General features: G+C 64.2%; 59 protein-coding genes, 1 tRNA gene, 1 pseudogene and 1 riboswitch (2 of these 62 cut by a window edge). Of the genes and pseudogenes, 35 read left to right on the plus strand and 26 right to left on the minus strand.

Annotated features, from left to right (window positions below; genetic code table 11):
- Window positions 1-423: the end of an alpha/beta hydrolase family protein gene (locus ACT3TS_RS07625; RefSeq protein WP_444530904.1), read on the plus strand. Its footprint begins 474 nt before the window's first position; only the last 423 of its 897 coding nucleotides appear in the window; its start codon lies beyond the left edge, outside the window; it ends in the stop codon at window positions 421-423.
- An 89-nt stretch (window positions 424-512) separates the two neighbouring features.
- Here the strand turns inward: ACT3TS_RS07625 and ACT3TS_RS07630 are convergent, their stop codons facing one another.
- Window positions 513-1,961, minus strand: coding sequence for a DHA2 family efflux MFS transporter permease subunit (locus ACT3TS_RS07630; protein ID WP_444530905.1), 1,449 nt, complete (start codon window positions 1,959-1,961; stop codon window positions 513-515).
- A 91-nt stretch (window positions 1,962-2,052) separates the two neighbouring features.
- Here ACT3TS_RS07630 and ACT3TS_RS07635 point away from each other — a divergent pair, with 91 nt between their 5' ends.
- Window positions 2,053-2,730 carry a TetR/AcrR family transcriptional regulator gene (locus ACT3TS_RS07635; RefSeq protein WP_444530906.1) on the plus strand — a complete coding sequence of 226 codons (678 nt, stop codon included), beginning with the start codon at window positions 2,053-2,055 and terminating at the stop codon, window positions 2,728-2,730.
- A gap of 92 nt (window positions 2,731-2,822) precedes the next feature.
- On the opposite strand, the gene ACT3TS_RS07640 is transcribed toward ACT3TS_RS07635, so the two are convergent.
- Window positions 2,823-5,150 carry an FdhF/YdeP family oxidoreductase gene (locus ACT3TS_RS07640; protein WP_444530907.1) on the minus strand — a complete coding sequence of 776 codons (2,328 nt, stop codon included), beginning with the start codon at window positions 5,148-5,150 and terminating at the stop codon, window positions 2,823-2,825.
- 65 nt (window positions 5,151-5,215) lie between these two features.
- On the opposite strand from ACT3TS_RS07640, the gene fdhD reads away from it, so the two are divergent.
- Window positions 5,216-6,049 (plus strand): formate dehydrogenase accessory sulfurtransferase FdhD, encoded by an 834-nt coding sequence (fdhD, locus tag ACT3TS_RS07645; protein ID WP_444530908.1) that lies wholly within the window; start codon window positions 5,216-5,218, stop codon window positions 6,047-6,049.
- Here the strand turns inward: fdhD and ACT3TS_RS07650 are convergent.
- The 8 genes from ACT3TS_RS07650 to ACT3TS_RS07685 all read right to left on the minus strand — a co-directional run bounded on the left by ACT3TS_RS07650 (window position 6,046) and on the right by ACT3TS_RS07685 (window position 12,242).
- Window positions 6,046-6,426, minus strand: coding sequence for a hypothetical protein (locus ACT3TS_RS07650; protein ID WP_444530909.1), 381 nt, complete (start codon window positions 6,424-6,426; stop codon window positions 6,046-6,048). The genes fdhD and ACT3TS_RS07650 overlap by 4 nt on opposite strands.
- A gap of 31 nt (window positions 6,427-6,457) precedes the next feature.
- On the minus strand, window positions 6,458-6,943 hold the full coding sequence (locus ACT3TS_RS07655; protein WP_444530910.1) for a hypothetical protein: 486 nt from the start codon (window positions 6,941-6,943) through the stop codon (window positions 6,458-6,460).
- Window positions 6,933-7,310 carry a hypothetical protein gene (locus ACT3TS_RS07660; protein ID WP_444530911.1) on the minus strand — a complete coding sequence of 126 codons (378 nt, stop codon included), beginning with the start codon at window positions 7,308-7,310 and terminating at the stop codon, window positions 6,933-6,935. The genes ACT3TS_RS07655 and ACT3TS_RS07660 overlap by 11 nt, the downstream gene beginning before the upstream one ends.
- Window positions 7,311-7,356: 46 nt before the next feature.
- Window positions 7,357-8,796, minus strand: coding sequence for a hypothetical protein (locus ACT3TS_RS07665; protein WP_444530912.1), 1,440 nt, complete (start codon window positions 8,794-8,796; stop codon window positions 7,357-7,359).
- Window positions 8,793-9,629: a hypothetical protein gene (locus ACT3TS_RS07670; RefSeq protein WP_444530913.1), complete on the minus strand. Its 837-nt coding sequence runs from the start codon at window positions 9,627-9,629 to the stop codon at window positions 8,793-8,795. The genes ACT3TS_RS07665 and ACT3TS_RS07670 overlap by 4 nt, the downstream gene beginning before the upstream one ends.
- 264 nt (window positions 9,630-9,893) lie before the next feature.
- Entirely contained in the window at window positions 9,894-10,727 is an 834-nt protein-coding gene (locus ACT3TS_RS07675) for an amino acid ABC transporter ATP-binding protein (RefSeq protein ID WP_444530914.1), read from the minus strand.
- Window positions 10,714-11,373 (minus strand): amino acid ABC transporter permease, encoded by a 660-nt coding sequence (locus tag ACT3TS_RS07680; RefSeq protein WP_444530915.1) that lies wholly within the window; start codon window positions 11,371-11,373, stop codon window positions 10,714-10,716. The genes ACT3TS_RS07675 and ACT3TS_RS07680 overlap by 14 nt, the downstream gene beginning before the upstream one ends.
- A gap of 59 nt (window positions 11,374-11,432) precedes the next feature.
- Entirely contained in the window at window positions 11,433-12,242 is an 810-nt protein-coding gene (locus ACT3TS_RS07685) for an amino acid ABC transporter substrate-binding protein (RefSeq protein ID WP_444530916.1), read from the minus strand.
- 382 nt (window positions 12,243-12,624) lie between these two features.
- Between ACT3TS_RS07685 and ACT3TS_RS07690 the strand changes: the two genes are divergently transcribed.
- Together ACT3TS_RS07690 and ACT3TS_RS07695 are read left to right on the plus strand one after the other, a co-directional pair.
- The gene (locus ACT3TS_RS07690) at window positions 12,625-14,526 is read left to right on the plus strand and encodes an ABC transporter ATP-binding protein (protein ID WP_444530917.1); all 1,902 of its coding nucleotides are present in this window, start codon (window positions 12,625-12,627) and stop codon (window positions 14,524-14,526) included.
- Between the two features lie 103 nt (window positions 14,527-14,629).
- Entirely contained in the window at window positions 14,630-15,820 is a 1,191-nt protein-coding gene (locus ACT3TS_RS07695) for a M20 metallopeptidase family protein (RefSeq protein WP_444530918.1), read from the plus strand.
- Between the two features lie 17 nt (window positions 15,821-15,837).
- Here ACT3TS_RS07695 and ACT3TS_RS07700 read toward each other — a convergent pair whose 3' ends face one another.
- The 5 genes from ACT3TS_RS07700 to ACT3TS_RS07720 form a co-directional block, all read right to left on the minus strand.
- A complete protein-coding gene (locus ACT3TS_RS07700; RefSeq protein ID WP_444530919.1) occupies window positions 15,838-16,245 on the minus strand; it encodes an NUDIX hydrolase in 408 nt (135 codons plus the stop codon).
- A gap of 23 nt (window positions 16,246-16,268) precedes the next feature.
- A complete protein-coding gene (locus ACT3TS_RS07705; protein WP_444530920.1) occupies window positions 16,269-16,604 on the minus strand; it encodes a YnfA family protein in 336 nt (111 codons plus the stop codon).
- A gap of 33 nt (window positions 16,605-16,637) precedes the next feature.
- Complete coding sequence (gene rarD / locus ACT3TS_RS07710; protein WP_444530921.1) at window positions 16,638-17,579, minus strand: EamA family transporter RarD; 942 nt, start codon at window positions 17,577-17,579, stop codon at window positions 16,638-16,640.
- Window positions 17,580-17,654: 75 nt separating this feature from the next.
- Window positions 17,655-17,726: transfer RNA gene (locus tag ACT3TS_RS07715), tRNA-Arg, on the minus strand.
- Between the two features lie 80 nt (window positions 17,727-17,806).
- Complete coding sequence (locus ACT3TS_RS07720; RefSeq protein ID WP_444530922.1) at window positions 17,807-18,433, minus strand: hypothetical protein; 627 nt, start codon at window positions 18,431-18,433, stop codon at window positions 17,807-17,809.
- Window positions 18,434-18,465: 32 nt separating this feature from the next.
- Here ACT3TS_RS07720 and ACT3TS_RS07725 point away from each other — a divergent pair, with 32 nt between their 5' ends.
- From ACT3TS_RS07725 to sucD, 5 genes are all read left to right on the plus strand, one after another.
- The gene (locus ACT3TS_RS07725; RefSeq protein WP_444530923.1) at window positions 18,466-19,314 is read left to right on the plus strand and encodes an inositol monophosphatase family protein; all 849 of its coding nucleotides are present in this window, start codon (window positions 18,466-18,468) and stop codon (window positions 19,312-19,314) included.
- A 115-nt stretch (window positions 19,315-19,429) separates the two neighbouring features.
- Window positions 19,430-21,991: a DNA helicase PcrA gene (gene pcrA / locus ACT3TS_RS07730; RefSeq protein ID WP_444530968.1), complete on the plus strand. Its 2,562-nt coding sequence runs from the start codon at window positions 19,430-19,432 to the stop codon at window positions 21,989-21,991.
- 3 nt (window positions 21,992-21,994) lie between these two features.
- Complete coding sequence (locus tag ACT3TS_RS07735) at window positions 21,995-22,744, plus strand: hypothetical protein (RefSeq protein WP_444530924.1); 750 nt, start codon at window positions 21,995-21,997, stop codon at window positions 22,742-22,744.
- Between the two features lie 274 nt (window positions 22,745-23,018).
- On the plus strand, window positions 23,019-24,188 hold the full coding sequence (gene sucC, locus ACT3TS_RS07740; RefSeq protein WP_444530925.1) for an ADP-forming succinate--CoA ligase subunit beta: 1,170 nt from the start codon (window positions 23,019-23,021) through the stop codon (window positions 24,186-24,188).
- A 15-nt stretch (window positions 24,189-24,203) separates the two neighbouring features.
- On the plus strand, window positions 24,204-25,106 hold the full coding sequence (sucD, locus tag ACT3TS_RS07745; RefSeq protein WP_444530926.1) for a succinate--CoA ligase subunit alpha: 903 nt from the start codon (window positions 24,204-24,206) through the stop codon (window positions 25,104-25,106).
- Window positions 25,107-25,326: 220 nt separating this feature from the next.
- On the opposite strand, the gene ACT3TS_RS07750 is transcribed toward sucD, so the two are convergent.
- Window positions 25,327-25,788: a MarR family winged helix-turn-helix transcriptional regulator gene (locus ACT3TS_RS07750; RefSeq protein ID WP_444530927.1), complete on the minus strand. Its 462-nt coding sequence runs from the start codon at window positions 25,786-25,788 to the stop codon at window positions 25,327-25,329.
- Between the two features lie 147 nt (window positions 25,789-25,935).
- Between ACT3TS_RS07750 and ACT3TS_RS07755 the strand changes: the two genes are divergently transcribed.
- On the plus strand, window positions 25,936-27,153 hold the full coding sequence (locus ACT3TS_RS07755; protein WP_444530928.1) for an MFS transporter: 1,218 nt from the start codon (window positions 25,936-25,938) through the stop codon (window positions 27,151-27,153).
- 58 nt (window positions 27,154-27,211) lie between these two features.
- Window positions 27,212-28,039 carry an aldo/keto reductase gene (locus ACT3TS_RS07760; protein WP_444530929.1) on the plus strand — a complete coding sequence of 276 codons (828 nt, stop codon included), beginning with the start codon at window positions 27,212-27,214 and terminating at the stop codon, window positions 28,037-28,039.
- 115 nt (window positions 28,040-28,154) lie between these two features.
- On the opposite strand, the gene ACT3TS_RS07765 is transcribed toward ACT3TS_RS07760, so the two are convergent.
- The gene (locus tag ACT3TS_RS07765) at window positions 28,155-28,463 is read right to left on the minus strand and encodes a rhodanese-like domain-containing protein (protein ID WP_444530930.1); all 309 of its coding nucleotides are present in this window, start codon (window positions 28,461-28,463) and stop codon (window positions 28,155-28,157) included.
- A 135-nt stretch (window positions 28,464-28,598) separates the two neighbouring features.
- Between ACT3TS_RS07765 and ACT3TS_RS07770 the strand changes: the two genes are divergently transcribed.
- Entirely contained in the window at window positions 28,599-29,717 is a 1,119-nt protein-coding gene (locus tag ACT3TS_RS07770; protein WP_444530931.1) for an LOG family protein, read from the plus strand.
- A gap of 29 nt (window positions 29,718-29,746) precedes the next feature.
- Here ACT3TS_RS07770 and ACT3TS_RS07775 read toward each other — a convergent pair whose 3' ends face one another.
- Window positions 29,747-30,358: a DUF998 domain-containing protein gene (locus ACT3TS_RS07775; protein ID WP_444530932.1), complete on the minus strand. Its 612-nt coding sequence runs from the start codon at window positions 30,356-30,358 to the stop codon at window positions 29,747-29,749.
- A gap of 85 nt (window positions 30,359-30,443) precedes the next feature.
- Between ACT3TS_RS07775 and ACT3TS_RS07780 the strand changes: the two genes are divergently transcribed.
- A complete protein-coding gene (locus ACT3TS_RS07780) occupies window positions 30,444-30,791 on the plus strand; it encodes a MerR family transcriptional regulator (protein WP_444530933.1) in 348 nt (115 codons plus the stop codon).
- Between the two features lie 71 nt (window positions 30,792-30,862).
- Here ACT3TS_RS07780 and ACT3TS_RS07785 read toward each other — a convergent pair whose 3' ends face one another.
- Complete coding sequence (locus ACT3TS_RS07785) at window positions 30,863-31,954, minus strand: VIT1/CCC1 transporter family protein (RefSeq protein WP_444530934.1); 1,092 nt, start codon at window positions 31,952-31,954, stop codon at window positions 30,863-30,865.
- A gap of 203 nt (window positions 31,955-32,157) precedes the next feature.
- On the opposite strand from ACT3TS_RS07785, the gene ACT3TS_RS07790 reads away from it, so the two are divergent.
- The 3 genes from ACT3TS_RS07790 (at window position 32,158) to ACT3TS_RS07800 (ending at window position 33,192) form a co-directional block, all read left to right on the plus strand.
- Window positions 32,158-32,388, plus strand: a complete 231-nt coding sequence (locus tag ACT3TS_RS07790; protein ID WP_444530935.1) for a hypothetical protein — start codon at window positions 32,158-32,160, stop codon at window positions 32,386-32,388.
- Window positions 32,389-32,473: 85 nt separating this feature from the next.
- Window positions 32,474-32,965 (plus strand): transketolase C-terminal domain-containing protein, encoded by a 492-nt coding sequence (locus ACT3TS_RS07795; RefSeq protein ID WP_444530969.1) that lies wholly within the window; start codon window positions 32,474-32,476, stop codon window positions 32,963-32,965.
- Window positions 32,962-33,192, plus strand: coding sequence for a biotin/lipoyl-containing protein (locus ACT3TS_RS07800; protein ID WP_444530936.1), 231 nt, complete (start codon window positions 32,962-32,964; stop codon window positions 33,190-33,192). The genes ACT3TS_RS07795 and ACT3TS_RS07800 overlap by 4 nt, the downstream gene beginning before the upstream one ends.
- A gap of 34 nt (window positions 33,193-33,226) precedes the next feature.
- Here ACT3TS_RS07800 and ACT3TS_RS07805 read toward each other — a convergent pair whose 3' ends face one another.
- Together ACT3TS_RS07805 and ACT3TS_RS07810 are read right to left on the minus strand one after the other, a co-directional pair.
- On the minus strand, window positions 33,227-33,511 hold the full coding sequence (locus ACT3TS_RS07805; protein ID WP_444530937.1) for a hypothetical protein: 285 nt from the start codon (window positions 33,509-33,511) through the stop codon (window positions 33,227-33,229).
- A gap of 12 nt (window positions 33,512-33,523) precedes the next feature.
- Window positions 33,524-33,635: riboswitch (SAM riboswitch) on the minus strand.
- A 251-nt stretch (window positions 33,636-33,886) separates the two neighbouring features.
- Window positions 33,887-35,368: a sodium:solute symporter gene (locus tag ACT3TS_RS07810; protein ID WP_444530970.1), complete on the minus strand. Its 1,482-nt coding sequence runs from the start codon at window positions 35,366-35,368 to the stop codon at window positions 33,887-33,889.
- Window positions 35,369-35,556: 188 nt separating this feature from the next.
- On the opposite strand from ACT3TS_RS07810, the gene ACT3TS_RS07815 reads away from it, so the two are divergent.
- Both ACT3TS_RS07815 and ACT3TS_RS07820 read left to right on the plus strand, forming a co-directional pair.
- The gene (locus tag ACT3TS_RS07815; RefSeq protein WP_444530938.1) at window positions 35,557-36,144 is read left to right on the plus strand and encodes a helix-turn-helix domain-containing protein; all 588 of its coding nucleotides are present in this window, start codon (window positions 35,557-35,559) and stop codon (window positions 36,142-36,144) included.
- A gap of 248 nt (window positions 36,145-36,392) precedes the next feature.
- Window positions 36,393-37,400, plus strand: coding sequence for a DUF2804 domain-containing protein (locus ACT3TS_RS07820; RefSeq protein ID WP_444530939.1), 1,008 nt, complete (start codon window positions 36,393-36,395; stop codon window positions 37,398-37,400).
- 96 nt (window positions 37,401-37,496) lie between these two features.
- On the opposite strand, the gene ACT3TS_RS07825 is transcribed toward ACT3TS_RS07820, so the two are convergent.
- Entirely contained in the window at window positions 37,497-39,476 is a 1,980-nt protein-coding gene (locus ACT3TS_RS07825) for an APC family permease (protein ID WP_444530940.1), read from the minus strand.
- 498 nt (window positions 39,477-39,974) lie between these two features.
- On the opposite strand from ACT3TS_RS07825, the gene speB reads away from it, so the two are divergent.
- Window positions 39,975-41,057 (plus strand): agmatinase, encoded by a 1,083-nt coding sequence (speB, locus tag ACT3TS_RS07830; RefSeq protein WP_444530941.1) that lies wholly within the window; start codon window positions 39,975-39,977, stop codon window positions 41,055-41,057.
- On the plus strand, window positions 41,054-42,745 hold the full coding sequence (locus ACT3TS_RS07835) for a thiamine pyrophosphate-binding protein (protein ID WP_444530942.1): 1,692 nt from the start codon (window positions 41,054-41,056) through the stop codon (window positions 42,743-42,745). Before speB ends, ACT3TS_RS07835 begins: the two co-directional genes overlap by 4 nt.
- A 110-nt stretch (window positions 42,746-42,855) precedes the next feature.
- Here ACT3TS_RS07835 and map read toward each other — a convergent pair whose 3' ends face one another.
- Window positions 42,856-43,626: a type I methionyl aminopeptidase gene (map, locus tag ACT3TS_RS07840; protein WP_444530943.1), complete on the minus strand. Its 771-nt coding sequence runs from the start codon at window positions 43,624-43,626 to the stop codon at window positions 42,856-42,858.
- 71 nt (window positions 43,627-43,697) lie between these two features.
- Between map and ACT3TS_RS07845 the strand changes: the two genes are divergently transcribed.
- The 10 genes from ACT3TS_RS07845 to ACT3TS_RS07890 all read left to right on the plus strand — a co-directional run bounded on the left by ACT3TS_RS07845 (window position 43,698) and on the right by ACT3TS_RS07890 (window position 48,883).
- Window positions 43,698-43,967, plus strand: a complete 270-nt coding sequence (locus ACT3TS_RS07845) for a helix-turn-helix transcriptional regulator (protein ID WP_444530944.1) — start codon at window positions 43,698-43,700, stop codon at window positions 43,965-43,967.
- Window positions 43,968-44,116: 149 nt separating this feature from the next.
- A complete protein-coding gene (locus ACT3TS_RS07850) occupies window positions 44,117-44,449 on the plus strand; it encodes a PadR family transcriptional regulator (RefSeq protein ID WP_444530945.1) in 333 nt (110 codons plus the stop codon).
- The gene (locus ACT3TS_RS07855; RefSeq protein WP_444530946.1) at window positions 44,449-44,814 is read left to right on the plus strand and encodes a DUF1048 domain-containing protein; all 366 of its coding nucleotides are present in this window, start codon (window positions 44,449-44,451) and stop codon (window positions 44,812-44,814) included. The genes ACT3TS_RS07850 and ACT3TS_RS07855 overlap by 1 nt, the downstream gene beginning before the upstream one ends.
- An 8-nt stretch (window positions 44,815-44,822) precedes the next feature.
- A complete protein-coding gene (locus ACT3TS_RS07860; RefSeq protein WP_444530947.1) occupies window positions 44,823-45,626 on the plus strand; it encodes an ABC transporter ATP-binding protein in 804 nt (267 codons plus the stop codon).
- Window positions 45,623-46,384 (plus strand): ABC transporter permease, encoded by a 762-nt coding sequence (locus ACT3TS_RS07865; protein WP_444530948.1) that lies wholly within the window; start codon window positions 45,623-45,625, stop codon window positions 46,382-46,384. Before ACT3TS_RS07860 ends, ACT3TS_RS07865 begins: the two co-directional genes overlap by 4 nt.
- A 48-nt stretch (window positions 46,385-46,432) precedes the next feature.
- The gene (locus tag ACT3TS_RS07870; RefSeq protein ID WP_444530949.1) at window positions 46,433-47,071 is read left to right on the plus strand and encodes a CG0192-related protein; all 639 of its coding nucleotides are present in this window, start codon (window positions 46,433-46,435) and stop codon (window positions 47,069-47,071) included.
- Window positions 47,072-47,186: 115 nt separating this feature from the next.
- Complete coding sequence (locus ACT3TS_RS07875) at window positions 47,187-47,336, plus strand: hypothetical protein (RefSeq protein WP_444530950.1); 150 nt, start codon at window positions 47,187-47,189, stop codon at window positions 47,334-47,336.
- A 28-nt stretch (window positions 47,337-47,364) separates the two neighbouring features.
- Window positions 47,365-47,745 (plus strand): VOC family protein, encoded by a 381-nt coding sequence (locus ACT3TS_RS07880; protein ID WP_444530951.1) that lies wholly within the window; start codon window positions 47,365-47,367, stop codon window positions 47,743-47,745.
- Window positions 47,746-47,821: 76 nt separating this feature from the next.
- Window positions 47,822-48,331, plus strand: a complete 510-nt coding sequence (locus ACT3TS_RS07885) for a hypothetical protein (protein WP_444530952.1) — start codon at window positions 47,822-47,824, stop codon at window positions 48,329-48,331.
- A gap of 171 nt (window positions 48,332-48,502) precedes the next feature.
- Window positions 48,503-48,883, plus strand: a complete 381-nt coding sequence (locus tag ACT3TS_RS07890; protein WP_444530953.1) for a VOC family protein — start codon at window positions 48,503-48,505, stop codon at window positions 48,881-48,883.
- Here the strand turns inward: ACT3TS_RS07890 and ACT3TS_RS07895 are convergent.
- Both ACT3TS_RS07895 and ACT3TS_RS07900 read right to left on the minus strand, forming a co-directional pair.
- Entirely contained in the window at window positions 48,832-49,248 is a 417-nt protein-coding gene (locus ACT3TS_RS07895; protein ID WP_444530954.1) for a DUF6176 family protein, read from the minus strand. The genes ACT3TS_RS07890 and ACT3TS_RS07895 overlap by 52 nt on opposite strands.
- A gap of 185 nt (window positions 49,249-49,433) precedes the next feature.
- A pseudogene (locus ACT3TS_RS07900) lies at window positions 49,434-49,868 on the minus strand (Clp protease N-terminal domain-containing protein); the annotation flags it as partial.
- Between the two features lie 181 nt (window positions 49,869-50,049).
- Between ACT3TS_RS07900 and ACT3TS_RS07905 the strand changes: the two are divergent.
- From ACT3TS_RS07905 to ACT3TS_RS07915, 3 genes are read left to right on the plus strand one after another with little or no spacing between them, the layout of a single operon-like run.
- Window positions 50,050-50,700, plus strand: coding sequence for a TetR family transcriptional regulator (locus ACT3TS_RS07905; protein WP_444530955.1), 651 nt, complete (start codon window positions 50,050-50,052; stop codon window positions 50,698-50,700).
- Complete coding sequence (locus ACT3TS_RS07910) at window positions 50,697-51,614, plus strand: TIGR01777 family oxidoreductase (protein WP_444530956.1); 918 nt, start codon at window positions 50,697-50,699, stop codon at window positions 51,612-51,614. The genes ACT3TS_RS07905 and ACT3TS_RS07910 overlap by 4 nt, the downstream gene beginning before the upstream one ends.
- Window positions 51,611-52,096 (plus strand): hypothetical protein, encoded by a 486-nt coding sequence (locus ACT3TS_RS07915; protein ID WP_444530957.1) that lies wholly within the window; start codon window positions 51,611-51,613, stop codon window positions 52,094-52,096. Before ACT3TS_RS07910 ends, ACT3TS_RS07915 begins: the two co-directional genes overlap by 4 nt.
- Before the next feature lie 190 nt (window positions 52,097-52,286).
- On the opposite strand, the gene ACT3TS_RS07920 is transcribed toward ACT3TS_RS07915, so the two are convergent.
- Window positions 52,287-52,757: a hypothetical protein gene (locus ACT3TS_RS07920; RefSeq protein WP_444530958.1), complete on the minus strand. Its 471-nt coding sequence runs from the start codon at window positions 52,755-52,757 to the stop codon at window positions 52,287-52,289.
- Window positions 52,758-52,972: 215 nt separating this feature from the next.
- Here ACT3TS_RS07920 and ACT3TS_RS07925 point away from each other — a divergent pair, with 215 nt between their 5' ends.
- Window positions 52,973-53,820: the 5' end (the start) of a DUF5107 domain-containing protein gene (locus ACT3TS_RS07925; RefSeq protein WP_444530959.1), read on the plus strand. 1,207 nt of this gene lie beyond the right edge of the window; 848 of the gene's 2,055 nt are visible here — the first part of the coding sequence; the start codon lies at window positions 52,973-52,975; its stop codon lies off the right edge, out of view.

The raw sequence follows: 53,820 nt of genomic DNA on the forward strand, positions 1-53,820 counted from the left end.
TTGGTTGCCGTCTGCGGCTACTTCCCCGCCAAGCGCCTGGGCGTGATGGAAGACCTCCCGGCCGGTGTGGCCCTAGACTGGGCCCGCAGCCGCAAGAACTTTACGACGGCGGCTGCCGGCTCCCAGCGCGACGCCCTGCGCGCGCACCAAGCCGCCGTGACGGCACCCATCCTGGCCCTGGCACCGAACGACGACTCCTACGCCACCGTTCCGGCCATGGAAAGGGCCGCCGCCTACACGCCCAACAGCACGTCCCGCATCATCCACCTGCGTCCCGAGGACTACGGCGAAACAACGCTTGGCCATTTTGCCTTGTTCCACAGCCGCTACCGAACCACGTTCTGGGAACAAACCCTGGCCTGGCTGAAGGACGGCACCTGGGACGCAACAGACGCAACAGGCTCGACCAGCCCCGCCCCTTAAAGCCAAACCCTCCTGCAGGTTTGGGGCGTTTTGACCAGACCCTCCTGCAGGTCCGGGGCGTTTTGAGCAAACCCTCCTGCAGGTCCCGGTCAGGCGTTGACTGGCGATGGCAGCGGAACGGGCGTCCCGCCGTCGTGCATGTCATCCGGCATGGCGGCGGCAAGCTCCCTGGCCCGGATCAGCGACGGCAGCCACAGGGCCGAGATGGTCGCAATGACGAGGACCGCAGCACCAACGTAGACGGCGGGGATGGCGGCGTCCACGAACCCGGTGGGCGTGAGCTGCCCGCCGGCGCCGGTGAACACGGCCGTGAGGACCGCCACGCCCAGGGCCACGCCAACTTCACGCAGGGTGGCATTGGTGCCGGAGGCCTTGGCGTGGTCGTCGTGCTGCATGTTGGCCAGGACCGCCGTTGACATGGGCGCGAACACCAGCCCCATGCCAATCCCGGCGGCCAGGAATCCGGGCACCATCATCGGGTAGCTGACGGTGGCGCTGAGCACGGTGGCGAGCCAGAACATGCCGCCTGTCAGCAGGGCCAGGCCGGTGATCATCAGGGTGCGGGTGCCCAGGCGCGGTGCGAGCAGGCCAGCCAGCGGGGCCACGATCATGGGTGCCAGTGTCCACGGCATCGTCAGCACGCCCGCTTCCAAGGGGCTGTAGCCCTGAACCACCTGCAGGAACTGGATCAAGATGAACACCGAGCCAAAGATGCCGAAGCTGAACGTGAGGCCCACGATGTTGGCCACCGTGAAACTGCGGTCCCGGAACAGGCGCAGGGGCAGCAGTGGCGCCGTCGTCCGCATCTCCCAGAGGACGAAGGCCAGCAACAAGGCGCTGCCGCCGATCAGCGGGACGAGCACCTGGGGGCTGGACCAGCCGGCCGTGTTGCCGCGCACAATGCCGAACACCAGCCCCAGCATGCCGATTCCGGAAAGCGCCAAACCAACGACGTCGGCACGGACCCGGGCGCCGAAGCTGTTGGGCAGGCCCAGCAGCACCAGGGGCACGGCGATGAAGCCGAGCGGGACGTTGAGCCAGAAGATGGCCTGCCAGTTCCAACCTTCCACCACGGCCCCGCCGATCAGCGGGCCCACGGCCACTCCGAGGCCGGAAACGCCGCCCCAGATGCCAATGGCGAGGGGGCGTCGGACCCTGCTGACCGATCCTGCCAACAAGGTCAGTGAGAGCGGCATGATGGCGGCAGCACCCAGGCCCTGGACGGCGCGAGCGGCAATGAGCGCCGTGGGGTCCGGGCTCAGGGCTGCCGCGGCCGAGGCCAGGGTGAAGATGGCGAGCCCGGCCAGAAAGACGCGGCGGCGGCCGAGCCTGTCGCCGAGGCCAACGGCCAGCAGCATGAACGTGGCGAAACTGAGTGCGTAGGCGTTGACCACCCATTGCAGTTCTTCGACGCCGGCCCCCAAGTCTTCGTGGATGACCGGCAGCGCGTTGGTGACCACCAGGTTGTCCAGGGTGGCCATAAAGACAGGCAGCGAGGCGGCGGCGATCGCCAGCCAGGCAGGGATTTGGCGTTTCATGTGCTTCGATTCTTGAGATGCATTGCTTCACTAAGTAATCAGGTGATTACTTAAAAAACAACGTTAGTTATCAGCTGATAACATGTCAAGTATGGATATCTCTTCAGTTTCGGACCCTGCCGCCCGCCTTGTGCGCATGCCCGCACAGGAACGCCGCGAGCTGATCCTGGAAGCGGCCACGGCCGTGTTTGCCGAGCGCGGCTATGCCGGCACCACGACCGCCCAGGTGGCGCAGGCGGCCGGCATCAGCCAGCCGTATGTGGTGCGGATGTTCGGCACCAAGGAGAAGTTGTTCCTCGAGGCGCTGGACCGTTCCCTGGGCAAACTGATGGACAGCTTCCGTTCCGTCGTTGCCGATTACGACGGCGGTCGGCTCGCGGAGAAGGTGGCGGCACTCGGTCCCGAGCGGGGTACCGGCCGGCAGGCCCACCTGAAGGCGCTGCTGTCGTTTGCCTATGCCGATCTCATCCAGGACCGCGGCATTCTCTTGATGCTGATGCAGTCGTTCATTTCCGGGCACGAACCCGTCATTGGGGCCCGCGCCCGTGAGGGGTTCGTGGGCATTTATCGGCTGCTGCGCGACGAGGCAGGCATGGGCGAGGAAGTCACACGCGACTTCCTCGCCCACGGCATGCTGATGAACACGCTGATCAGCCTGCGCCTCACGGACCTCTATGGCCAGGATGCGGGCGCCGATGAGCTGCTCAAGTGCACCATGGGTGCCAAGCTGCCCCTGCTCCTGGCCCACGAAACGCCCCGCGCCAACTGACGCGGTATCAACCGCTCCGCCACTGCCGCGAGGGCCTCCGGCGAAGGCGGGCACGCCCGCGAAGGTGTTGGCAGCCGGCCGGGAGCCGCCAGCTACGCCACGGGCTCCAGCCGAATGACCACGGACTTGGAGGTGGGCGTCCCGCTGACGTCGGCCTTGGAATCCAGCGGCACCAGGACGTTCGTTTCCGGGTAGTACGCTGCTGCACAGCCCACGGGTGTGGAGTAGGCAACGACGCGGAAGTCGGGGGCGCGGCGGTCCACACCGTCCTTCCATTCCGAGACCAGATCAACCATGGTCCCGTCGGCAATGCCGAAGGAGTCAAGGTCCTTTTGGTTCACAAACACCACGCGGCGGCCGTTCTTGATGCCGCGGTATCTGTCGTCCTTGCCGTAGATGGTGGTGTTGTACTGGTCGTGGGAGCGCAGGGTTTGCAGGAGCAGCCGGCCCTCGGGCACCTTCGGGTATTCCAGCTCATTGGCGGTGAAGTGGGCCAGCCCGGAATCCGTGGTGAACGTGCGCGAGTCGCGGGGCCCGTGCGGCAGGACAAAGCCTCCGGGCATCTCGATCTTCGTTTCAAAATCCTCAAATCCCGGAACCACCGCCGCAATGTGGGAACGGATCAAGCTGTAGTCGCCTGACAGGGCATCCCAGTCGGCGACCGGGGCGCCCGGGCGGGTCCCGCCGTCGTCCGTTTCAAAAAGCAGCTTGGCGAGCCGACACACAATCGCCACCTCGGAGAGCAGCATGTCCGACGCCGGTGCCAGCCGCCCGCGCGAGGCGTGCACGGCGCTCATGGAATCCTCGACCGTGACGCGCTGGTCGCCTGTGGCCTGGCTGTCGCGCTCGGTGCGGCCCAGGGTGGGCAGGATCAAGGCCGTGCGTCCCGTGATCAGGTGCGACTTGTTCAGTTTGGTGGAGATTTGCGCCGTCAGCGACAGGCGCCCCAGCGCGGCCTCGGTGACGTCGGAATCAGGCGTGGCGCGGACAAAGTTGCCGCCCATGCCGAGGAACACGCCGGCCTTCCCGTCCCGCATCGCCTCGATCGCGGCGACGGTGTCGAAGCCGTCGGGGCGCGGGGACGCGAAGGAAAACTCCGCATCCAGTGCGTCAAGGAACGCGGCCGGCATGCGCTCAAAGATGCCCATGGTCCTGTCGCCCTGAACATTGGAGTGGCCGCGGACGGGGCAGACGCCGGCGCCGGGCTTGCCGATGTTGCCCTGCAGCAGCAGCACGTTGACGACGTCGCGCAGCATCGCGACCGAGTGCTTGTGCTGTGTCAGACCCATGGCCCAGCAGACCACCGTTGCCTTGGACGCCAGCAGGCGTTCGCCCGTGGCCCGGATCTGTTCCTCGCTGAGGCCGGAGGCCGTGACAATTTCGGCCCAGGTGACGTGCTCGAGCTGCTCCTGATACTCGCCAAGGCCGGTGGTGTGGGCGTCGATGAACGCCGTGTCGAACACGCGGCCGGCCTGCGGGGAGCCCGTGCGGCGCTGCTCCTCCAGCAGGAACTTGCCCAGGCCCTGGAACAACGCCTGGTCGCCGCCAAGCTTGATCTGCAGGAAATCATCGGCCAGCGCCGTGCCGCCGCCCACGAGTCCGCGGACGGTCTGCGGGTTTTCAAAACGCATCAGCCCGGCCTCGGGGAGCGGGTTGACCGCCACGATCACGGCACCGTTTTTCTTGGCCTTCTCCAGCGCCGTCAGCATGCGCGGGTGGTTGGTGCCAGGGTTTTGCCCGGCGATCATGATCAGTTCAGACTTGTAGATGTCCTCGAGGGAGACCGAGCCCTTGCCGATGCCGATGGTCTCGGTCAGCGCCGAACCGCTCGATTCGTGGCACATGTTCGAGCAGTCGGGCAGGTTGTTCGTGCCCAGCCCGCGCACCATGAGCTGGTACAGGAACGCGGCCTCGTTGGAGGTGCGCCCGGACGTGTAGAAAATGGCTTCGTTGGGATCCTTCAGGGCCTTGAGCTCGTCCGCCAAAATACCCAGCGCACGCTCCCACGTCACCGGCACGTAGTGGTCGGTGCCCTCGGCCAGGTACATGGGATCGGTCAGGCGTCCCTGCTGGCCCAGCCGAAAATCGTCCCAGGTGCGCAGCTCGCTGACGCTGTGTTCTGCAAAGAACGACGGCGGCACGCGCCTCTTCGTCGCCTCCTCGGCGACAGCCTTGGCCCCGTTTTCGCAGAACTCGGCCTTGTGCCGCTTGTCAGATTCGGGCCAGGCACAGCCCATGCAGTCAAAACCGTCCTTTTGGTTGATCTGCAACAAGGTTTGAGCTGAGCGCAGCGGCCCCATTTGCTTGAGTGAAACCTCCAAGGAGTGCAGAACGCCGGGAATGCCGACGGCCTTCTTTTGCACGCTGCCCACTGTGAGCTTCTGCTCATCAATGTTTTCTTGGGGCGCTTTGCCAGCCATATTGGTTCCCTTCGCTGTGGAGGATCTAGTCTGAGCTTAGACGCTTTACTTTTTTGGAGGATTTCATGGGACGGCTGATCCAGCGGGTCAAGGCCACAAAAATCGACATCGCCCACGGACGGAGGGTGGTGCGGGAGGAGGCACTGGCGGCGGAGGAGCCGTTGGAGATCCGGTTGGGGCACGAGTCGTTCTCCGTCACGATGCGCACGCCGGGGGACGATTTTGACCTGGTGGCAGGATTTTTGGTCTCCGAAGGCATCATTTTTGAGCCCGAGCAGCTGATTTCCCTGCGGTTTTGTGCCGGCGAGGATGAGAACGGCCGGCAAACCTTCAACGTGGTGGAGGCCCAGCTGCGCCCTGATGTTGCCATGCCGCTGCCGGCGGCCCACCGCCATGTCACCACCTCGAGTGCCTGCGGAATTTGCGGGACGGCCTCCATCGACGGCGTGCGGAAGTCCTCACATTTTGACATGGCCGCGCCCCTCGATCAGCCCTATGTTGATGCGTCGGTCCTGGCCGGCCTGCCCGACACCCTGCGGGAACAGCAGAAACTGTTTGAAAAAACCGGCGGCGTCCACGCAGCCGGGCTGTTTGCCCCGGATGGGGAGCTGCTGTCGCTGCGGGAAGACGTTGGTCGGCACAACGCCGTGGACAAGGCCGTGGGGGCGGCGTTCCGGGAGCGGCAGCTTCCCCTGTCCAGCACCGTGCTGCAAGTATCGGGGCGGGCCTCGTTTGAGCTCGTGCAAAAGGCCGCGATGGCAGGGGTGCCGGTGCTCGCGGCCGTGAGCGCGCCGTCGTCCCTGGCCGTTGAACTGGCGCACAGCACCGGGGTGACCCTGGTGGGGTTCAGCCGCGGCACCACGATGAACGTGTACACGCACGCCGGCCGGGTGGCTTAGCCAGCGGTGCCCGAGGCGGCGTAGTGGCGGATTTCATCCACTGTGGGGGTAATCTTCAGGCCGAGTGCGTCGGGGCGGATGCCGTTTTCCTCGTCGCCGTCGGTGAAGACGTAGTAGGCCACTGAAATTGAGCCTCTTGTGGAGCCTGAAGCGCCGGCAAAGGCCTGCAGCGATTCGTCCAAAACAGTCTCCAGCTCCGCCCCGGGGGACGACGTGATGCGAACATTGATGCGGGTGCTCATGCCTGCCCTGTTGTGGTGTTGAGTGTGTGCCGACTCCACACCCGGCACCGAGGTGAGGGCGGCGTCGATGTCCCTGACCAGCCCGGCTCCGGTGCCGGCGCACCCGGTCAGGAACAGCGTGAAGATTGCGGCCATGGCCGGCAAACCCCTTGATGCCGGCTTCGTCTTACTCCGCATTGTTCGCAAAATCGATGATGTCCTGGGCGGACGGCTTCTGCCGCAGCCCGACAGCGTCGGGCGTAATGGTGTATTCCTGCCCCTGCCCAGTGACCTGGAATGAGACATTCGTGGAAGTTTTCATGCCAGCAGTGGTGCTGGCAAAGGCAATGAGGGAATCGTGCATGACAGTCTCCAGTGACTCGGTCCCGGCTGCTGCCTTAATGCGCACAGTTGCTGCGGATCCCATGCCGGTGATGACCTGATACCTCGCCGTGACCTCCGCAACGTCAGTTACTTGTGAAATTGCCGATTCCAGATTCTTTTTAACCGACGCTGCTTTATCAGTCCGTCCATCCCCGACTGCGCCGCATCCTGACAGCAGAGCCGTCAGGATGCATGCGCCAACGACCAATCCCAGTCGGCGGCGCATTTGCCCAAAGTTACTGTCTCTACGGCCTTTTTCGTCCAGCGCCAGGGCCGGATCAGCCGGCATAGTTGCGAATTTCTTCCACCGTGGGGGATTGCGTCAGCCCGAGTGTGTCGGGACGGATGCCGTTCTCCTCGTCGCCGTCAGGGAACACGTAAAAATCAACCTTGCTCACGGGCTTAAGCGATCCCGCCGAAGCTGAAACGGCGCGCAACGAATCGGCCAGGACGGTTTCAAGCTCGGCAGCTGGATCAGCCGTGACCCGAACATTGATGACGGCGCCCATGCCGCCCGGGTCCGTGTAGCGCACCCTGCTGGTGACGACGCCGGGCGTGGCGTCCAGAGCTGCGGTGGCATCGGCAACAAATGTGTCACCGGCTTTCTGCGGATTGCTGAAGCCGCAGGCGCTGAGAAGCCCGGATAAAAGTCCCACGAGCAAGAGAATACCAATTTTGCGCACCATGATTGTCCTTGTCGTATTACTTGCGGCTGAAATCAATGTCCACGGCAGAAACTCTGCTGGGATCATCGGTGATGAAAACCTGGGTAGACGGATCGTTCTCGAAGGTCCCAATATCTGGGTACTTGCCTGTCTGGGCCAGATCTTCCCGGTACGTGGCTTGGTCGTGCATGGCGGGGATCAAGTCGCCGATGGAGCCCGGAAACGGCGGATTATCTGTGGAGACCACATGGACGTTGGGCGGTTGTTGGTAGGTGGTTCCGTTGCTCATGGCACCCCCACCATCAAACATGGGGACGATGTCAGCGGGATGTGCGATCGCCAGGTAGTCGATGTTCGGATCGATTGCGTACGGCTGAGTCGGGGAGCCTGCTGTCAAGACGTTGGTGACGTTGTATTGCCCTGTAAAGCTTGGATCGGTGGCCAGCTCCTGGGCGATCATGCCGCCTTGGCTGTGACCGGCCAACAAGACGGGTGCATCTGATGGGATGCCGGCCCTTGCCATGGCTTCGGCGACAGCCCTGCTGGCCGCGGATGACTGTCCGGAGACAAGCCTGATGTTGCTGGTGTAGTCCAAGGGGTTGCTGTTTCCGTTTGCCGTGTTGGATTCGGTGCCTGGAATGTTGACGATGTAGGCGTTGGTGCCGTCGGGCTGTTTGACCGACACGATGCGTACACCGGCTGTCGTGTCGCCGTTCTCGTCCGTGGCTGCATAGGCGCTCAGGACTCCGTCGAAAACCGCGGCCACACTGCTTGGCTGCGTCAGCGGAGATTCGCTGCTGCGGGTCACCGCCTCCGGATCACCGACTTCCACTTGTCCGTCGTCGAACCATTTCGGATTCACGGCGCCGCCCGTCGCAGTTGTCACAACGGCGTCAATGCCGCTCCCCGCGGCAAGGACCAGCGACGACAAAACAGCAATAGTGGAAGGCGGCCCGTCAAAGATGGCCCTAATGGGCATCGTTGCCAGATGCCCCAGATTCCCCAGAAAGTTGAGGTTGGCGTGGACAACCGGGTTGGCCAGAATTTCCTGGCCAAGCCAACCCAGCCCGTCCTTGACGGTGTCAACAACATTGCCGACGCCGTCGGTGATGCCGTCCCAGACGTTGCCCACACCGTCGGTGAAGTCATCCCACAGGTCCTTGCCGGCGTCGACAATGTCATCCCACAGGCTGCCACCGCCGCCATTGTCCACTGCGCTGGCGCGTTCCTGCTCGGCAATTTCGCGCAGCACCACCGATGCGATGCTGTCCAATTCCTTGGCTGTTTGGTTCAGCCTGGCGCGGTTTCCCGGCCATTGCGACCGGAAACGCTGGCTGTCGGGCCCCTGCCAACCCGTGCGGACGATGGTTTGGTTCAGTTGCGCACCGGTGCGGTCCAGCTGGTGGGCCGAGCTTTTCAGCAGCTTGACCAGATCCATGCAGTCCTGCGGGTCAAGGCCCTGCATTCCGACGGTCATTTGGCTGCGTCCTTCTCGGCCGCAGCCAATGCCTCGTGTGCACCAACCACGGCAAAAAGAAGTTCGTTGGAGATGTGTCCGGCGGGCACCTCGGTCAGGCGCAGCTCGGGGGTGTCACCGCTGCGGGTCGTCACCGAATACAGCTGCTCGCCCTTGACCGACCACATGCCCGCCCACACCCTGGCCGGCAGCCCCTCCGCTGCTGTGACAACACTGAGCGTGATGTTGGCGTCCTCGTGGGTGACGAGCCTGGCCGCCGGTTCCGGCAGGGTTGCCGGATCGGTGCCGGCGTCGACAATCACGGCGGGCACGGCGTCAAGGGGAGCGGCCTTCGCGGCTGCGCGGACGACGTCGAGCGGCGGCAGCAGCCGGGCAGTTGCGCCCCACACGTTTTCCTCGTCAAAAAGCGTGATTTCCATGCTGTCCTCGCTGCCGGTAATGACAGTGCCCTGCCCCTCCCGCTCGGACAGGTGCCGCTGGTGGGCGGCCAGCCCGCGCCCGGCACGCAGGCCCAGGACGCTCGTGGTGCTGACGCCGTTGTAGGTGGCGCGGGCCGTGACGGTGATGGGCGCGGTCAACAGAAGTGCGACGGCGCCCGTCCACTGCCGCTTCACCTCGCCCGGCGCGGGGGACATGTCGAGCTTGTTCAGCTCTGACCAGCCCGCTGCGGCGGCTTCGTCACTGAGGTCGGCGGGGGCCTCGGCGCCTTCGGCCGGTGGGGTGGCGGGGAGGCCCAGCGTGGCACTGGTCGATTCGCACAGCAGCTGCCAGGCGGCGGTGCTGAGCTGGAGGCGGCGCAGGACGATGGGGCGCGGTGTGGCTGGTTCGGTCATGAAATTCCCCTGAGGCAAGGTCGGGACGGCCCGGACAACGGGCGCTGGGATCAACTTCGTACCAAGTTACGTCACTATGGCCCGGTCGGCGATGGGGCGCACTGCCCATGCCCGCCTTTCGCAGCTCAGGCCAGCCCGCCCACTGAATTCGAGTTTGCAGTTGTTGGACGCAAATGGCGCGGGAGAGCGCTATCCGGTCCAACAACTGCAAACTCGATCCAAGACGGCGGGGCGGGGCGGGGGTGGGAGGAAGGCGGAGGGCAGTTACGTTTCGTGCAGCAGCCGGCGCACAAACGCCTGGGTGCGTTTTTCCTTCGGGTTGCGCAGCACCTGGCTGGCCGGTCCGCGTTCAACCACGACACCGCCGTCCATGAACACGACCTCGTCGGCCGTCTGGCGGGCAAAAGCGAGCTCGTGCGTGACGATGACCATGGTCCAACCCTCGTCGGCGAGTTCCTTGATGACGCCAAGGACATCGTCCACCAGTTCCGGGTCCAAAGAGGAGGTGGGCTCATCAAAGAGCAGCAGTTGCGGCTTCAGCGCCAGCGCCCGCACAATGCCGACGCGCTGTTGCTGCCCGCCGGAGAGCTCAAAGGGGTGGGCGTCCTTCTTTTCCAGCAGCCCCACCCGGGCCAGCAGCTTTTCAGCTTCCGCGACGGCCTCGGCGCGGGGCCGCTTTTGCACCTGCACGGGGCCCTCGATGACGTTTTGCAGCACCGTCTTGTGCGGGAAGAGATTGTAATGCTGGAACACCATGGCGCTGCGGTCGCGCAAGGCGGCAAGCTGCTGGGAGCGCGCCTTCTTGCTGCCCAGCGTCTGGGCAAAGTCAATTGTCAGGGCCCCGTCAGCTCCGTGGACCTTGTCCGCGGAAGCGCCGCGGGCACCCACGGTGACAGATCCGCCGTCGGGCATCTCCAAGCCGTTGAGGGAACGCAGAATGGTTGTCTTGCCAGACCCGGACGGGCCGATGAGCGCCACAACCTTGCCGCGGGGGACGTCCAGGTCGATGCCGCGCAGCACGGTGTTGGTGCCGAACGCCTTGGTCAGGCCGCGAACCTGCAGGACGGGCTCATGCGAGACGGAATCAGTGGGCGACATAGCGGTCCAACCTCTTTTCCACACGGGTCTGGGCAGTCGAAAGGATCAAGCAGATCACCCAGTAAATCAGCGCCGCCTCAAGGTAGAGCAGCATGAACTCCTGGCTGAACGCGGCAACCTGCTGGGCCACGCGGAACATCTCAGTGACCAGGATCAAGGAGGCCAGGGAGGTGTCCTTGATCAGCGAAATGAACGTGTTGGACAGCGGCGGGACGGACACCCGGGCGGCCTGCGGCAAAATGATGCGCAGCAGCGTCTGGCTCCGGGACATGCCGATCATGTGGCCGGCCTCCCACTGGCCCCGGGGCACGGACAGGATGGCGGCGCGAATCACCTCGGCCGCATAGCCGCCCACATTCAGCGAGAACGCGATGATGGCGCTGGGCCAGGGATCGATCTTCACGCCGATGGCCGGAAGCCCATAGAAGATGACGAACAACTGCACCAGCAGTGGAGTGCCGCGGATGAGCGAGATGTAGACCCGCCCCACGCCGTTGGCCAGTCTGTTGGAACTGATGCGCATCATCGCGATGAGCAGGGCAATGACCAACCCCAGCGCAAACGATGCCAGGGTCAGCGGAATGGTGCCCTGGACGGCGCCTAGAAGCAGCGGACCCAGGGAACTCCAAAAAAGATCAAAGTCCATGGCTGAACTCTAACGCCAGGGCACGACGGCGGTCTGGTTGCCCGCCGCGCCGCGCCGCACTACTTGCTGAAATCTTCGCCAAAGTACTTTTCACTCAGTTTGGTCAGTGTGCCGTCGGCGGACAGGTCCTTCAGGGCGGTGTTGACGGCTTCGTCGAGGGCCTTGGAGCCCTTGCGGAACGCAAACGAGGAATCCGAGGATTCCTTGGTGGTTGCGGCGATCTTCAGGCCCGAGTCGGGCGTATTTTTGAGGTAGTCCAAAACGGTGAGCTTGTCATTGACAATGGCGTCGACACGGCCGTCCTTGAGTAGCGACACCGACTGCGCCCAACCCTCGACAGCTTCAACCTTGGCGCCGTTTTCGGTCGCCAGTGTGTACCAATTGCTGGTCAGTGACTGGGCTGTCGTTTTCCCCTTGAGGTCCTCGACGCTGGAGATCCCGGTGTTGTTGTCCTTTGTCACGATCACGCCATGGGACACCGTGTACGGGGTGGAAAGTTCATACTTTTCCTGGCGTGTGGGGTTCACCGTCACTTGGTTGGCGATCGCGTCAAAACGCTTGGCCTCCAGCCCGGCGAAGATTGAATCAAACTGGGTTTCCTCAAACTTGGCCTTGACGCCCATTTTGTCGGCAACGGCCTTGGCCACATCGACGTCATAACCGGTGAGCTCACCGGCGCCGCCTTCATGGAAGGTGAACGGCTTGTAGGTGCCTTCGGTGGCGAAGACAATCTCGCCGGCATCCTGGACACTGCTCAGGGACGTGTCGCCGCCGGAAGACGAGCCGTCGCCGGTGCCGCCGCCGCACGCGGCCAAGACCAATGCTGCTGCTGCCAGCAGGCCAACGACTCCGAAGTTGCGACGATTCATGATTGCTTGTTCCTTTGCTGTGCAGTATTGCCGTGCAGGATCAATCGACGTGAAAGATCCACCGGGCCGCGAAGTTGTTGGGTCGCGGTGCACCCATGGTTGGACGCTACCACTGACAAACAGCAAAACAAGAGGGAATGTTTCGCAATGTGACACACTTATTAAGTGGGTGATTTGACTCACGCAGCCGATGTCGACTAACGGCCTGTCTGCCCCGTGGGCTGCTGTGCCGCAACCTGGCCGCAGTCCCGCCGTCGAGCCGGGGCGGTGGAACGCGCACCGGGGCACGCGCCGGCAGCGTAATGGCCGGCGGGGAATACTCTGGGCCCCGCAGGACGCTTAGGCTTGTAGCTTGCCCTCTTAACGATTAAGGATTACACGCATGAGCATGGAAGGCGCGGCCTGGAGCTCACTTTGGAGCACCATGCGCTCGGACAAGTCCAGCGGCGGGATTTCGAAGGACACCCTGCGCCGGACGATTCGTTTTGCCAAACCCTACAACCGCAAACTGCTGATCTTCGTGGTGCTGTCGGTGCTGTCCGCGGCGCTGGCGGTGGCCACTCCGGTGCTGGCCGGGCAGGTGGTGAACGCGATCGTGGCGAAGACGGCGCTGGATGTGGTGGTGCGGCTGGCGGTTTTGATCGCTGTCGTGGCCGTGCTGGACGCGGGCCTGTCGCTGGTGATCCGTTGGATTTCGGCGAACCTGGGCGAGGGCGTCATTCTGGACCTGCGCACGGCGGTCTTTGACCACGTCCAGCGCATGCCCATCGCGTTTTTCACCCGCACCCGCACCGGCGCGCTCGTCAGTCGGCTCAACAACGACGTCATTGGCGCCCAACAGGCGTTCTCCGGCACCCTCTCGGGCATTGTGTCGAACTCCGTGCAGCTGATTTTGACGCTCATTGTCATGCTGAACACCTCGTGGCTGGTGACGCTCCTGGCGCTGGTGCTGCTGCCGATCTTCCTGCTGCCGGCACGTCGTTTCGGGGCGCGGCTGGCCGGCCTCCGCCGTGAAGCGGCGGACCTGAATGCCGACATGAGCATGCAGATGACCGAGCGGTTCTCCGCCCCCGGCGCCACCCTGGTCAAGCTGTTTGGCCGCCCCGCCGACGAGTCCCACGAGTTTGCCTCCCGCGCCAACCGGGTCCGCGACATCGGCGTGCGCACCGCCATCATGCAGTTCGTGTTCTTCACGGCGCTGATGCTGGTGTCCTCGCTCGCACTGGCGCTCGTCTACGGACTGGGCGGCGCGCTGGCCATCGCCGGCACGCTCAACGCGGGCGACGTCGTCGTGCTGGCCCTGCTGTTGACCCGCCTGTACGCCCCGCTCACCGCCCTGGCCAACGCCCGCGTGGACATCATGAGTGCGCTGGTTTCCTTTGACCGCGTGTTCGAGATTCTCGATTTGAAGCCGCTCATCGCCGAAAAGCCGAAGACTGTGGCTCTGCCGCCCGGTCCGCTGGCCGTTGAGTTCAACGACGTCCGCTTTGGCTACCCGTCCGCCGACAAGGTCTCACTGGCCTCGCTGGAGGACGTGGCGGTGCTCGACACCCGCGGCGGCGAGGAAGTGCTGCACGGGATTTCCTTCCGGGCCGAACCGGGCCAGACCATCGCGCTGGTGGGTTCCTCCGGCGCCGGCAAGTCCACCATTGCGCAACTTTTGTCCCGCCTGTACGACGTCGATTCCGGCACCGTGCGCCTGGGCGGCGTTGACGTGCGTGAGCTGTCCTTTGACGGGCTCCGCGCGGGGGTTGGCATGGTGACCCAGGACGGGCACCTGTTCCACGAATCGATTCGTTCCAATCTGCGGCTGGCCAAGCCGGATGCCAGCGATGCCGAGATCTGGGACGTGCTCCAGCGCGCCCGGCTGTCCGCGTTCGCGGAGGCCCTGCCCGACGGGCTGGACACAGTGGTGGGGGAGCGCGGCTACCGGCTCTCCGGCGGTGAACGCCAGCGCCTGACCATTGCCCGGCTCCTGCTGGTGCAGCCCGCCGTCGTGATTCTTGACGAGGCCACGGCCGCCCTGGATTCCACGAACGAGGCGGCCGTCCAGGCTGCGTTGGGCGAGGCGCTCGAGGGAAGGACCGCGCTGGTCATTGCCCACCGCTTGTCCACGATCCGTTCGGCCGACGTCATCCTGGTGCTGGAAGCCGGACGCATTGTGGAACGCGGCACCCACAACGAACTCATTGTTCGCGGCGGCCGGTACGCGGAGCTGCACGACACCCAGTTCGCCCAGGCCGTGGCCGCCGTTGCCGATGCAGAGGTGCCGGAAGGCAACTGACACTGCCGGCGGCCCGGACGGCCCTGCCTGGGGCCAGACGGAATTGTTAAGATGTATCTTCTGAAGGGGCAGCAGTGTTTGCTGCCCCTGTGAAAGGTGGAAAATGTCGTTCAGTGCAGCCGGAGCCGAAATTCTCGGAGACTTGGTGGCGATTCGCCGCGACCTCCACATAAACCCGGAAATTGGCTTGCACCTGCCCCGGACCCAGGCCAAGGTTCTTGCCGCCATTGACGGCCTCGGCCTGGAAATCACCCTTGGGCAGGAAACCACTTCCGTGGTTGCCGTGCTGCGCGGGGCGACGGATGGGCCCACCGTGCTCCTGCGCGGCGACATGGACGCCCTGCCCGTCAAGGAATTGACCGGCCTCGACTACGCGTCCACCAACGGCTACATGCACGCCTGCGGGCACGATCTGCACACCGCCGGCCTGGTGGGTGCCGCCCGCCTGCTGGCCGCCCGCCGCGACGAGCAGGCCGGCAATGTCATCTTCATGTTCCAGCCCGGCGAAGAAGGGTGGAACGGGGCCGGCGTCATGCTCGGCGAGGGACTCCTTGACGCAACCGGGGACAAGCCCGTCGCCGCCTACGCCATCCATGTGGGGCCCGGACCCAACGCGGTCTTCATGACCAAGCCGGGCCCCATCCTGGCCGGCGCCAATGAACTGCACATCACCGTCAACGGGGTGGGCGGCCACGGTTCGCAGCCGCACACCGCCAACGATCCCGTCCCGGCACTGCTGGAAATCGGCACGGCCCTGCAGACCATGGCGACCCGGAAGTTCAACGCCTTTGACCCGGTCATCATTTCGGTCACCCAGCTGTCCGCGGGCGAGGGGCTCAACGTCATCCCCGAATCGGCGTCGTTGGGAGCCACCGTGCGCACCCTTTCCAAGGCGTCCACGGACAAGTTGGCCGCGGAAGCGAAACAGCTGGCCGACGGCATTGCCGCCGCACACGGTTGCACCGCCGACGTGAAATTCGTGGTCACCTACCCCGTGACCAGCAACGACGCCGACAGTGTTGCGGCGTCCGTCAAGGTGCTGCGCGAACAGTTTGGCGAGGAGCGGGTGCTCCTGATGGAGACGGCCCTGATGGGGTCGGAGGATTTCTCACTCGTGCTGGCCGAGGTCCCCGGGACGTTTGTTTTCCTGAGCTGTTCGCCGGAGGGCACGGACCTGGCCACCGCCGAGTTCAACCATTCCCCGCGCGTGCTGTTCGACGACGGCGTCCTCGGCGACCAGGCCGCGGCCCTCGCCCAGCTCGCCTGGAGCCATCTCGGTCCGCAGGAAGGCTGAGTTCCCCGCGGGGAAACTTATTTGCTGAGGCGCGGGAGCACGTAGTCGGTCAGGAGCGGGGCGAGGTCGTCAAAGCCCGCGGCCGCATCCAAATGCATCCAACGCAGTTCGGCGATTTCGGCTGCCGGACGTATTGCCCCGGCGTCCCAGCGCCCGGGCGCGGTGAACACGGTTGCTGCAATGTCGGTGTTCGCTTCGTTGGCGGCGGTGCCGTGCCAAACGCCCATGAGTTCAAGGTCCGCGGCGGCAATGTCCAGGCCCACTTCTTCGGACAGCTCACGGGCCCCGGCCTCGGCAGCGGATTCGCCAAGTTCAGGTTTGCCGCCTGGGTGCATGAACTTTGTGGTGCCTTGTTTGCGCACGGTCAGGAGCCTGCCGTCGTGATCGTAAATGCACACTGCCGAGACCCTGAGGATGTTTTTCACGCCTTCGATCCTACCGCCCGGCATCAGGCTGCCCGTGGGGCGAACATGATCACGCTGATGCCAAGCAGCGCAATGAGGGCGCCGATCACGTCCCACCGGTCGGGCGAAAACTTGTCAAACACCATGCCCCAGACCAGGGATCCGGCAATGAACACCCCGCCGTACGCGGCCAGGACCCGGCCAAAGTTGGCGTCGGCCTGCATCGCAGCGATAAAGCCGTAGGCACCGAGCGCGACAATGCCCAAGCCGGCCCACCACCACGCCTTGTCCTCGCGCACCGCCTGCCAGATGAGCCAGGCGCCGCCGATTTCAGCCACGGCGGCGAGGACGAACAAGATAATTGTTTTGGCAATACTCATGGGTTCATCATCGCCTGTTGTTGGGCCAAGCTGTCACTGTTTCGTGGGCAGGGCGCGGCGCCTGCTGTCGACGCCCAGGAAGACCAGCGCCAACAGGATGGGTCCGTACGTCAGCAGTGCCGACCAGCCAAGGGTTTCGCCCAGGAAGACGGAAACGCCCACCAGCAGCACCGGTTCCACATAGCCCAGCAGCCCAAAGAGAGAAAGCGGCAGCCATTTGCTCGCCAACAGGTACAGGGCCATGGCAACCCCGCCGAGGATGCCGATGGACCAGGCCGCCCAGATCCCCTCGGTGTCGACGGGGCCGCCGGAGCTCAAGCCATGCGGTCCCGCCACGATGAAGAAGACGCCCAAAGGCAGCAGGACAACGAGTTCACCGGCAAATGCCGCCAAATTGTCGAAGCCGATCTTGCGCCGCAACACAAAATACACGGGGTACCCCAGGCACACCACGAGCGTGGGCCACGCCAGGCCGCCGGCCGAAAACGCTTCGTGCGCCACTCCGACAGCAGCGGCGCCAACGGCGAGTTTTCGCATGGTGCTGAGCTTGTCGGCGAAGAACAGCCGCCCCACCACGACCATGCTCAGCGGAAGCAGGAAATAGCCAAAGGACACCGACAGTGCCATCTCGTTCAACGGCGCCCACATGAACAGCCACAGTTGGACGCCCACCAGCCCGGCGGCAAACACCCCCAGCAAGGCCAAGGCCGGACGACGTCGGACCCGCACCGCCACCGCACGGATCTCGGCGCGGCCCCAGGAAAGGAACGGCAGGATGCACCCAAGCGTGACCAGGGTGAGCACCACGCGCCAGCCGAAGATTTCCTCCGCACCCCAGCCGGGCAGCAGGCCGGCGATGAGGAAAATGACTGCGAAAAGCACTGACCCGGTCACGGAAACGGCCACTCCGCGGCCGGCCGTATGGGTGTGCGAAGCCGGGGACGACGCGGGAGCCGGGCCATTGTGCGGTGTCATTGGTCCGTCCTTCGCTGTCCAGAAACCGATGATTGCATGTCACTGGCCGGCGCGCCCTCATGCGGGCATGAAAAGTGCCCCCGCCGGGGATCGAACCCGGATTTGCCCTTTAGGAGAGGGCCGTCTTATCCATTGGACTACAGAGGCGCGTCACCCAGCCTAGCGGAACTGGCATGCAAGGAAAAAACGAAGTGCCCTGCGCATGGATGGCCTTCCCGGGGAGGACGTCAGTCCTGAACCGGCGCGGCCTTTTTCTTCCGGCCGGCAAACAATGCCACACCGATGCCGGCCAGTGTCAGCACCAGGAGCAGCCAACTGGCGGAGACCAGGGCGGAGGTCAGCAACACGGTGCCCTCGTTCAAGGTTTCGGCGCCCAACATGGAGTCAATGGCCGCGTTGGCCCACAAAGAGATGCCGGCAAAGGCGATCGGCAAAATCCACAAGACCCAGCGAACAGACTTTTTGGCCACGTTCACGGCAATCATGGTCACGGCGGTGAAGGCGAAAACCAGTGCGAACAAGGTTCCGGCCGTCTTTTGCACATAGTTCAACTGGCCCAGGGCGTCTGCGTCCATGGCTGCACGCAGCGCCTCGACATGCGCCACGTCAAAACCAAAGACCATCGACTGCGGCATGGCCAGGCCGTCGGAGAGATCTGTCATTTGCTGCAGGGTCAGCATGTGGAAGTACCAAAACAAGAGCAAGCTGGCCACGGCGCCGACGATCAAGATCAGGTTTGCGTTGCCCTGCGCCTTCTGCGGGGAGCGCCCGGTGCTGGTGTTGACCACCGGAGTGCTGGGGGGTGTGGCCCCCTTGCCATGTTTTGCCGCGCGTTGGGCGGGAGTTTTAGCCATGGATCCATTATCGCCCAGATTAGGCTGGTCCCATGGCAACCCAAAAGAACACAGCGCCCACCGACAGTGAATTGGCGGCGAAACTGCTGCGCGGGGCAGGATCGCTGGCCCAGTCGATCCGTGCCGGCGGCCTGGCCGAGCTCCGCGCCGGCAGCCACATCAAGGGCGGCGTCGCCGATTTCGCCACGGCCGCCGACTTCGCCGCGGAACAGTACCTGTTCGAAGAATTGCGCGCGGCCCGGCCCGAGGACTCCATCCTCGGCGAGGAGGGTGCTGGATTCGAAGGCACCTCCGGCCGCTGCTGGGTCATCGACCCGGTCGACGGGACCTTCAACTTTGCCGCCGGTTCCACTTACTGGTGCGCGGCATTGGCCCTGGCCGCACCTGCCAAGGATGCAGGCACGACGGCGGACCCGCTCGCCGACGCCGAGGTGCTGCTTGGCGCGGTGTACCAGCCCGAGGAAGACAAGCTGTGGATGGGTGGCACCGCCTGCCCCGCCACCCTCAACGGCCAGCCGATAAGCGTGGCCGCCGGAAATGACATTGGCCAGTTGTCCGCCGGGACCTACATCCACCCGGGCTGGTTGGCCGAACCCCGGGCAGCCGGGCCATGGCAGGGCGCAGCCGTTCTGCCGGCAACGTTGCGCATGATGGGTTCCGGATCCTGCGACCTCTCGCGGGTGGCCCAGGGCGAGCTGGGTGCCTGGTTCCAGCACAGCTGCCCGTCCTGGGACTGGCTCCCCGGCAAGGGGATCGTGCGGGCGGCCGGCGGGGACACCGCCGTCGTCCGGGTCAATGACTTGGACTGGTTTGTCGCCGGCCCGGCCGGTGCCGTGGCGCAACTGGCGGCAGCCCTGGCACAGGGTTCCGTCCCGGCCTAGCCGCCCGCACGCCCCGTCAGCCCCGCACGCCCCGTCAGCCCCGGCCGCACCACGCGTTCCAGCGGGCGCGTGGGGAATGTCAGTGGGGCGAACTACACTGGGTTGCACCATGGATATGTTGTTTGACCCTTACCCCCAAAAGCCCAAACCCACGCTCAGTGCAGGCGCCGGATTGCCCGTCTGGCAGCCTTTTGAGCAGGACGATCCGGGAGCTGACGCGCCCGAATTCGGCAGTGGCCCCACGCCCGGCGACGGCCGGGGCGGCGCAGGTGGCGCACCCTCGAGGGAACAGGGCATCAGCTCGGCACGGCGCTGGCCGGATCCTGCCGAACTGCTGGAAGGCATGAACCCGCAGCAGGAAGCGGCCGTGGTGCACACAGGTGCGCCGCTGCTGATTGTGGCCGGCGCCGGCTCCGGCAAGACCCGCGTGCTCAGCCACCGGATCGCCTACCTGCTGGCCACCGGTCAGGCCCACCCCGGCCAAATCCTGGCCATCACCTTCACCAACAAGGCCGCCGCTGAGATGCGTGAACGCATTGAGGCGCTCATTGGCGACGCAGCCAAAAGCATGTGGATATCCACGTTCCACTCGTCGTGCGTGCGGATTTTGCGCCGCGAAGCCAAAACGATCGGGCTCAACTCCAACTTCTCCATTTACGACTCCGCTGATTCGCTGCGGCTCATCACCTTGGTGTCCAAGGGGCTGGACCTGGATCCGAAGAAGTTCGCGCCCAAGGCCATCATGCACAAGATTTCGGCGCTGAAGAATGAGCTGATCGACGAGGAAGAGAACTCGCTCAGCACCAATTTCAACGAACCCTTCGCCGCCGCCGTCGCCGAGGTGTACAAGGGCTATGCGCAGCGCCTGCGCCAGGCCAACGCCATGGATTTTGACGACCTCATCGCCCAGACCGTGTACATGTTCCGGGCCTTCCCCGGCGTGGCCGACTACTACAGGCGCCGCTTCCGGCACGTTTTGGTGGACGAGTACCAGGACACCAACCACGCCCAGTACGCACTGGTGCGGGAAATTGTGGGAACCGACGCGGGCGGCAACCAGGCCGACCCCGCCGCCGCCGCGCCCGCGGAACTGACAGTTGTGGGCGACTCCGACCAGTCAATTTACGCGTTCCGCGGCGCCGACATCCGCAACATTGTCGAGTTTGAGCAGGACTACCCCAGCGCGGACACCATCAAGCTGGAACAAAACTACCGGTCCACCCAGAACATCCTCAGCGCCGCCAACGCGGTGATCTCCCGCAACCCCAACCGCCGTGAAAAGCGGCTGTGGACGGCGGAGGGCGACGGCGAAAAGATCATCGGCTACGTGGCCGAATCCGAACACGAGGAAGCCCGGTTCATCGCCAAGGAGATCGACCGGCTCCAGGACGAGACCGACCTCCGCCCCGGCGATGTCGCCATTTTCTACCGCACCAACGCCCAGTCCCGCGCCATCGAGGACATTCTGGTGCGCGTCGGGCTGCCTTACCGCGTGGTTGGCGGCACCCGCTTCTATGAGCGCAAGGAAATCAAGGACGCCCTCGCCTACCTGCGTGCCCTCGTCAACCCGGACGACGACGTCAACATGCGCAGGATTCTCAACGAACCAAAGCGCGGGATTGGCGACCGTGCAGAAGGTGCCGTCGCAGCGCTGGCGGAGCGGGAACGGATCTCCTTCTCGGCCGCCATGGCCCGTGCCGAGGAAGCCCCCGGCATCGCCTCACGCTCCCTCAACGCCGTGAACACCTTCGCCAAAATGATGTCGGACCTGGGCGAGGTGGCTGCAACGGCCACCCCCGCCACCGCACTGGAAGCCGTCCTTGAGCAGACCGGCTACCTGGAAACACTGCGCAAGAGCTCCGATCCGCAGGATGAGTCGCGCGTGGAAAACCTGGCCGAGCTTCTCGCCGTCGTGCGTGAATTTGGCCAGGAAAATCCGGAGGGGACGTTGGGGGAGTTCCTTGAACAAGTCTCGCTGGTGGCTGACGCCGACCAGATTCCGGACGCACCGGGCGGCTCCGAAGCCGAGGCGGCAGCCGCCGTGGCCGAGGCCAAGCGGCTCGGCGTGGTGACGCTGATGACGCTCCACACGGCCAAGGGCCTTGAATTTCCTGTGGTGTTCCTGACGGGCATGGAGCACGGCTTGTTCCCGCACTCGCGCTCCGCGACGGATCCGAAGGAGCTTGCCGAGGAACGCCGGCTGGCGTATGTGGGGCTGACCCGTGCACGCAAGCGGCTCTACCTGACCCGCTCGGAAATGCGCAGCATGTGGGGCCAAAGCCAATACAACCCGGCCAGCCAGTTCATTGCCGAAGTCCCGGACGAGCTCATTGAGTGGAAGCGTGAAGGCACCCCGCGGGTGGCTCCCGTGAGCGGGGACTTTGGCACCAGCCGGTACTCGGGATCGTCGTGGGGAGCCGGATCGGCAGTGGGCGGACGCGATTCCGGTGCCCTGCCGCCGAGCATTTCGGCCCGGACAGCGGCCGGCCGCGTGCAGCCGCAAAAGGAAGTGGTTGCTGTCGGTGTTGGCGACAAGGTCAACCACACCAGCTTTGGCAACGGCACCGTGCTGGAAGTGACAGGTGCCGGGGACAAGTCCGTGGCCAAGGTACGCTTCGACATTGGTGAAAAACGCCTCCTGCTGCGTTACGCGCCTCTGGTCAAGGTTGAGGACTAGCCTGTGGGTCCCGTACGCCGCGGCACCGCTGCCGCCGTGCTCGCCGTTGCGCTGACTGCTGCCCTTTCCGGCTGCATCACGTTGCCCGCGGGCGGTGGGCAGCCCACCGCCACGCAGGGCTCCACCACGCCGCAAAGCTACGTGGACAGGCTCAAGGAAACGCCGGTCGACAAGCCAACGGACGACGGCTATTCCGAGGAACTGCCGCAGTTTGTGACGGATTCACGCAATGTTGCCTGTGTTTTCACCTCGTCCAGGGCGGGAAACGTCAACCATCCGTGGGAGCCGAACAGTTTTGCCGACAGTTCCAACGCCGCGGCGGCCCTCATCCCCGTGGTCAATTGCGAGCTTGCCGGCTACCCGCAGGTCAAGGCTGCCGATGTCGCCGACAGCTGCGCCGGCACCAACATCGGCTACCTTGGCGGCACAGCCCTGCTCTCTCCCGACAAGGCAACGTATGGCGGCTGCCGGGCGGGCGTCACCGCCGTTGAAGCGGCCTTTGGTCCCCGCGGAACAGTGAACGAAACAATGGCGAACATCCCGGTGCTGGCGCCGGGGCAGGCCATGGATGCCGAGGGCTACCGCTGCGCGCCGCTGGACGACGGCGTTGCCTGCGCCAACCTGGCCAACGGCGCCGGCTTCTTCATCTCGGCTGAGAAATATGAACTGTTCGGCCCGGATCAGGCCACGGATAAAACAGCGAAACCAACAGCCAAGCCAAAAGAACCGGTGACCACCAGCGCCCCGGCATAATCGGCCGGCACGTTCCCGGAACCACCGGTGCAGCCAGCCGGGCCAGCCGGGCCCGCCGGCACCTGCCGGACCAGACGCCAGCCAAGCGGCGGGGGAGGTGACAGTGCGAGGGGGGTCACGCCGTCGTGCGTCAACGGCCGGTAATTGTGAGCCGAATAACGGGTTTTGGCAGTGGCCAAGTCGCCAAATATGTGCTTTTGGCTCGAAGCGGTAATGTGTGAAACGGGGTCAACGCCCCGCAAGATCACTCTTCGACGTAGAAGGACACAAATCCGTGGACCTGTTTGAATACCAGGCGCGCGACATGTTTGAGGCTCACGGCGTTCCCGTGTTGGCCGGCATCGTGGCGCGAACCCCTGAAGAAGCAAAGGCAGCAGCCGAGAAGATTGGCGGCGTCACAGTCGTCAAGGCACAGGTGAAGGTTGGTGGCCGCGGCAAAGCCGGTGGCGTCAAAGTAGCCAAAACCGCTGAAGAAGCGTTCGGATACGCCACCGATATTCTGGGCATGGACATCAAGGGCCACACCGTTAACACGGTCATGATCGCCCAGGGTGCCGACATTGCCGAGGAGTTCTACTTCTCGGTGCTGCTGGACCGTGCCAACCGCAACTACCTGGCCATGTGCTCGGTTGAAGGCGGCATGGAGATCGAGGAGCTTGCAGTCGAGCGCCCCGAGGCACTGGCACGCGTTGCCGTTGACCCGGCCGTTGGCATCGATGCGGCCAAGGCCGACGAAATCGTCGCCACCGCAGGCTTCAGCGCCGAACTGGCCCCGAAGGTTGCCGCCACGATCATCAAGCTGTGGGACGTCTTCAAGAAGGAAGATGCCACCCTCGTTGAGGTCAACCCGCTGGTCCTGACCGGCGCGGGCGACATTGTTGCCCTGGACGGCAAGGTCTCACTCGATGAGAACGCCGACTTCCGCCACCCGCACCACCTGGAACTCGAAGACGCTGCTGCAGCTGACCCGTTGGAGGCCAAGGCCAAGGCTGCGGACTTGAACTACGTCAAGCTCGACGGCGAAGTTGGCGTCATCGGAAACGGTGCCGGCCTGGTCATGTCCACGCTGGATGTTGTTGCCTACGCTGGCGAAAACCATGGCGGCGTCAAGCCCGCCAACTTCCTGGACATCGGCGGTGGAGCATCCGCAGAGGTCATGGCCGCTGGCCTGGACGTCATCCTCAACGACCCCCAGGTCAAGAGCGTGTTCGTGAACGTCTTCGGCGGCATCACCGCCTGTGACGCTGTCGCCAAGGGCATTGTCGGCGCACTGGCCGAGCTCGGCTCAGCTGCCAACAAACCGCTCGTCGTCCGCCTCGACGGCAACAATGTTGAAGAAGGCCGCCGCATTCTCAACGAAGCCAACCACCCGTTGGTCACCCTGGCCGCCACGATGGACGAGGGCGCCGACAAGGCTGCCGAACTCGCCCACGCTTCGAAGTAGAGGTTCGCGAAACTTATGTCTATCTTCTTGAACAAAGACTCCAAGGTCATCGTCCAGGGCATCACCGGCGGCGAAGGCACCAAGCACACCGCCCTGATGCTCAAGGCCGGCACCCAGGTAGTCGGCGGCGTCAACGCACGCAAGGCCGGCACCACCGTCAAGCACGGCGACGTTGAACTGCCCGTTTTCGGTGCAGTCACCGAGGCTGTTGCAGCCACCGGCGCCGACGTTTCCATCGTCTTCGTCCCCCCGGCATTCACCAAGGACGCCGTCGTTGAAGCCATCGAAGCCGGCATTCCGTTGGTTGTTGTCATCACCGAAGGCGTGCCCGTTCAGGACGCTGCCGAGTTCTGGGCCCTGGCTCAGTCCAAGGTTGACGCTAACGGTGAGCAGATCACCCGCATCATCGGCCCGAACTGCCCCGGCATCATCACCCCCGGCGAAGCACTGGTTGGCATCACCCCGAACAACATCACCCAGAAGGGTCCGATCGGCTTGGTCTCCAAGTCCGGCACCCTGACCTACCAGATGATGTTCGAACTGCGCGACCTGGGCTTCTCCACCGCGATCGGCATCGGTGGCGACCCCGTCATCGGCACCACGCACATCGACGCACTTGCTGCGTTCGAGGCGGACCCGGAAACCAAGGCCATCGTCATGATTGGTGAAATTGGTGGCGACGCTGAAGAGCGCGCAGCCGAGTACATCAAGGCCAACGTCACGAAGCCCGTTGTTGGCTACGTTGCCGGCTTCACCGCTCCCGAGGGCAAGACCATGGGCCACGCAGGTGCCATCGTGTCCGGCTCCGCAGGCACGGCCCAGGCCAAGAAGGAAGCCCTCGAGGCTGCCGGCGTGAAGGTTGGCAAGACGCCTTCCGAGACCGCCACACTGCTGCGCGAGGTTTTCGCAGCGCTGTAAGTCTTCTGCCGCTTCGGCTCAGCTGAAAGCGCGGCCGCCCCACTGTTATTCAGTGCGGTGGCCGCGCTTTTTTGTTGTGGATCCAACTGCCTTGAACGACACCACGTACGACGGCGCGTCCCGACTTCGGCGGCCGGGACGCCTGCCCGCGGGGAGCCCGCCGGCAGCCTGGTGCGGAGGGGACGAAAAGCGTTGCGGCCGTTGAGCGCCGGCTGGCAGGCTAGGTCGCGGCAGGCACGACGGCGTGGAGCTGGGGGAGTGCCTCAACCAGCGGTGCCAGCTCGGGCAGCAGGGCGGCTTCTGCCAGGGCGCACTCCAGGGCTTCGTCGTGGACGGAACGGGCGCCGTCCAGCAGTTCCGATCCTGCGGCCGTCAGCTCGGTGTAGATGCCGCGGCGGTCGTCGGCGCACAGGATGCGCGTGAGCAGCCCGCGGTCCTCCAGACGGTTGACAAGCCGTGTGGTTGCGCTGGGACTCAGTGCCGTTGCCCGGCCCAGCTGCTGCATGCGCATGTGCCAGCCGTCCTGCCGGTTCAGGGCGTCGAGGACCGTGTACTCCACCACTGAAAGCTGGGCTGCACCTTGCAGCGCCTTCTCCATGCTGGTTTCAATCAGTCCATGGAGGGCAGCCAGCGTCCGCCAGCCCTGGGCGCGAATCTCAACGGCGTCGTCCCTGATGCCCATGGGCAGTCCTTTCGTCACATGTGCGTTGCGGCACAAAACAAACTAGTTGCTTGCGCGGGATAGTTGCGTGTGCAACAATTTATGAAGCGCCTGCAACTACTAGCTTACGCTGCATATTTCACTTCCCCAAGTCTTTAAAGGAGAGTCATGCCTCTCGGCCTGATCGCATTGGCACTTGGCGGGTTCGGCATCGGACTCACCGAATTTGTCATTATGGGGTTGCTCCCCGACGTTGCCGCAGATTTCCAGGTAAGCGAGGCCGCCGCCGGCTGGTTGATCTCCGGGTACGCCCTGAGCGTGGTCATCGGCGCGCTGTTCCTGACCGCGGCCGTTACCCGACTCCCGCGGAAGCCTGTACTTGCCGGTCTGATGGTCCTCTTTATTGCGGGAAACCTGATTTCCGCCATGGCGCCGGACTACACCACCATGATGATCGGGCGCATCATCGCTGCACTCTGTCACGGAGCATTCTTTGGCATTGGTGCGGTCGTGGCAGCCGACATGGTGGCTCCGAGCAAAAAGGCCGGGGCCATCGCCATCATGTTCACCGGGCTGACGGCGGCCAACGTGCTTGGCGTACCCTTTGGAACTTTGCTGGGCCAGCATGCCGGGTGGCGTTCCACGTTTTGGGCCATCACAGCCATCGGCGTGATCTCGCTGATTGGCATCCTGGCCCTGGTTCCGAATCTGCGCCATGAACGCGGAGCCGGATTGCGTGGGGAACTGCGGGCCTTCAAGTCCCGTCAGGTGTGGCTGTCCATCTCGGTCACGGTTCTTGGCTATGGCGGCATGTTTGGTGCGTTTACGTACATTGCCTTTACGCTGACAGACGTGACGGGCTTCGCCGCCACCACCGTGCCGTGGCTGCTGATCCTGTTCGGTGTGGGCCTGTTCGTCGGCAACACCCTCGGCGGCAAGGCAGCGGACAAGAACGTGGACAAGACGCTCTTGATCGTCCTCTCGGCCTTGGCGATCGTTCTCGCGCTGTTCGCACTCACTGCCACGAGCCAGCCGATGACCATTGCCGCCCTGTTCCTCATGGGCGGATTTGGCTTCGCCACCGTTCCGGGCCTGCAGATGCGGGTCATGAAATATGCTGCAGCGGCACCAACGCTGGCCTCCGGTGCCAACATCGGAGCCTTCAACCTGGGCAATGCGCTCGGCGCCTGGCTCGGCGGCGTGACCATCACGGCAGGACTCGGCTACACCTCGCCCATCTGGGCAGGTGCCGGGCTGACTGTGCTGGCAGTCATCGTCATGAGCTGCGCGGCAGCCGACGGAAAGAAACTGGCGGCCAAGGAAGCAATGCTGCCGAACGCCGTCGAACTTCCCGCACAGAAATCCCCTGTGCCTGCCCGGTCATAAGCGCCGGGCCCGCACTTTTTACACCACCTCATCCCCAATCCCACACGAGGAGAACCCCATGACTTCCATCCCCACCATTACGCTGAACAACGGTGTGGCCATGCCACAGATCGGCTTCGGCGTCTTCCAGGTCCCGAACGACGAAACCGAACAGGCTGTGACCGCTGCGCTGGCGGCCGGGTACCGCAGCATCGACACGGCTGCGGTCTACGGCAACGAGGAAGGCGTGGGCCGGGCCATTGCAGCCTCGGGCCTGGCCCGCGAAGAGCTGTTCATCACCTCCAAGGTGTGGATCGCGGACCTGGGCCGCGAGGCAACCTTGGCCGCATATGCGGACAGCCTGGCCAAGCTGGGCCTGGACTACCTCGATTTGTACTTGATCCACTGGCCGGCCCCGGCAACGGATGCGTACCTGGAATCGTGGCAGGCACTGGAAGAACTCGCGGCGGCCGGACGGGTGCGCGCCATCGGCGTCTCCAACTTCCTGCCCGAACACCTTGAGCGGCTCATTGCCCTGGGCGGAACCGTCCCCGCTGTGAACCAGGTCGAGACCCACCCGGCGCTGCAACAGCGGGACATTGCGACGTTCAATGCTGCGAACGGCATTGCCACGGAGGCGTGGAGCCCGCTGGCGCAGGGCGCCGTTTTGACCGACCCCGCCGTGCTGGCCATTGCCGCGGCGCACGGACGCACCCCAGCCCAGGCCATCCTGCGCTGGCACCTGCAGCAGGGGCGTGTCATCATCCCCAAGTCGGTCACCCCGTCGCGCATGGCCGAGAACCTGGACGTTCTCGACTTTGAGCTGTCCGCCGACGAGCTTGCTGCCCTGGATGCTCTCGAGCGTGACGGCCGCACGGGCCCCAACCCGGCGGATTTCAACGGCTGACACCGAGTTCAGCGGCTGACACAGGGAGTTAGCGCGTCCAAGAACTGGGAACGGTCATCCGGTGCTGAAAATCAGCTCTGGATGACCGTTTCCGTGTCATGGGTGCCTGGTGGAATTACTGCTGCGGGGGCACCATGGGCAGGCCCTGGGCCTCCCACCCGCTCATGCCGCCAACGAGGGTGTCGGCGTTGAATCCCAGCCCGGTGAGGGCCTCTGCGACGCGGCCGCTGCGCCCGCCGCCGTGGCAGACGGCAATGACGCGCCGCGACTTGTCCAGCTCGTCGGCTCGTTCCAGTACGGAGCCGGAGGGAATGTGGACGGCATCCTCGATCATGCCGGTGGGTAGTTCCGAGGCTTCGCGGACGTCGATGATTTGGACATCCGGGTCTGCGGCCAAGATGTCGGCGGCGGTGATCTCCTGCATGGGTGCTCCTGAAGTTGGTGTGGGCGCGTGGCCGCGCCCGGCGTCAAACATGAAAGTGTCACTTCCAGACTAGGCGCGATTCGGCACAGTCCGAGCCGCCGCGGCAATTCTCCGGCCCTGGCCTAGGCTGGAGGCGTGAACGCACCCCTCGCACCCCACGCCCGCGACATCGAAATTGAAGAGCTCGACCATTTTGACCGTCTGGTGGCCGGCGGAGCCAAATCCATGCACGGCTGGCACTTTCAGTCGGTGGACCTGCGCGGCCGGTCGGTGGATCTCGCCGCGCTGCACACCCCCGGCGCCATTTTCATGGGCTGCACCTTCGACCCGGGCACCGAGGACCTGCTGCGCGGCCGGGGCGCCTTGATCTTCCCGCCGCTTCCGGACATTCCCTTCAACGCCTACCGCGGCCATCTCTACACGGGCGCCGAGCTCTTCGCCGGGATTGCGGCCGAAGAATACGAAAACGTGCCGGATGCCAAAATTTACCAATGGAGCATGCAGGCCGGCCACGCCCCCGCCCTGCACGCGACACTGGCCACCGCCATGCATGACCACGCCATTTCCGACGCACTCGATGAATTCCTGGCGCAGGCCCACGGCCCGGTGGTGGGAGTCATGGGAGGTCATGCGGCGGCACGGGGGAGCACGCAGTATGCCCAGGCCGCCGCGCTTGGCCGGACCCTGACGCGGGCCGGATTCCTGGTGGCGACCGGCGGCGGTCCCGGTGCCATGGAGGCCGCCAATCTGGGCGCCTACCTTTCCACGTACGACGCCGGGACCCTCGAAAGTGCCCTGCTCACCCTGGCAGCCGTCCCCGGTTTCCGCCCCTCGGTGACCGAGTGGGGGAGGGTCGCGTACAAGGTGCTTGAGACGTATCCCGCCGGTGCCGACACGCTGGGGATCCCCACCTGGTTTTACGGCCACGAACCACCCAATGTTTTTTCCACGAAGATTGCCAAATTCTTCACCAATTCCCTGCGCGAGGCCATCCTGCTGGACCGCTCCCGCGGAGGCATAGTTTTTCTGCCCGGAGCAGCAGGCACCGTGCAGGAAATCTTTCAGGATGCCTGCGAGAACTACTATGCGGCGGAGGGCGCTGTTGCGCCCATGGTGCTGGTGGGCCGGAACTACTGGGAGAACGAGGTTCCCGTGCTGCCGCTGCTGAAGACGCTGGCTGCCGGGCGGACCATGGACGATTTCGTTCACGTGGTGGATTCCGTGGAGGAGGCCTGCGGGCTCCTCTCCGGGTGATCCCAGTCAGCTCGGATCCGTGCACGAGTTCAGTGCGCCGCGAGACCGGCGCTGGCGAGCAGCGGTGCGAAAGTGACGGCGAGGATGAAGATGCGCTCGCTGACGCCAAAGGTGCGACTGCGCAGGGGCCGAATGAGCATCGAGAGGACGAGTGCCGCCAGTGCGATGGCCGCGACGATTCTGCTGACGCTCAGCGTTTCAGCCAATGCGGGAATGCCGGCAAGGTCCAGCAGCCCTGCCAGCGGTCCCATCGTTGAGTAGGAAATGGTGAACCAGCCGACTGCAAGCAGCATGTGCAACCGTCCGCGAAAAGTTGGCCGCACGCCTGGTCCGTCGGTAGGAACCCACGGCATCGTCGCCAGGATGACGCCGAGGATGATGAGCCAGATGGCCGGTGCCACCGGCTGGGATTCCCAGCGCGGATCCAACAACAACCCGGCACCAAGGGCCAACCAGGCAGCAGCGGCCGTCCATGAGGAACAAACCGATAATTTCCGTGTCAGTGGCGATGACGACGTGGCATAATCACTCACCGCGTTCCGAAAGAGATGAATCCCTCCGGGCCACACATGCAGCGCGGCAAACAAACCCAGTCGGCATGCAAAGAGAACAGCGGCGGAGAACTCAAGCAGTTCAGACATGCGATTCCTTCGTTCGATGGTTGCAGGATTTTCCTGGCATCGTCAGGCTAATGTCTAAAGTAACTTGAAGGTCAAGGAGGCAACCATGCGCATCGGCGAACTGGCACGTTTAACCGGGGCGGCCCCGTCAGCGATCAGGTACTACGAAGCGCGGGACATGTTCAGCCCTGGCCAGATCACCCGATCCCACAGCGGGTATCGGGATTACGGTCAGGCGGCCAAGCGTCGGCTTGAGCTCATTCTGGCCGGACGGGCCGTCGGTCTGCCGCTGGAACAAATGCGGACACAAATGGCGAACTGGGACACCATGAGTGATCACGAACGAGCTGGATTGCTCAAACAGCAGCGCCGGATACTCACCAACAGCATCGCCGAACTCAGCCGCAGTGTTGACGTTATCTCGAACACCCTGCGCGAACTCGGACACGAATGACACCGGCCCGCGTCACGACACGCCCGTGTGACGACAGGCCCGCGTGCCCCTGGCCTGAGAGGCGAAAACCGTCAGCCGACCAGGCCACCAAAGGCCAGGCCCAGTAGGTACGTTGCAGCGGCGGCACCCATGCCGATGGCCAGTTGCCGCAAGCCGCGCCACAACGGGGAGGCCCCGGACAGCAAGCCAACGACGGCACCCGTTCCCAGCAGTGCCAAGCCCACGAGGGTGCACGCCAGCACGAGGGCACCGATCCCGGTCATGCCGAACAGGAACGGCAGGATCGGGATGATGGCACCGGAGGCGAAGAAACAGAAACTGGAGCTTGCAGCACCCCAGGCCGTGCCCAGGGTTTCAAGTTCGTTGGGTGATTCAAAGTTCTCCGCCTGCAGCGACAGGCTGGGGTCGCAGTCGCAGGTAAATTGGCCCAGGCGCTCGGCTGCCCGATGCTCGGCCGCCTCGCGGGACATTCCTCGCGCCAAATAAACCAGGACAAGTTCGTTGTTTTCAAGGTCGAGGGAAGGAGCTGCGGACAGGGTGATCCGGGTCGGCTGCGAGGCGTCAAGCAATTCACGCTGGGAACGCACTGACACAAACTCGCCGGCAGCCATCGACAGCGCCCCTGCCAGCAGGCCGGCGATGCCGCTGAACAACACCACCTGGCTGCCAACCCCGGTTGCAGCCATGCCCATCACGAGGGAAAGGTTGCTGACGAGGCCGTCGTTGGCGCCAAAGACGGCTGCCCTAAAGGATCCGGAGAGCCTGTTGCGGCCCCTTGCCGAGAGCCCGCGAACCACTTCCTCGTGGATTGATTCATCCGCGGCCATGGCATCGGTGGCATCAGCATCGGTGGCATATGGGGACCTGGACTCCGAACGCTGCGCCAATGCAAGCACAAACACGGAGCCGAAGCGGCGGGCCAGCAGCCCCAAAAGCCGGTTGCGGGATGACGGACGCATGGGCGGACCGGCGTGGTCACCGAGCAGGTCCAGCCAGTGTTGTTCGTGGCGTCCCTCGGCTGTGGCCAGGGCCATCAGGATATCGTGCTCTTCGCCGTCGCGGCGCTTCGCCAAGTCCCGGTAGACCGAGGCTTCGGCACGTTCATCGGCCAAGTATTGGCGCCAGCGCTTAATTTCTGCCGGGGTGGGAATTCGTTCAGGCACGGGAGTTGCTCCTCAAAGTCAGCCCCTACTGTAGCGCGGATTCATGCGGTTTTCCGGCCGGGACTCCTAGCGAAAAAGTTTCGGGATGCCGGAAAATCCAGCCAAAAGAAATATTCAGAAAGTACTTGACGCAATGGAAAGTACTTGCGTAGAGTTGTGTCATTGCTTCGACCCCACAAGATAGTTCAACCAAGGAGAATTCCATGACCGCCACACAGCAGACCAAGACCCATGACTACTACGCCACCCGCATCATGTTGATCGGCATGACCATGGGGCTCGCATGCATGGCGGCCCTGTTTATTGCGGGCCTCGTCAAGGGAAATGCGGGCATGGTGGTCATGGCCTCCAGCTGCGCTGCCTTGCTTGGCGGCACTTGGGCCTCCACTAGTGCGGCAGCCAAGAAGAAGGCTGCCAGCCAGCCGCAGCGCTGATGCAACCGGTCGTGGGCGCCGTCCATCGCAGTGCCACCGAAGCTATCGGGGGCCTTAGCGATGGCGCGGAGCTGTTGTGGTCTACATGTTCCACAAGGGCGTCATGGGGCTGGCGTGGATGGCGAAGAACCAGCGCTCCATCGGCGCCGTGCCCGAAGAGGAGTACGAGGTCCCGATCGGCAAGGCCAAGGTGGTCCGCGAGGGCACCGACGTGAGCATCGTGACCCTGTCGCTGTCCGTGCACCACAGCCTGGACGTGGCGGAGAAGCTGGCGGGGGAGGGCATCAGTGTCGAGGCGCTGGACCTGCGCTCGCTGGTGCCGCTGGACCGTGAAGCCGTGATCGCCACGGCAGCAAAGACCGGAAAAGTCATTGTGGTCGATGAGGGCTACCAGTCATTTGGGCTGTCCGGGGAGATTGCAGCCACCATCACCGAGCACGACCCCGCCCTGCTGAAGCATTTCAGCCGCGTGTGCGTGCCGGACGTGCCCATTCCCTACGCCCATGAACTCGAATATGCTGTGTTGCCAACGGCCGCACGCATTGAGGCCGCGGTCCGAACGGCGGTAGCTGCATGAGTGAAGTCCTGTTTCCGATGATGACGGGGGATGCCTCCGAACCCGGCGTCGTGGCCACCTGGTACGTGGCCGACGGCGACACGGTGGCCGAGAAGCACCTGCTCGCCGAGGTCGCCATTGACAAGGTCGACGCCGAAATTTACGCGCCCGTTGCCGGCACCGTCCGGCTTCGGGTCCAGGAAGGCGACGAAGTGGCGCAGGGGTCAGTGATCGCCGAGATCTCGTGAACCCGACGCCTCCCCACGCCGAGCCGCTGGTGCGTCAGTGCGCGGTGAGCCCGAAGCCGATCCGGCGACCCGCCCTGACACCGGTCTGCGCCACGGTGACAACCAGAGTGGCGATTTCCGGGATCCACTGGGCCGGCCGGACGGCCTGTGTGAGTGCTTCGACCAACTCGACGGGCTCGCCCGACCAGTACTGGTGGTAGCCACCGGGCGTCGCAAACGACACGGAACCAAGGTTGAGGTCCACGGCCGGAAGGACGGGGATGCTGGCGGGCCGGGCAATCTTGCGCCGGGTTGCGGGGGCCACGGAAGTGAAAGTCATGGTGGAAGCCTTTGCTTGCTCTTACCGAACGGAGCTTTCCGCCGGTCACTTCCTCATCCGAACCACCCGTGAAGCATGGGGTTGGTGTGCGACCAGTCGGAGCTTGGCGTCGCATCTCATGAAGCTGTTCCCAAGGCTACTGCTTTAAGGCTCGACGGCGGCAGGTGACGTAATTTATTACGTCACCTGCCGCCGTCGCCACCCGTGCAAGCGACCGGCGGATGCACACAAGGACGCCAGAGCCGCAGCCGGGACAACCGCGGCAGCCTCCTCCGCCGTCGTCCTCCAAACAAAAAATCTAGCCCGCACTCGTGGTTGTTAATTCAACCTAAATCAGTTGAATTGACAACCACGAGTGCGGGGCAGATGCGAGGGTTACTTCGCCAGCGCGTGGGCTTCCTCGTCGGGGTTGGAGTCGGTGGCGGCAGCGGCCAGGCGGTCGTCCCAGACCTTGCGGATATGGGCTGGGGTTTCCGGGCTCAGCAGGGAGACCACAGCGTAGACGATGAGCGAGGAGCCCAGGCCGAAGTAGATCGGCTCGTTGGCGTAGATGCCGTCGACGCTGTGGATGATCCCGGTGGCGTAAATGACCAGGGATGCGATGGTGACGATGCAGCCGACGGCCATGGACCAGGCGGCACCCAGGCCGGTGCCGCGCTTCCACACGAGGCCGCCGATGATGGCCACGAGCAGGCCGCCGACGAGGATGTCGTAAGCGATGGTCAAGGCGAACACCACGTCGTTGACCACAATGGAGATCAGCACCACCAGCAGGCCGATCACGAGAATGTACCAGCGGTTGGCCTTGATGTCGTGCTCGGGGTTGGCGGAGTCGGAGTTGTCGATGTCCTTGCCGAACCAGCTGGCGACGAACGGAATGACGTCCTTGCGGGCCACTGTCGCGGCGGCAATGAGCGAGCCGGAGGCGGTGGACATCATGGCGGCAACGGCCGCGGCCATTACGATTCCGCCGATGCCCATGGGTAGCAGGTCGGTGGCAACCTCAGCGTAAACAACGTCCTTGCCCAGGTTGGCGATGTCAATGGCGGGCAGCGCCACGTAGGCGGCCATGCCAATCAACGCTCCTGCAACGCCGTAAAGGATGCAGTAGATGCCGGCCGCGGTGCCGCCCCAACGGGCCACTTCCGGTGTGCGGGCCGTAAAGACGCGCTGCCAAATATCCTGGCCAATGAGCATGCCCAGGGTGTAGACCACAAAGTAGGTGATGATCGTCTGGACACCGATCCCGTCCCACTGGAAGAAGCTTGCATCCACGCGCTCACGGATGCCGCCAAGGCCGCCCGCGGCGTTCCACGCGAACGGCAGCATGAGCAGGAAAACGCCCACGGTCTTGATGACGAACTGCACCTGGTCGGCCAGGGTGATGGACCACATGCCGCCAATGGTCGAATAGACCAGCACGATCGCCCCGCCGACGGCGATGGCCAGCCAGCGGTCCCAGCCGAACAGCACCACAAAGATGGTGGCGTAGGCACCCGTCGACGTTGCCGAAATCATGATGGTGTAGGCCAGCATGACGATGCCCGAAACCTTGGTGGTTTCCCGGCCGTAACGCAGGCTCAGCATCTGCGAGACCGTGTAGATCTTCAGCTTCTGCAGCGTGGGCGCAAAGAGCAGGCTCAACAGCAGTACGCCGACACCGATGGCGACCACCAGCCACATGCCCGAGATGCCGAACTTGTAACCAAGCCCCACCCCGCCCACCGTGGAGGCGCCACCGAGCACGACGGCGGCCATGGTCCCTGTGTAGAGGAAGGGACCCAGGCGGCGGCCGGCGACGAGGAAGTCGCTGTTGTTCTTGGTTCGTGATTTGCCCCACCAGCCAAAGGCCAGCATGGCCACCAAATATAAGACGACTATGGCAATGTTTAAGTCCACGCGATGCTCCAGTGCTAAGTGATTGGGATTCCCCAAAAATATTGCCTATAAAGCAACATTTGTTGTCTATTAGGCTAAACTGTGATGGTAGTTACAGTCAATATGCCGCTTAAATTCAAGTGGCGCTGGTGGCGTAAGGAGCCGCAATGAAAGCTTTGCCCCTGGAACCAAGTGCCGGCCCGGTGGCCATTGGGTCGCGGATTCGCGCAGCCCGGCAGGACCAGCGGCTCACCATTGAGCACGTGGCGGACGCGACTGGACTGACGAAGGGATTCCTCAGCAGGGTCGAGCGCGACCTGACCTCACCGAGTGTGGCTTCCCTGGTCACCTTGTGCCAGGTCCTCTCCATCTCCATTGGTGAACTGTTCGCTGCCCCGGAAACCCACTTGGCCCGGCGTGGCGAGGGGCCGCGCATCTCTCTCGGCGGCGAGGGCATTGTTGAACGGCTGCTGACCTCGCGCTCGGAGCGGCGCCTGCAGATCCTTGGTGCCACGATCGAGCCGTACGGGCGCGGGGAAGCTGAACTGTACGCCGTCGACTGCGACGTCGATGTCCTGCACATCATCAGCGGCGAGCTGACGCTGCGCATGACCCAGGATTCCTATGAGTTGAAGGCCGGAGACACGCTGTCATTTCCCGGCCGTGAGCCGCACAGCTGGGAAAACTTTTCAGCCCACCCCGTCGAGGCCCTGTGGATCCTGGTCCCCGCGGCCTCGGGGTCGGGCTCAAGCTAGGCAGGAAGACGGGCCGGCTCGCGGGCCCCTCACCCGCCGCCCCTCACCCGCCGCCCGCCGCCCGTCGGCCGGTTGCCCGGCGCGGCGCGGGAAATGTTGCCAAAAGGTAGTCTTGCAGTGATTCAACTTATATTAAGGGGTGTTTGTGAGCCATGCGCAACGGGCCGACGCGAGGCGCCGTGACGCGACCGCACCCCGCCCTGGCAGCCGGACAAGGTTTGCCCTCAACGTTGAGGGCTTCGCCGGGCATGCTGGTTGAAACGGAAATTACGACCCCGGTTGCACTGACCCTTCTCGACGGGCGGCTCAACCCGGCCGCCGTGGGGTGGACGCGCACCCCGCTGCACGACACCTCAGGCATTGGCCGCGGGCGCCAGCGGTGGGGGCGGAACAAGCGCTGGGAGTATTGGGCCATCACCTCCCCGACCCATATTGTGTCCCTGACCGTTTCCTCGCTGGACTACGCGGCCGTGCACGAACTGTGGGTGCTGGACCGGGCCACCGGTGACTCCGTTGGCGCCAACGTGACGGGCATTCTTGGCGGCAGCGCCACCCTGCCGCGGTCGCTGGGCGAGGGCTCCGCCCGGGCGCAGACCAAGAACCTGACCATTGACATTGCCGAGGTTCCGGGCGGCACCCGGCTGCGGGCGCAGACACCCCGGGTGCGGCTGGACATCATGGCTGCCCGGCCCGAAGGCCACGAGTCCCTGGGTGTTGTGGTGCCGTGGAGCGAACGGCTTTTTCAGTACACGGTCAAGGATGTGGCCCGCCCCGCCAGCGGCACGTTGAACGTTGACGGGCGCACCGTCAGCCTTCCGGCGGGCGACTCGTGGGCCGTGCTGGACCACGGGCGTGGCCGCTGGCCGTACTCGATGCACTGGAATTGGGGTGCCGGTTCGGGCACCACTGATGGGCGCACGATCGGCATCCAGCTCGGTTCCAAGTGGACCGACGGCACCGGCGCCACCGAAAATGCGCTGCTGGTGGATGGTCGGCTGCACAAGATCAGCGAGAACCTGGTGTGGGACTACAGCAACACCGACTGGCTCGCGCCGTGGCACATCCACGGAGAATCGGCGGACCTGGTGTTCACGCCGTTTTACGACAAAGTCTCGGCCATCAATCTTGGGATCCTGGGCAACAACACCCACCAGTGTTTTGGTCATTACGACGGCGAGATCGCCGACAGCGCCGGAAACCGCATCCGGGTGGCCGGCATCCTTGGCTGGGCCGAGGACGTCCACAACCGCTGGTGATCCCCACGCCCTCCCTAACCTCGTGCCTCGGCCAGGGAACCCTCGGGCGCGTGGGCCCATTGCCCTCCCTAACCTCGTGCCTCGGCCAGGGAACCCTCAGCCGACGTGGACCCAGGGCCGCTTGGTAAGTTCGGGTTCGGCCTCACGGAGCACTTCGCGGGTGACCGGCGCAATTTCGCCCTCGCCGATGAACAGGTACTTGAGCAGGTTCGTGATCGGGTTGCCCTCCGTCCAGCGGAAATAAATGTGCGGGATCAAGCCGGTGGCGTCGCGAATGTGGAGCAGCACGGCGGCGATGGTGTTGGGCACGTTGGAGGCGTGGACCTGCAGGATCTTGAAGCCGTGCCGGGTGATGCCTCGAATCTCCAACGCCGTTTCAAAGTCCGAGGAGTCATCGACAATGACCTCCATGAACAACACCTCGCGCGGATTGCCCATCTCATTGACGAGTGCGGCATGCGCCAGCTTGCGCCGGTAGGCGGCAGCACTGCGGGTTTTCGGATCGTGGGAAATGATCCGGATGGTTCCCTCGTCCACGGCCGCCACAAAGTTCATGGCCACCTCATCCATGCGAATGTATGTTGCCCGCAGTTCAAAGGAACGCCGCAGCCGGGAGAGCAGGCTGACCACGACAATCCCCAGAATAAACAACAGCGCGATCTTGAGGCCGTCGGGCCGTTCAATGGAGTTCGCAACTGTTGTGTACACAAACACCACCGAAACAGCGCCAAAGCCCACCACCTTTGCCCGCTCGCCCTTACGCTTCGCCGCCAGTGTGACGGCGATCGCGGCCGACGTGATGAGCACCAGCACACCCGTCGCGTAGGCACCTCCCTGGGCATCGACGTCGGCCTTGAAAATGATGGTGATGAGAACGGCGACGGCGGTGAACACCAGCACCAGCGGGCGCACGGCTGCCGCCCATTCCGGGGCCATGCCGAAACGCGGCAGGTAGCGCGGGACCAGGTTGAGCAGGCCCGCCATGGCGCTGGCCCCGGCAAACCACAGGATGGCGATGGTGCTGATGTCGTACACGGTGCCGAAGCCTTCGCCGAGGAGGTCGTGGGCCAGAAACGCGAGGGCGCGGCCGTTGGCGGCGCCGCCGGGCTGGAATTCCGCGGCCGGGATCAAGATCGTCGTGGCGATGGAGGAGGTGATCAGGAAGCTGCTCATGATGAGAGCCGCCGTCGTCAGCAGTCTGTGGGCGCCCTTGATGCGGCCATCGGGATCCTCTTCGGTGTCGGTGGGCCGGCCCTTGATCTGTGGCATGACGGCGACGCCCGTTTCAAAACCGGACAGGCCGAGCGCCAGTCGCGGGAACACCAAAAGGGCGATGGCGACGACCATGACGGGGTTGCCATGCTGGGTTGTCAGCGCCGTCCACCAGTCGGCCGTGAGCAGCGGACTGCCGGCCACGTTGACCAGGGCGACACCGATGACAACGAGGTTCAGAGCCAGGAAGACTGCCACCAACACCACGGCGATGCCGATGGCCTCCTTGAAGCCGCGCAGGAAGACGGCGGCCAGTCCGGCAATCAGCACCAGCGTGATGGCGATGTTGTGGCCCTGCAGGAAGTCGGGGGCGAAGGGATTTTCAATCACGTGCGCCGTGGCGTCGGCGCTGGAGAGCGTAATGGTGATCATGAAGTCGGTGGCTGCGAACCCCAACAGGGCAAGCACAAAGAGTTTGCCCCACCAGCGCGGCAGGAGCCGTTCCAGCATGGCGATGGAACCGGCGCCATGCGGGCTTTCGCGGGCCACCCGTTTGTAAACCGGCAGCGCACCGAACAATGTCACGAGCACCAGCACGATGGTGGCCACGGGAGCCAGCACACCGGCGGCCAGGGCGCCGATGGCGGGTTGGTAGCCCAGGGTGGAGAAGTAGTCCAGGCCGGTCAGGCACATGACCCGCCACCAGGAATGGCGCTCGTGGCCGGCGGCGGGCTTGCCGTGCGGCCCCTGCCGCTTGCCCGAACTTTCCGGCAGGCCCTCGAGCAGCCATTGGCGCAGGGCCGCCTTGCCCCGGAGCTTTACAGCGGCGCCGGGGTCTTCAGGTGCTTTGGCGGGGGATGTCACTGGCGGCCTTCCGGTTCGACGCCGTTCTATGGCGGCTAATGGAGACTAGCACCGGCCGGGGCCCCGCGACCCCGGTCTTGACGAAATCTTAACGCCCAATTGTCGGCGGCGGGACGTGGATGGTGCAGGCCGTGCAGGCGGTGCCGGCCGTGCGGCTGGTGCTGGGCCCGAGCAGGAGGTGCCGCCACGGATCAGCGTCCAAGCCGCCGTCGCGGCTGCCCGGTGGGGAGGTGCCGCCACGAATCAGCGTCCAAGCCGCGAATCAGCTGTTGGGCAACAGCTGATTCGCAGGCCAGGCGCTGATTCGCGGCGAGGGGAGGGGCCGCAGCCCCGGGATCCCTCTCGCGGAGGCGCCCAATGCGGCGGAATGTATCCCCTGCGAAACTTTTGGTTCCCATTGGGCAACAACAGTTGTACGATGGTGAACAACTGTCCGGATGTGACGCACATCTACTGTGTCGGCGCCACCGGGAATCCCTTTGAGAGACGAGGACATCCATGAAAGAGCTCCGCATCGAGGCCAACGGCAATCTTGGCCCGATCGATTCCTCCCAAATCCCACGCTATGCAGGCGCCGCAACATACGCACGCCTCCCGCGGTTGGACCAGGTCGCCAAGGCTGATGTCTCAGTCGTGGGCGTCCCCTTTGACAGCGGCGTTTCCTACCGGCCCGGCGCGCGCTTCGGCGCCAACCACGTCCGCGAGGCCAGCCGCTTGCTGCGCCCGTACAACCCGGCCTGGGATGTTTCCCCGTTTGAAGACTGCCAGGTGGCCGACGCCGGCGACATGGCCGTGAACCCCTTCAACATCAACGAAGCCATTGAAACCATCCAGCAAAACGCGCTGGACCTGACCGCCGGCGGCTCCAAGCTGCTGACCATCGGTGGCGACCACACCATCTCCCTGCCGTTGCTGCGCGCCGCCGCCGAACGTGCCGGCGAACCCGTCGCGATGCTGCACTTTGACGCCCACCTGGACACCTGGGACACCTATTTCGGCGCCGAATACACGCACGGCACGCCCTTCCGCCGCGCCGTCGAGGAAGGCATTCTCGACACCGAGGCCATCTCCCACGTCGGCACCCGCGGCCCGCTCTACGGCAAAAAGGACCTCGACGACGACCACCGCTTCGGCTTCGGCATCGTCACCGCCGCCGACGTCTACTACCAGGGCGTGCTGGAAACCGTGGCCAAGATCCGCGACAGAATCGGCAAACGCCCGCTGTACATCTCGGTGGACATCGACGTCCTGGACCCCGCACACGCACCCGGCACCGGCACCCCCGAGGCCGGCGGCATCACCAGCCGTGAGCTCATCGAGATCATTCGCGGCTTCCGTGGCATGAACCTCGTTGGCGCCGACATCGTGGAGGTTGCCCCCGCCTATGACCACGCGGAAATCACCGGCATCGCCGCCAGCCATGTGGGCTTCGAGCTCGTGACCTTGATGGCCGACAACCATGTTGCAGGCGACAGGTTTGGCGCTCCCAACGGTTACGCCGCGCAGGCCCTTGATGCAGAAGAACGACGTCGGCCGGCCGGCTTTGCGCCTACCGCCACCACCGAGGGAGGCACCAAATGACGAACACCGACATGGCTGCAGTTGAGGAATCCGCCGACATCCAGCGCAACGGAGGCGACCTTGTTGTTGAAACACTGACCGCCCTGGGTGCCAAAACCGTGTTCGGCATCCCGGGCCAGCACGCGCTGGGCCTGTTCGATGCGCTCGGCCGCTCACCGTTGCATTTTGTCTCGTCCCGCGTGGAGAACAATTCGGCGTTTTCCGCCGACGGCTACTCCCGGGCCACCGGGGAAGTCGGTGTCTTGTTCCTGTCCACCGGCCCCGGGGCGCTCACTGCCCTCGCCGGCCTGCAGGAAGCGTATGCCACGGGCGTGCCCATGATTGTTGTGGCCAGCCAGATCCCGCTGGAGGGATTGGGCGCCCGCCGCAAGGGCATGCTGCACCAGCTCGATGACCAAAAAGCCTCCGCGGCCAACGTGACAAAGAGCCAGCGCCTGATCCAGCACGCCTCGGGCATCCCCTCTGCCATTCAGGACGCGTGGACGGAAGCCGTGTCCTCCCCGCAGGGCCCGGTCTGGATTGAAGTGCCGCAAAACGTGCTGCTGGACCTCATCTTCGTTCCGGCCGTCGAAGATGCGCTGGCCGACCCCTTTGACAACCCGCCGCGCGTCGAGCTGGTCAGGGAGGCCGTGAAATGGCTGTCCGCCGCCGAACGTCCCGCCATTGTGGCCGGCGGCGGCGTGCGCCGCGGCCATGCCCAGAAGCAGCTGCTCGCGATCGCCGAAAAGCTCAACGCCCCTGTGGTGTGCACGCCCGGCGGCAACGGCGCGTTCCCGTGGAACCACGAGCTGTCGCTGCAGTCGTGGATGGAGGACAGGTATGTCACCGAGGTGCTGGAGGACGCCGACGTGCTCGTTGTCATCGGTTCTTCCATGGGTGAGGTGTCGAGCAACTACTTCACGATGGAGCCGCGCGGGCGCATCATCCAGATCGACGCAGAACCCCGCGTGCTGGAATCCAACCGACCGGCCCTGGGCATCCGGGCCGACGCCGGCCAGGCGCTGACCGCGCTGGATGAGGCACTGGTTGAACCCCATGGTGAGCGTGCACAGTGGCACGGCGCCACCCCGCAGGCCGTCGTCAAGGACACGCTCGCCAAGGTGCAGTCCCGTCTCGACGGGCAGGACCTGGGCCTTGAACGCCAGTTCATGGACGACATCCGCGACGCCGTCCCGGCCGACATGCAGACTTTCTGGGACATGACCATCTCGGCCTATTGGGGCTGGAGCTGCTGGGACTCCAAGGACGGGGAATTCCACTCCGCCCAGGGCGCCGGCGGATTGGGCTACGGGTTCCCGGCCGCCATTGGCGGAGCGCTCGGCCTGCAGCGCCTGGGCCGGCCGGCCCGCGTGCTGGCCGTTGCCGGCGACGGCTCCTCCATGTACTCCATCTCGGAACTGGCCACGGCCAAGCAGCACAATGCGCCGGTCACCTGGCTCATTGTTGACGACGGCGGCTACGGCATCCTGCGCGAGTACATGATCGACACCTTCGGCAAGGCCACCCACACTGAGCTGGCCCGGCCGGACTTCGTGAAACTCGCGGAGGCCTTCGGCGTTCCGGCTCGGCGCGTCAAACCCGAAGATGTGGGGGACGCGCTCAAGGCGGCCTTCGCGGCCGACGGTCCGAACGTCGTCGTGGTTGACGTGCTGTTGAAGATGTTCGGCCCCACCCACCTGGACATCTAGCCCGTTGCCGGACGCTCGCCTTTGGTGAACTCCACCCACCCGCCGAACGCCCAGATGATGCCGTTGCCGCGAAAGCATCGGCATCATCTGCAGGCCCGGCGGGGCGGTGGCTAGAATCCGGGGCGTGTCAGAACCAGCGGCCCGTCCCCGGTGATCGCGATGGTGTGTTCCGAATGGGCGGTGCGGCTGCCGTCGGCGCTGTGCAGGGTCCAGCCGTCGTCGGCCATCCTCAGTTTGTCGGTGCCCCGCATGAACCACGGCTCGATGGCGATGACGAGCCCGGGCTGCAGGGGGAAGCCGCGGCCGGGCCTGCCGTCGTTAGCGACGAACGGTTCCCCGTGCATGGTGCGGCCCACGCCGTGCCCACCAAATTGCTTGTTGATCTTGAGGCCGGCTTCGCGGGCGACGCTGCCAATGGCATAGGAGATGTCGCCGATCTTGTTGCCCACCACGGCAACTGAGATGGCCTTCTCGAGGGCGCGCTCCGTGAGCTCGATCAGCTCCAGATCCTCCGGACTCGCGGCCCCCACCACGAAACTGATGGCCGAATCGGCCACCCAGCCATCCACGTTGGCGGCAAAATCGAGGGTCAACAGGTCGCCGTCGCGCAGCCGGTAGGGGTGCGGCAGTCCGTGCAGCACCGCGTCATTGACCGAGGTGCACAGGACGTGGCCGAAGGGGCCGGAGCCAAAAGACGGTGCGTAGTCGAGGTAGCACGATGTGGCCCCGCGCTCGCGAATGAGGTCGTGCGCCATGCTGTTGAGCTCCATCAGGTCCACGCCGACGGCAGCACGTTCCTTCAGGGCAGCGAGTGTTGACGAAACAAACTCACCCGCAGGCTTCATCTCTTCAAGTACTTTCATGGAGTGCAGTTCGATCATGGGGATCCGGCCTTTCCGCCAGTCGGTAAAAACATTGCTGGTATAACTATACCGGTAGTATGATGGGTGTCATGGTACGGGTGCCGCTCACGGCGGAAGAAATCAAGCGCGGGCAGGAGCTGGGTGCAGCCCTGCGCGTGGCGAGGGGTGCACGAACCATGGTTGACGTGGCCCTGTGCGCCGGCGTTTCAGTGGAAACACTGCGGAAAATTGAAACCGGCCGCAGTCCGTCCCCGGAGTTCTTCACAATTCTGCGTATTTGCTCCGAGCTGGGTCTGTCCATGGACGGCTTCAAGCGGACCGGCGGCGAAGCTCCGCCGGAATCCGCGCTGGCCTCGTAACCCGCTGGCCCCGCAGCCCGCCCGCCCGAGCCTCGGCGCCGGCCTCCCTGAAAAATCCAGAAACATCCCGCAAAGTCCTGTTGCACCTTCGCTACTTAACGCTACTATGTACTGGTAGTAAGCATCACTAAGTAGGAGGGAGGTTTTCCATGGGGAAGCAAATGACGGAGATGCTCAAAGGCACCCTGGAGGGCATAGTCCTGGCGATTCTGGCGACCCAGCCCGCGTACGGCTATGAGATCACCTCGCAACTGCGGGCCAAGGGCTTTGACGACATCGCTGAAGGCACCGTGTACGCGCTTTTGGTGCGAATCGAGCGCAACGGGATGGTCGACGTCGTCAAGCGGTCCTCGGAAAAGGGGCCGCCGCGCAAGGTCTATTCGCTGAACGATCAAGGCCGGGCAGAGCTTGAGGAATTTTGGAAAACATGGGGCTTCGTGGCCGAACGGCTCGAACAGCTCCGCGAAGGAGGCACGAAATAATGGCGGCAAAATGGATCGAGCTGGTCACGGGATCACTCGAGCAGAAGAAGCAATACCGCGAACACAAGGCGCGCGTCCAGGCGCTGCCCGCGAATTACCGCACCGCCGTCGAGGCGATTGAGCGGTACCTGATGTATTTCGGCTCCATCACCAACGGCGAAATCATGGTCACCATGCTCGACGACCTCGGCGACCTTTTCGAACAGGCCGCCGTGGACGGCACCCCCGTGCGCGACATCGTCGGCACCGAACCCGTCGAGTTCGTCGAGACGTTCCTGGCGAACTACTCCGAGGGCCAATGGATCAACAAGGAACGCCAACGCCTGATCGCCGCCATCAACGGCATCCCGGACGCGGAAATGTAGGGCAGCCCATGATCACCAACCAGTCCCCGGCCGCAGCCATCACCGTGGCGGGCCTGAAAAAATCGTTCAAGGACGTGCAGGTGTTGCGCGGCGTTGATTTCGAGGTGGCCCGCGGCAGCATCTTCGCCCTCCTCGGCTCCAATGGCGCCGGGAAGACCACCATCGTGAACATCCTGTCCACCCTTTTGAAGCACGACGCCGGTGCTGCCGCCGTCAATGGCTTCGACGTCACTTCCCAGCCGGGCAGTGTGCGTGAATCGATCAGTCTGACTGGCCAGTTTGCCGCCGTCGACGAGATCCTCACCGGGCGGGAAAACCTGGTCCTGGTGGCCAGGCTGCGGCACCTTCACGGACCCGGCGAAATTGCCGACGGCCTCCTGGAACGCTTCTCCCTGACCGATGCGGGCACACGCAAGGTGTCGACCTACTCCGGTGGCATGCGGCGGCGCCTGGACATTGCGATGAGCCTGATCGGAAATCCTCCGGTCATCTTCCTCGACGAGCCCACCACGGGTCTCGACCCGCAGGGGCGCATTGAGGTGTGGGCGGCCGTGAAGGAACTCGCCGGCCACGGCACCACGGTGCTGCTCACCACGCAGACCCTTGACGAGGCCGAACACCTCGCCGACCGGATCGCGATCCTGCATGAGGGGCGCATCATCGTCAACGGCACCTTGGCCGAACTGAAGGCCCTGCTGCCGCCGGCCACCGTTGAGTATGTCGAAAAACAACCCACCCTCGAGGACGTTTTCTTCGCCATCGTCGGCGGCAATGGCGGCGACGCCGTTGATACCACCAAGGAAACGTCATGAGCAAGCATTTTCTCTCCGACACCAACGTCTTGCTGGGGCGCTCCCTGCGCCATGTCACACGCAGCATGGACACCATCATCACGACAACCATCATGCCGATCGCGTTCCTGCTGCTGTTCGTTTATGTCTTCGGCGGCGCGATCCACACCGGCTCCGGATCTTATGTGAGCTACCTGCTGCCTGGCATTTTAATCATTACGATCGCCTCCGGCATCTCCTACACGGCGTTTCGGCTGTTCCTGGACATGCAGAGTGGCATCTTTGAGCGCTTCCAGTCCATGCCGATTGCCCGGTCCGCCGTGTTGTGGGCGCACGTGGTGACCTCGCTTGTCGCCAACATGGTCTCCGTGGCCGTCGTCGTGCTTGTTGCCTTGATTATGGGCTTCCGATCCGGGGCTGGTGCGCTGCCGTGGCTTGCGGTGGCTGGGATCCTGGTGCTGCTGACGCTGGCACTGACCTGGATCGCCGTGATTCCCGGGCTCACGGCAAAGTCTGCGGACGGGGCGAGCGCCTTCTCATATCCGCTCATCTTTCTGCCGTTCGTCAGCTCGGCGTTCGTGCCCACCGAGACCATGCCGGGTCCGGTGCGCTGGTTTGCCGAGAATCAGCCGGTGACCTCCATTGTGAACACGATCCGGAACCTGCTGGGGCAGCAACCCGTGGGCGGAGACATCTGGGTGGCCCTTGCCTGGTGTGTGGGCATTCTGGTTGTTGCGTACTTTTTTGCGATGGCCGCCTACCGGAAGAAGGCCGCGTAGGAGTGGCAATGCCCGTCCTCACGTCGGGGTGGCCCCTAAGCTGGGGGCATGGCCACTATTTACAATGCAGAACTCAGTCCGTCAAAGTCCGAACTTTTGAGCCGGTGGCTGCCTGCCCAGCCGTGGTTTGTCGGGGATGTTGGGGCCCTGGTTCGGCTGGGCGCGTTTCGCTTTGACGATCCGGCGGGCGAAGTTGGCATGGAAACGCATGTGGTGGGGGTTGGCGGCGGGACGTATCAGGTGCCGCTGAGCTACCGGAGCGCGCCGTTGGTCGGGGCTGAAGACTTCCTCATAACCACCATGGAGCACTCGGTTCTGGGCCGGCGTTGGGTGTATGACGCAACGGCCGACCCCGTTTACGTGCGCGAACTCGCGGCTGCCTTGCTCGCGGGCAAACCGCAGGCAGCGGAGCATTTGGTTGCGGGGGATGCGCTGGAGAGCCTGCCCGTGACGGCCCGGCTCAGCAGCACCGGAACGTCCGACGTCGAACTGCCGGAGTTGAGCATTGGCGCTCCGCGCACGACCGCGGGAGTCACCAGCATTCCAGCCGGGCCGTTGAATCTCGTTGTGCTGCGGGAATTGGGGCTGGAGGAGTTGGACACGTCCGTTCCGCGTGCGGCTGCACTGACACTGACGTGGGATGGTCGGGACGTCCCTGCCTTGATTGCCGCGGCGTACAGAAGCTGACACTGGTGGTCGCGGCCATTTTCATGTGGTGAACGTAGCCGTTCCCGGCTGTGGTGCCCGCAGTGGGCCCGGCTGGGAGCACGGCTGCGCATCGGTGGGCTGATAGATTGTGCGGATGGATCCCACCTGGTTGTTCGTCATTTTGATTCTCGTCGTGCTGTTCGCCAGCATCAGTGTGATCGGTGCCCTGCGGCGGATCGCCAGTGCGACGGAGAAAACCGCCGATCTTTTGGAAGCGCAATCGAAATCCTCCATCTCCGAGTAGCTGGAGCATATGCCGGTAAGTTTGGGGCATGACTAAACCTGTTGGAAACCTTGTCTCCATTTCCCTGGACTGCCCCGACGCGGATCTGCTGGCATCCTTTTATGCCGGTCTTCTGGGCCTCAAGGAAGCTTTTGCCACTCCCGACCGCGGGGTGATTGCCTTGGCAGGAGCCGGACCAATGCTCACGTTGATGCGCGTGGACGCCTACGTTCCGCCGTCGTGGCCTGAAGGTCCCCAACACCAGCAGATGCACCTGGACGTCGCCGTGCAGGACGTGGAATCGGCGACCGAAGCGGCTGTGGCCCTGGGTGCAACGCAAGCTGCGAATCAGCCGGCACCCCAACAATGGCGCGTGCTGCTGGATCCTGCCGGGCACCCCTTCTGCCTCACTGCCGTCCGCCCGGAGTAAGCGACGCATGCTGGCGCATTTGGTTCTCCGGGGTGGGCGGGTCGCGCGGGGCGCGAATCAGCGATAGCGTCGCGACATGATCCATAACCGTCATGAGCGCGAAATTGCCGCCAACGTTGTTGAAGTGGGAATGCTGATCGATTCGCTCGCCGGCAAGAACGATCGCCTGTGGCCACGAAGCCAGTGGCCAGCCATGCGCCTGGACGCCACGCTCGGTGTGGGTGCGGCCGGGGGCCACGGACCTGTCCGGTATTTCGTGACTCATTACGAGCCCGGTCGCCGGGTTGAATTTCAGTTCACGAAACCTGCAGGTTTCAACGGACGCCACGCCTTCACAGTCGTCGGCCAGTCAGAGAACTCGACGATGCTCCGGCACGAGCTGTCCATGTCGCCGAGCGGAACGGCGGTGTTTACCTGGCCGCTCTTCTTCCGCCCCCTGCATGATGCGCTCATCGAGGAAAGTCTGGATCTGGCGGAGAATGAGTGCAGTTCCTCGCCTGGCCGGACGCACCATCGATCACCGTGGACGAAGATCCTTCGCGCCGCGATGTCGGCTGGGATGAGCGGCAAAGGAAAAGTCCGGTAACGGTTCTGCCGCTCAGCGCAGCTCGCGCCGCATCAGTACGCGCGGGTGCACGGCGGCCCTTCCCACAACGTCATCGCCCTCGTACGCGAGCACCCCTGCGGAGGATCCTGGCGTTGCCGGGCGCCGGCACTGTTTGAGACGTCACTGTGGTCGGCCCGTAGAATCCCTTGCATGACCGAAAATTCTGCACACACCCACCACACCTTCGATTACATCGAGCTTGGAGTTGCCGACCTCCGTGCCGCCAAAGCGTTCTATGGCAGTGCCTTCGGGTGGACATTCAACGACTATGGCCCGGGGCCAGCATACGTCGGGATTCGAGGCACGGGGGCGGCGGAGGGAAGGGAAGTTGGCGGTCTCCGCTTGGACGCGGAGGTGAGTTCAGGGGGACCGCTCGTTTTGCTCTATTCGTCAGATCTGGAGGCCAGCGTACAAGCCGTCCTAAGCGCCGGCGGCGAGGTGGCCGAGGCGCCCTACGACTTCCCGGGCGGGCGACGTTTTCACTTCCGCGATCCCAGCGGAAACGAGCTCGGAGTCTGGTCCGAGAGCTGACCGTCAGGCGCTGCTGCCAATGGTTTCATGGACGCCTCCACCCGCTCCGGAATCATCGTGACGCGTGGAGTGAGATCTTCAGCGGGGAAGGTTTCATCGATGCAAGTGCGCCAGTAATGCATGTGCTTTTCATCTAGCCAATGCTCCGATTGCTCAACGCTGGAACCGTGTTCGCCCTGGATGCTGTACCAATAGAGGTAGTCGATGCCATTGACCGTCTCGGAAAAGATCGTCTCGACGTACATCTGTTCGGCTTCGAGCGTTTCGCGAACTGCGCCGGCGTTCGCGTTGAGGAACTGCAACCACTCGTCAACGTCGGCCTTGGCACCCTTGCGAACCCGGAAACGGGTCAGTTCAATCTTCATGGGTTCATAATGCCGTGGCAGGGTGGATGAATTCAAGACAGGTCCAGGCCAGGGCTCCGTTGATGGCGCGGAAGGCCAGTCGCGGAGTCAACCGGTGGGCAGGCGGTTCCCAGCCCGCGGTGTTCCCAAGCGGAAGGATTCGTGCGCTCCGGGTCATGGAATCAGGTGTCTTCGGACCCGTCATTCCGGTAGCCGCCCATGTTCTGTATGACCCGCTGGCGGATCTTGTTGGGGCTGGTTCCAAGCTTTTCGAACACCTGGATGGCAACTCCCTCGCCGCCGCGAATCAGTCCCAGCAAGATGTGCTCGGTGCCGATGTAGCTGTGACCCAACAACTTCGATTCGTTCAGTGAGTGTTCCAGCGCCTTTTTGGCGTCCGGGGTGAAAGGAATGGGGTTTGCCGTTTCCTGTCCGTCCCCAACGATCACCCCAATTTCCTCCCGGACTCCCTCCACGGAGATGTTCAGGGAATTGAAGACCTTCGAGGCAGTGCCCGTGCCTTCAAGAATGAGGCCAACCAAGAGGTGCTCCGTACCCAGGTGATCGTCGTTGCGGACCCGGGCCTCATCTTGGGCCAGCACCAGAACACGCCGGGACTGATCAGTGAATCTCTCAAACATCTCGCCACCCACCTGACTCGTAGTAGTTCGATGCTACTCACTTCCGGGGTGCGTGGGGTCGTTAAGGCCGGAGAGTTCCGCCAGTAAGCGTGGGACAGCACCCACTTCCAATATTTGAACACGTTCAATAAGCATGCTTTACTGGTAATTGAACACGTTCAGAAAGTCAGGGGATCGTCGCATGGACAGCAAAAGCTCACAAACCAAGGCACTCGTGCTGGATACGGCACTGGGCATGTTTCGCACCAAGGGATTCGCCAAGACCACCATGCGCGCCATTGCCGCGGAGGCGGGCGTTTCCCTTGGCAGTGCCTACTATTATTTCGCCTCCAAGGACGAGCTCGTCCTCGAGCTGTACCGCGAATCCGTGGCCGAACAGCGGGCCGCCGCATCGGCGGCCATGGCGAATGCCAGCGGTTTGGGGGACAGGCTCAAGGCTGCCCTGCATGCGGGAGTGGATGCACTCACCCCGTACCACGACTTCGGCGGCGCCTTCATTGGCAGCGCCCTTCCTCCGCAGTCGGCCGTCAGCCCGTTTGGCGAGACATCGCGCCTGGCCCGGGAGGACGCCGTCGGAATTTTCAGTGAGGTCATTGAAGGCGCCAAGGTTCCGGCGTTCCTGCGCCCCCAGCTGCCCGAACTTTTGTGGCTGGCCTACATGGGCGTCGTGCTGTTTTGGGTGTGCGACCGCTCCGGCGACCAGCGGCGCACCCGGACCTTGATCGACGGCGCCGCACCGCTCATCGCCAAGCTGGTGTCCTTTTCGCGCCTGCCCGTGGTGAAACCGATGGTCGAGGAAGCGTTGGCGCTCAAGGCAAGGCTGCAGTCATGAAAACTGTCGTCATCGCGGGGGCCTCGGGGTTCATCGGCAGGCATTTTCGCCGCCAGTTCGCCGCCGCCGGGTGGCAGGTCCGCACCGTGGGCCGCTCGGGCGACGCCGTGTGGGGCAACACCGAGGCCATCACCGCGCTGCTCGACGGCGCGGAGCTGCTCATCAACCTCGCCGGCAAATCCGTCTCCTGCCGCTACACCCCGGCGAACAAGGCCGAGATCGTCCGCTCCCGCCGTGACACCACCGCCGAGCTGGGCCGCGCCGTCGCCGCCTGCGCCCACCCGCCCCGGGACTGGTTCAATGCAAGCACCGGGACCATTTACCGCGATGCCCGGGACCGGCCCCAAGATGAGTACGACGGCGAACTTGGCTCAGGCTTTTCCGTCGAGGTCGCACGGGGCTGGGAAGAAACGCTCGCCTCGGCGGCCACCCCAACAACGCGCAGGATTCCACTGCGCATCACCATCGTCATGGGGCCAGGGGGAGGGGTCATGCGCCCGTTCACCAACCTGGCGCGCCTGGGACTGGGTGGCCGCATGGGCGATGGCGGGCAAAAATACAGCTGGGTCCACATTGACGACCTGTTCCGTGCCATCTTGTTCCTGCACGAAAACCGCGGCATCACCGGAGCGGTCAACATCGCCGCCCCGCAAGTGGTGAGCAACGCCGGATTGATGGCGGCCGTGCGCAAGGCAAACCGCATGCCGTTTGGGCTGCCCACCCCAGCCTGGGTGCTCAAAATCGGGGCGGTGCTGATCCGCACGGAAACCGAACTGGTGTTGAAGAGCCGCTGGGTGTCGGCCCGGAAATTGCGGGACGCCGGGTTCACCTGGCAGCATCCGGAGCTCGCCGGCGCGCTCTCAGACATCGGTGCGCACCGCGGCGGCCGGAACGGCATGGCGGTGGCGCCGTGACGGACCCCGGAAGCGCCGCGCAGCCGGATCCCGGCACACAGCAAGTCGCACAGCAAGCCGCGAGGTGGGCGAAGGAAGACAGCTTCAGCATGCGCTACGGAGCCCCCGCGCTGCTGACTGGCTGGATCGTAACGTTCCTGTTGTTTTGTCTGGGTTTGACGACGGCTGTTGCCGTGTCCGCAGGGGACATCATGTCGGGCTGGTATTTCCTGCCCTTTGCACTGATGTATGGATTTCCCGTTGCCGCAATCATCGGACTGCCGCTCGCGATCGTGATCGCCGCACCGCTGCGCCGCGTGCGTGACCAGCGGCTCCACGTGCTGGGGTTTACGCTGGCCATCGGGGGTGTCATGGCGCTGATAGCTGCGGCGCTCTTTCACGGCGACTCGGCGATGGGCGTGCTCTGGCTGAGTTTATGGACAGCCACGTGTGCGGCGATCGGCCGCGCAAGCGTCATGAAGATGGTCGCCCGCCGAAACTAGTCAGCTGCGCTACGAGTCTGCGGCGTCTCCCACGGCGGCCATGATGACGCCGGCATTGGCCTTCGCCAGCTTCAAAAAGTTCTTGGGTCGTGAGTTTTTGGGACCTGATAGTGGGAAGAGTTCAGCGACTGACGGTGGGGACGGTCTGGAACAGTGTCAGGGCGCTGAGGTCTTTCACGTGTCGGGGGTGCTAGTCGTCCTGGGCCAGAGGTTCCGGCTCTGCCCGGGGGAGCAGCACAACATACACGACGGCGGCTGCGGTGAACAAGAGCAGGAAACCCAGCATGCCCATGGCCACCGAGTTTCCGGAGGCATCGTCCGGATGGAGGCCCACAGTGCTGAAAATCGTTGCCAGCGCCACGCCGATGATGCCGTATCCCAGGGACACGAAGCAGACAACCACGGCCTTCTGGATTGGATGCCAGTGGTTGTCGCGGAAGAACCCCCGGGCCAGCACCCAACCAATAAGGAACGGGACAATAGCGGCCGCGAAGATGGCGGCCATGATGAGGGAGGTGGAGCTGTACCCAACGCCGTCATTCCCAACGTGCCTGGCAATGTGGCCCGGCATCAGCGGGCGGAGAGCCAGGTACAGGACGATACTCAGGATCAGCAAGCCGGCAGGAGCCGCAATAAGCAGCGGCGCCGCCCTGGTCTTCACCGTTGCAGTGTCAGGCTGGCTGGCCTTTACAGACAAAATGTCCCCCTCGGTCGCGCCCCGGCAACGGGACTTGTTCTATTCATAATACTAACATTTGCCTCGTTGAAGCGCGGTTCGCGCCGGTGGTCTCGCTCCGTTCCGCACCCCATCCGATAGGCTCGCAACAACCGAATCTTCGCAGTTTTCTGTTGCCCCGACCGTGATTGGAATCCCGCATGACCACCGAGTCGACGTTGACGCTGACCACCCGAACCCTTGAGCTGGCAGAGCTGGGCGGAGACTCACCGCTGCCTTCGGTCCAGTCGCTGCTGGAACCGCCCTACACGGTGGGCAATGACATCCCGGAGGAGATTTCCGCCGGCGTGCGGTGGGGGAAGGCCAGCAACATCTACCCCTACCCCATGCAAGACGACTACTCGAGGGAGAGCAGCGCAACGGAACTGACCGCCGTCGTGCTTGAGAATGCGCAGGTGAAGGCCACGTTCCTGCCCCAGCTGGGCGGGCGGCTGTGGGAGCTCACCGACAAGGCCACCGGCAAGGCGCTGCTGCACACCCAGGACCGCATCCAATTCGCCAACCTGGCCCTGCGCAATGCCTGGTTTGCCGGCGGGATCGAGTGGAACATTGGAACGCGCGGGCATTCGCCGACCACCGCAGTGCCGCTGCACACCGCCATTGTGCGCACGCCGGAGGGGCAGGAGGTGCTGCGCATGTGGGAGTTCGACAGGCTGCGCGAGGTGGTGTTCCAGCTCGACGCGTGGCTGCCGGCCGAGTCGAAGGTGGTGTTCACGGCCGTGCGCATCCGCAATCCCAACGACAAGACCGTCCCGATGTATTGGTGGTCCAATGCGGCCGTCCCGCAGACACCGGCCACGCGCGTGATCGCCCCGGCGGCGCACGCCTACGCCACTGACTACGACGGTTCCATGGCGCGCGTGGATCCCACGAATTTCCACGGCAGCGACTGCACCTTCCCGGTGAAGAATGCGCAGGCGGTGGACTTCTTCTTCGATATTGCGCCGGAGGAGCGGCGGTGGGAGGTTGCCGCGGACGACGCCGGAGA

Origin of the sequence: Specibacter sp. AOP5-B1-6 (genome assembly GCF_052376555.1) — a bacterium.
Taxonomy (GTDB): Bacteria; Actinomycetota; Actinomycetes; order Actinomycetales; family Micrococcaceae; genus Specibacter.

What these genes read in the sequence shown, in the direction of transcription:
- ACT3TS_RS07630 (WP_444530905.1), bottom strand. Translation starts at nt 1,961, where the DNA reads ATGAAACGCCAAATCCCTGCCTGGCTGGCGATCGCCGCCGCCTCGCTG.
- ACT3TS_RS07635 (WP_444530906.1), top strand. Translation starts at nt 2,053, where the DNA reads ATGGATATCTCTTCAGTTTCGGACCCTGCCGCCCGCCTTGTGCGCATG.
- ACT3TS_RS07640 (WP_444530907.1), bottom strand. Translation starts at nt 5,150, where the DNA reads ATGGCTGGCAAAGCGCCCCAAGAAAACATTGATGAGCAGAAGCTCACA.
- fdhD (WP_444530908.1), top strand. Translation starts at nt 5,216, where the DNA reads ATGGGACGGCTGATCCAGCGGGTCAAGGCCACAAAAATCGACATCGCC.
- ACT3TS_RS07650 (WP_444530909.1), bottom strand. Translation starts at nt 6,426, where the DNA reads ATGGCCGCAATCTTCACGCTGTTCCTGACCGGGTGCGCCGGCACCGGA.
- ACT3TS_RS07655 (WP_444530910.1), bottom strand. Translation starts at nt 6,943, where the DNA reads ATGCCGGCTGATCCGGCCCTGGCGCTGGACGAAAAAGGCCGTAGAGAC.
- ACT3TS_RS07665 (WP_444530912.1), bottom strand. Translation starts at nt 8,796, where the DNA reads ATGACCGTCGGAATGCAGGGCCTTGACCCGCAGGACTGCATGGATCTG.
- ACT3TS_RS07670 (WP_444530913.1), bottom strand. Translation starts at nt 9,629, where the DNA reads ATGACCGAACCAGCCACACCGCGCCCCATCGTCCTGCGCCGCCTCCAG.
- ACT3TS_RS07675 (WP_444530914.1), bottom strand. Translation starts at nt 10,727, where the DNA reads ATGTCGCCCACTGATTCCGTCTCGCATGAGCCCGTCCTGCAGGTTCGC.
- ACT3TS_RS07680 (WP_444530915.1), bottom strand. Translation starts at nt 11,373, where the DNA reads ATGGACTTTGATCTTTTTTGGAGTTCCCTGGGTCCGCTGCTTCTAGGC.
- ACT3TS_RS07685 (WP_444530916.1), bottom strand. Translation starts at nt 12,242, where the DNA reads ATGAATCGTCGCAACTTCGGAGTCGTTGGCCTGCTGGCAGCAGCAGCA.
- ACT3TS_RS07690 (WP_444530917.1), top strand. Translation starts at nt 12,625, where the DNA reads ATGAGCATGGAAGGCGCGGCCTGGAGCTCACTTTGGAGCACCATGCGC.
- ACT3TS_RS07695 (WP_444530918.1), top strand. Translation starts at nt 14,630, where the DNA reads ATGTCGTTCAGTGCAGCCGGAGCCGAAATTCTCGGAGACTTGGTGGCG.
- ACT3TS_RS07705 (WP_444530920.1), bottom strand. Translation starts at nt 16,604, where the DNA reads ATGAGTATTGCCAAAACAATTATCTTGTTCGTCCTCGCCGCCGTGGCT.
- rarD (WP_444530921.1), bottom strand. Translation starts at nt 17,579, where the DNA reads ATGACACCGCACAATGGCCCGGCTCCCGCGTCGTCCCCGGCTTCGCAC.
- ACT3TS_RS07720 (WP_444530922.1), bottom strand. Translation starts at nt 18,433, where the DNA reads ATGGCTAAAACTCCCGCCCAACGCGCGGCAAAACATGGCAAGGGGGCC.
- ACT3TS_RS07725 (WP_444530923.1), top strand. Translation starts at nt 18,466, where the DNA reads ATGGCAACCCAAAAGAACACAGCGCCCACCGACAGTGAATTGGCGGCG.
- pcrA (WP_444530968.1), top strand. Translation starts at nt 19,430, where the DNA reads ATGTTGTTTGACCCTTACCCCCAAAAGCCCAAACCCACGCTCAGTGCA.
- sucD (WP_444530926.1), top strand. Translation starts at nt 24,204, where the DNA reads ATGTCTATCTTCTTGAACAAAGACTCCAAGGTCATCGTCCAGGGCATC.
- ACT3TS_RS07750 (WP_444530927.1), bottom strand. Translation starts at nt 25,788, where the DNA reads ATGGGCATCAGGGACGACGCCGTTGAGATTCGCGCCCAGGGCTGGCGG.
- ACT3TS_RS07755 (WP_444530928.1), top strand. Translation starts at nt 25,936, where the DNA reads ATGCCTCTCGGCCTGATCGCATTGGCACTTGGCGGGTTCGGCATCGGA.
- ACT3TS_RS07760 (WP_444530929.1), top strand. Translation starts at nt 27,212, where the DNA reads ATGACTTCCATCCCCACCATTACGCTGAACAACGGTGTGGCCATGCCA.
- ACT3TS_RS07765 (WP_444530930.1), bottom strand. Translation starts at nt 28,463, where the DNA reads ATGCAGGAGATCACCGCCGCCGACATCTTGGCCGCAGACCCGGATGTC.
- ACT3TS_RS07775 (WP_444530932.1), bottom strand. Translation starts at nt 30,358, where the DNA reads ATGTCTGAACTGCTTGAGTTCTCCGCCGCTGTTCTCTTTGCATGCCGA.
- ACT3TS_RS07780 (WP_444530933.1), top strand. Translation starts at nt 30,444, where the DNA reads ATGCGCATCGGCGAACTGGCACGTTTAACCGGGGCGGCCCCGTCAGCG.
- ACT3TS_RS07790 (WP_444530935.1), top strand. Translation starts at nt 32,158, where the DNA reads ATGACCGCCACACAGCAGACCAAGACCCATGACTACTACGCCACCCGC.
- ACT3TS_RS07795 (WP_444530969.1), top strand. Translation starts at nt 32,474, where the DNA reads ATGTTCCACAAGGGCGTCATGGGGCTGGCGTGGATGGCGAAGAACCAG.
- ACT3TS_RS07800 (WP_444530936.1), top strand. Translation starts at nt 32,962, where the DNA reads ATGAGTGAAGTCCTGTTTCCGATGATGACGGGGGATGCCTCCGAACCC.
- ACT3TS_RS07805 (WP_444530937.1), bottom strand. Translation starts at nt 33,511, where the DNA reads ATGACTTTCACTTCCGTGGCCCCCGCAACCCGGCGCAAGATTGCCCGG.
- ACT3TS_RS07810 (WP_444530970.1), bottom strand. Translation starts at nt 35,368, where the DNA reads ATGCTGGCCTTTGGCTGGTGGGGCAAATCACGAACCAAGAACAACAGC.
- ACT3TS_RS07815 (WP_444530938.1), top strand. Translation starts at nt 35,557, where the DNA reads ATGAAAGCTTTGCCCCTGGAACCAAGTGCCGGCCCGGTGGCCATTGGG.
- ACT3TS_RS07820 (WP_444530939.1), top strand. Translation starts at nt 36,393, where the DNA reads ATGCTGGTTGAAACGGAAATTACGACCCCGGTTGCACTGACCCTTCTC.
- speB (WP_444530941.1), top strand. Translation starts at nt 39,975, where the DNA reads ATGAAAGAGCTCCGCATCGAGGCCAACGGCAATCTTGGCCCGATCGAT.
- ACT3TS_RS07835 (WP_444530942.1), top strand. Translation starts at nt 41,054, where the DNA reads ATGACGAACACCGACATGGCTGCAGTTGAGGAATCCGCCGACATCCAG.
- map (WP_444530943.1), bottom strand. Translation starts at nt 43,626, where the DNA reads ATGATCGAACTGCACTCCATGAAAGTACTTGAAGAGATGAAGCCTGCG.
- ACT3TS_RS07845 (WP_444530944.1), top strand. Translation starts at nt 43,698, where the DNA reads ATGGTACGGGTGCCGCTCACGGCGGAAGAAATCAAGCGCGGGCAGGAG.
- ACT3TS_RS07850 (WP_444530945.1), top strand. Translation starts at nt 44,117, where the DNA reads ATGGGGAAGCAAATGACGGAGATGCTCAAAGGCACCCTGGAGGGCATA.
- ACT3TS_RS07855 (WP_444530946.1), top strand. Translation starts at nt 44,449, where the DNA reads ATGGCGGCAAAATGGATCGAGCTGGTCACGGGATCACTCGAGCAGAAG.
- ACT3TS_RS07860 (WP_444530947.1), top strand. Translation starts at nt 44,823, where the DNA reads ATGATCACCAACCAGTCCCCGGCCGCAGCCATCACCGTGGCGGGCCTG.
- ACT3TS_RS07865 (WP_444530948.1), top strand. Translation starts at nt 45,623, where the DNA reads ATGAGCAAGCATTTTCTCTCCGACACCAACGTCTTGCTGGGGCGCTCC.
- ACT3TS_RS07870 (WP_444530949.1), top strand. Translation starts at nt 46,433, where the DNA reads ATGGCCACTATTTACAATGCAGAACTCAGTCCGTCAAAGTCCGAACTT.
- ACT3TS_RS07875 (WP_444530950.1), top strand. Translation starts at nt 47,187, where the DNA reads ATGGATCCCACCTGGTTGTTCGTCATTTTGATTCTCGTCGTGCTGTTC.
- ACT3TS_RS07880 (WP_444530951.1), top strand. Translation starts at nt 47,365, where the DNA reads ATGACTAAACCTGTTGGAAACCTTGTCTCCATTTCCCTGGACTGCCCC.
- ACT3TS_RS07885 (WP_444530952.1), top strand. Translation starts at nt 47,822, where the DNA reads ATGATCCATAACCGTCATGAGCGCGAAATTGCCGCCAACGTTGTTGAA.
- ACT3TS_RS07890 (WP_444530953.1), top strand. Translation starts at nt 48,503, where the DNA reads ATGACCGAAAATTCTGCACACACCCACCACACCTTCGATTACATCGAG.
- ACT3TS_RS07895 (WP_444530954.1), bottom strand. Translation starts at nt 49,248, where the DNA reads ATGAAGATTGAACTGACCCGTTTCCGGGTTCGCAAGGGTGCCAAGGCC.
- ACT3TS_RS07905 (WP_444530955.1), top strand. Translation starts at nt 50,050, where the DNA reads ATGGACAGCAAAAGCTCACAAACCAAGGCACTCGTGCTGGATACGGCA.
- ACT3TS_RS07910 (WP_444530956.1), top strand. Translation starts at nt 50,697, where the DNA reads ATGAAAACTGTCGTCATCGCGGGGGCCTCGGGGTTCATCGGCAGGCAT.